Source organism: Natronorubrum halalkaliphilum (genome assembly GCF_009834785.1).
In the GTDB taxonomy this organism is placed as follows: domain Archaea; phylum Halobacteriota; class Halobacteria; order Halobacteriales; family Natrialbaceae; genus Natronorubrum; species Natronorubrum halalkaliphilum.
The window spans coordinates 1-56244 of the sequence record NZ_WUYX01000033.1 but is presented as its reverse complement, the minus strand read 5'-3'; the positions used below and the strand labels follow the sequence as shown (position 1 = coordinate 56244).

Below are 56244 nucleotides of genomic sequence, written 5' to 3'. Positions count from 1 at the left end.
TCGAGGTCCTGAACGCCGCGCTCGACTACAACTACTCCTGGAAGATCTTTCAGCTCGAGCGCCTCGAGGACGACTACGGCGACGTCATGGACGACGACCACCGGGCGGCCATCGACGAACTCAGGACGGCGCTCGTCATGTTCGGGCCGGCCCGCGAGCACGTCAAGACGCTCTACTTCCAGTGGGAACTCATCGATCTCTCGCGACTGATCCTGTACGCGGCGATCCCGGCGCTGCTGGTCGCTGGCATTATGTTCACGTTCGTCGATGCGTCGACGGCTCCCGGGACGACCGCCGGCATCGAGAACGTGCTGTGGCTGGTTTCGATCGCCTTTACGATTACGCTAGTCCCGTTCTTCCTCCTTTCGGCGTACGTCATCCGGATCGCAACCGCGGCGAAGCGAACACTGGCGATCGGACCGCTCATTCTCCGAGGGTCCCAGCGTTGATCGGGGCGATACCCTCTACCTGTTGTCGAAACATCGATCAGACGGTCGTGATGACCGTAGGCGATGATACGGTCGCCGGCGTGAGTCGTATGCCCGCTTGCCGGCGCGCCGTTGTAGGTGTCGCCGTCGCGCTCGATTCCGAGCGGCCTCGTCGGTCGTGAACCCGACCCCCGAGAAGGCCGACGGCGACCGAAACGACGCGACCTCCTCGAGAGGCCGGGCATCGTGAGCGTAACGGTTCCGATGCGAACGACGAGCATCGAGAGCGAGAGACTGTTCAGCAGGGAGACGAACGCGTACATTGGCTCCCAATAGGAGGACCTACTCGCTGTTTGTATTTCGTGCCGGAACGTTCAGGCGGTATCGTGCCAGCAGTCCGGAGACGTACTCTTGGGTAAAAACGCGTAACGTCCGACTCCGATCCAGTGCCAAACTCGACCCGGTCTCTCGACCGCGAGTCTGCCCGGCCTACTGGAGCAACGGACTCACCGGCGAGGTCTCTTCCGGCGTCGACTCGTCGAAGAAGCCCTCGACGCCCTCGAGTTCGAAGACCAGTTCGGTTCCGAACGCACCCGCCGGCGTCTGGAAGCCGCTGTCCGTCTCACCCGCGAGCACGCGTTCGGTAACCGTTACGGCCGCGTCGGTGGTCACGATGTACGGATCCGGCGTCCGCAGCCGAGAGACGACGCGCTCGCCGTCGTCGGCGGTGGCCTCGCCCCAGATGTAGGCCGATCCGCGTTCCCGCGCCCGCTCGGACGGACCTTCGCGAACGCCAGCGAGCAGCTTCAAGACCTGTTGTACCGGCTTCACCGCCAGCACCGGCGCGAGGTAGCGGTGGAGCTTGAGCGCCGTTCGGGCGGGCTGGGGCATCACCGCGTACATCTCGACGTTCGGTATTCCGGTCGTGTAGTGGGCCGTCGACACGTCCCCCATCGGCATCGTAATCGCCGGCCGCTCTCCGCGACCGAAGTCGATTTCCCGGGTGCGCCACGCCGTCGGCACGTTCTCGAGGTGTCCGTCTCGCCGTATCGTGCCGCCGTCTTCGGCCCCTTCGATCACCGTCCGAACCGTGCCGATTGAGGGCACCCGGAACGAGTCGACTCCCAGCGCGAGGTCGGTCGCTTCCGGCAGTCGCTCATGGAGGTGGGCGGCGAGACAGTCCATCGGCACCGTCGAGAGCGCGGCCGAGGGAAGCAGCGTCACGCCGGCGCCTTCCGCCGCAGCGTCTCGATCTTCGATCGATTCGATGACCGGAATTTCGCCCGTGATATCGACATAGTCAGTCCCGCTTTCGAGACAGCCCTCGACGAGCGGGTCGGCCGTGTTCGAGAACGGGCCGGCGCAGTTCAAGACGCAGTCGACGTCCTCGAGGGCCTCCGCGACGGTGTCGGGGTCGTCGAGCGAGAACCGACGCCCCGGTTGCTCGAGGTCGTCGACCTGTTCGCGGAGCGTTTCGCGGTCACGACCGGCGAGTATCGGATCCAGTCCGCGGTCGATGGCCTCGTTTGCGATCAGCGATCCGACGAAGCCGTACGAGCCGTAGAGCAGGAGCGTTGGCATACCCCGAATACGCGCTCTCGCCGGGTAAGCGGCCTGCCAGCATTGCTATCCGGGCTCGGTTCGAAAATCGGTTCAGGGCCATACTCGAGGTCGTCACTCGAGTCGTTCCAACACGGCGTCCTTCTCGTAGGAAAGCGTCAGCGACCGCGAACGGCCGCGGCCGTCGACCTCCGCGTAGTCGGCGTCGATCAGCCCCAACTGGTCGAGCTTGTTGACGATCTCGGAGTAGCGCGTGTAGCCGAGGTCGGTCCGCTCGTGGAACGCCTCGTAGACGTCGCCGGCCTGATCGCCGTCGTTGTGGGCGATCACCTCGAGCAGCGCCTGTTCGGTGTCGGTCAGGCCGGAGAGGCTCCGCGAGAGGTTGATATACTTCGATTTCTCGAAGGCCTCTTCGACGTCTTGCATCTCGACGGTTCGACTGGCGCGCATCTCGGCGTTCAACCCGGCGCGTCGTAGCAGGTCGATCCCGACGCGGAGGTCGCCGCTGTCGGCGGTGAGTTCGGCGACGTACTCCAGGGTGTCCCGCGAGATGACGCCGTCGTGGAAACCACGTTTGGTTCGCTCCGCGAGGATGTCGACGATCTCGGGCTGGTCGTAGACGGGGAAGTAGACGTCTTCGGGGCGGAACACGCTCTGGACCCGCGAGTCGAGTTCGTCGATGACGTCGAGTGCGGGATCGGAGGAGACGACGACGACGCCGATCTTCGCGCCGGGATACTCCTCGTGGGCTCGTAGGAGCGAGTAGAGCGTGTCCGAGGCCTCGTTTTCGTAGAAGAGGTAGTTGACGTCGTCCAGAGCGACGACGAGCACGCGGTCCTCCTCGACGAGTTTCTCGGCGATCTGGCCGAACAGTTTCTTGAAGGAAATGCCCGAGGAGGGGGGTTCGTAGTCGAAGGTGCCCTCGAACAGCCGCGAGAACACCGAGTAACGGGTTGCGTTGACCTGGCAGTTGACGCGAATCGTGCGGACGTCGCTGGTTTGAGCGCCGACCTCGTCGAACAGCTTCTGAATGGACGTGGTCTTGCCAGTGCCGGGTGGCCCGCGAACCATGACGTTCAGCGGTCGCGACCCGCGCACCGCCGGCCGGAGCGCGTACGTCAGGCTCTGGGTCTGGCCCTCGCGGTGCTTGAACGTCTCGGGTATGTAGTCGATTTCGAAGACGTGCTCGTTCTTGAACACGGATTCGTCCCACGACAACATCCCCTCCCCAGGGTCGTCTGCCATCACTTTCACCACGCTGTCCGAGCTACTTAGTTCTTCGCAGCGAACGCGGTCGGATCTAGGCTGCTCGGTCAGAATTCGCACCGCTGCCCTCGGTATACGGGGGTTACTCGCGGGGCGATCAGGCCAGCTCGATCCGTTCTATTCCGCGTTCGAGATCCGCCGGATCGATTCGTCCACCGTGGGTCATTCGGACGTGCGCCCGCACCAACCGTTTCACCTCGTCGGCACTGCTCGAGCGTATCACGAACTGACAGTTCCCTTCCGAACACGCGAACTGGTGTGGCATGTCGTATCATCGGCCGACTGTGTGGGTAGGCGTTGCACTTGCATTCTGAGGGGGTTGACCATCCCGTTCGGTCGAATTAGTCCCTCCGCCGTCGGCGCGCGCTGATCAGAGCCAGCCGTCGTCGACCGCATCGACGAGCGTCGAGTCCGCCGTTCGCCACGCATCGGCCGTCCGATCGAAGACGTCCGTCGCCCGTTCGGTCGCCGCCTCGAGAATGTCGTCTTCCGCAGCGGTGACGATTTCGCCGTTCTCGAGCACCGGATCGCCGTCGACGACGACCGTGTCGACCACGCCGGCGTTCGCGCCGTAGACGAGGTTCGGAATCGCCGTCCGCAGGGGGTTCGAGACCGTCGGCGCCGTGGAGGGATGCTCGAGGTCGAGGACCGCGATATCGGCTCGCTTGCCGACCTCGAGGGAGCCGACGCGATCGGCGATGCCGAGCGTGCGCGCTCCCTCGATCGTTCCGACCCGGAGCGCCTCCCAGGCCGGGAAGGCGGTCGGATCCTCGCGGTCGGTTTTCGAGAGCAGCGCCGTCGTCCGCAGTTCGCGGAGGAAGTCGTGACCGCCCGGTCCCGGCGCCTGGTCGGTGCCGATTCCCGCGACGCCGCCGTGTTCGCGATACTCGACGATCGGCGGGACGATTCCGTCGATCGCGGCGATCGAACACGGGTTCGCGGCCATCCGCACGCCGGCGTCGGCGAGGCGCTCGCGCTCCGCGGGCGCGGCGTCGTGGAGGTGTGCCGCGAGCAACCGGTCCGAAACGAGTCCGTGGTCTTCGAGGACGCTCACGGTCGTCTCACCCGCGCCGTAGCGGGCTTCGATCTGCCGTCGCTCGCGCTCGCCTTGCGCGACGTGCATGTGGATTCCCCGGTCGTTGGCCGCAGCGCGGTCCCGAATCTCCTCGAGCAGCCCCGGCGGAACCATATCGAGCGCCTGCGGGCCGTAGAGACAGGAGACGTGCTCGTGATCGGCGTAGGCGTCGAACAGCGCCTCGTTTCGCTCGAGTGCGGCCCGTCCCCGCTCGTCGTCGAGCGGATACGGCTCGTTCGGTCCGAGGTCGGCCGCCGAATCGTCGACCGCGTTGATCGTCTCGGCGGCCACGACGCGGACGCCCATGGGGTCGTAGACCGCCTCGACGAGTCCGCGGACGTTCGTCGCGTACTCGCCGACGGTGGTCACCCCCGAGCGAAGCGCCTCGAGGACGCCGAGTCGTGCGCCCGCGACGCGATCCTCGTGCTCCATCGCCTCCGAGAGCGGGCCGAGCGCCCGATTCATCCACTCGATTTCGGGGACGTCCTGTGCGCCGCCGCGAAGCAGCGTCAGATCGGTGTGGGCGTGGACGTTCACCAGTCCAGGCATCGTCACGCGATCGCTGCCGTCGATCGCCCGGTCGGCGTCGCCCTCGAACTCGCTTGACGGGCCGACGAACGCGAGTTTGCCGCCCTCGATGGCGACCGTCGCGTCCTCGAGAATTCCCAGTCGATCGTCGGCCATCGTGAGCGCGAGCGTGTCGGTGATCGCGAGGTCCATATCGACTGGTCGTTCGAGGGATACGTAAAGTCACCTCGACCGAACTACAGGGTTGTTAACCACACCAACAGGATTACTAACTAGCGACCGTTCCCCTCGAGTATGGGTACGATCGACGCCGACGACCTGCTTCCCGCCGAACGGCTCCGAGAGGGTGCGCTCGAGGACGAGATCACGCAGATTCACCGCGGCGATCCGCACGCGGCCGAAGGCGACACGTTCGAAATCCGCGGGACGACCTTCGAGATTGTGGAAATGACCGAGCGCCGACTCGGAGACCTCACCGACGAGGACGCCCGGGCCGAGGGGTCGCCGGACCTCGAGGCGTACAAGCGGCGAATCGAACGAACCCACGACACGGAGTGGGATGACGAGAACACCGCGTTTCTCCACCGGTTCGAACCTGTCGAGTAGGGGGGTTCGGCCGCGGCTACTCGAGCGATGACCACTGCAAGGTCTATCGAAACGCCGTCGACGAAGTGACGGTGGCCGTCACCGACGGCGGTCCAGAAGTAGACGTCGTCCGAACCGAAAACCGGCGGTAACCGACTGACGGTCGGTAGAGCGGTTCCCTGTCAGTACGGCCACGCGCTCGAGCGAGACGACTACTCCTCGACGTACTCCCCGATGTCGGTGAACTCCTGGATTACGACGACCGAGATCGGACCCTGGGCTCCGTCCGCACCGAGCAGAACCGCGATGTGGTCCGCTTCGACGTCGGTAATCTCGACGGTCTCCTCGGCCGTCCGCTCGCCGTCTATCTCGCTGTCGTCGTCGAGTTCGATCGAGACGACGTACTCGCCGTCGCCGGTAAACACGTCCTCGTACACTTCGCCGGAGTCCTCGTCTACGTCGTTGTCGTCGTCCTCGTCTTCGGGAGCGATCTCGAACCGTTCCTCGAGGACGACTGTCCCGTCGGGATCGGTGATCTCGATCGACCCCGACCGTTCCCGATCCGTGCCGTTGAACACGTTCACGTCGTCGAGGACCATGTCCGCGAGGAAGTTGGCGACCGACGCACAACCGGCGAGAGCTACCGTACTTGCACTCGCACCGAGCGCCAGGAACGCTCGACGGCTCCGTGATCGACTGCCGGCAACTCCGGTGAACTCGAAAGCGTTCGTCATCGAACCGAGGGTGGCCGAGGACACCTATAGCACCCACACCGCGGTTTCTCGGTCGGAAAATGTGGACCACCGGCTCACGGGTCACTCGAACTTCTCGAGCAATCGATCGTAGAAAACGGGTCCCGCCTCCTCCTCGGGGACGCCGCCGTTAGCGACCGGCTCCCGAGCCTCGTCGGCCAGCTTCTCGACGATCAGCTCCGGCGTCGATCGCGCAAGGTGGTCTTTGACCGGCGACCGGTTCACCTCGAGTTCGCCGTCGACCAGTCCCACTGCTTCGATCCCGTCGACGGTCACGTCGTAATCGGCCATCTCGCGGATCTCGCCCGCCAGGTGGGAGACGAACACCGCCGTCGCGCCGTTTTCGGAGAGCGCCTCCAGGATACCGGCGATGATCTTCGCCGAGGCGCCGGGTTCGGTGATGCTCTCGAGTTCGTCGACTAGAACCAGCGAGCCCTCGCCGCCCTGCGCGAGATCGGCGAACTCGCGGACGGTGGACTCGAACGCGCCGGCGTCGAGCGTCCCCTGCGTCTTGGCGTGGTAGTGGAGATCGTCGAACCGACGCAAGCGCACTCGCTCGGCGGGAACGGGAAGGCCCATGTGGGCCAGCACGACGACGCTCGCGACCAGATCCAGCGTCGACGTCTTTCCGCCGCTGTTGACTCCCGAGAGCAAGGCGACGCCCGACACCTCGTAATCGACGGGGTCGATCGCCTCGAGGGGCTCGTCGAGCAGCGGCGACTGTCCGCCCTCGATGGTGAAGCCGACTGCCTCGCTGTTTTCCGAGGCGCGTGACGCCTCGCCGTCTTCCGAGGCGCGTGGCGCCTCGCTGTCTTCCGAGATGCGTAGCGTCTCGCTCCCCACGAACTCCGGCATCGTACACTCGAACTCGCGGGCGAATCGCGCGATGGCGAGTTCGACGTCCAACTCGAGGGCGTCCCGAACCAGCTGTCGGGCCCCCTCGCGCTGGTCGGCCAGATCGGCGGCGAGTTCGCGTTTGAGCCGTCCGGCTCGCCGCTCTTTGGTCGCCGTCAGTTCCTCGTCGAGTCGCGAGACGACCGCCTCGTCGCGCTCGACCGGGAACGTCGGCTCGTCGCTAAAGGCCCGGCGCGCGATCTCGGCCTCGCCCTGATCGAGGTCGAGCGCGTCGACGAGGTGGTCGCGGGCCGCCTCGATGGCCGCCGCGTACTCGTCGGCGAGTTCCCGCGAGAGCAGCGAGTCGACGCCCGCCCCGCGTTCGACTAACGAGAGTAGGTCCGACCCCTCGATCGTGACGTCTTGCTCCCGAATCGCCTCCCGGAGGCGATCGTTGGCGACGCTCTCGGCTGCGCCGACCGCCGCGTCGAGGTCGTCGACGGCCGTCGTCAGCCGATCGAGTTCGTCGTCGCCCGCGACGGTGCCGTCCTCGTCGAGTCGCGAGAGGCCGTCTTCGAGCGCGTCGAGGTCACACGCAGGCTCGAGTCCGGCGGCCTGGTGGACCTCGACGGCGGCCTGGAGTCGATCCCGATTCCGCGCGAAAAAGGCGAGCGGACGTTCGGGGACGACTTCGGCGGGGGTCTCGAGCGCGTCGGGTCTGACCTGCACGTCGCCATCGATGGTGACGCCCGCAAAGGATTCGTCGAGCGCGATCACCGTCGAGTAGCCCCGCGCGAGTTCCGCCAGCCCCTGTGCGTCCTCGACGATTTCGACGGAGAGCTCCGGGATCGCCTCGCGCGCCTCCGAGTAGCGCTCGGCGTCGGTCGTCGCCAGACAGCGTTCGCGGACCCGGATATCGCCCGGGCTCCGGAGCGGTTCGACGCCCTCGAGGGCTGCGAGTACGTCCTCGTCGTGCTCGCGCTCGAGGGCGTCGCCGGCGAACGCCTGTACTTCCTCGATTCGCGAGCGGCGAGTGCTGGGATAGATCGTCTCGAGTCGCTGGGCGGCGTAGTCCGTGACGGTGCGGGACTTGAGCAACGCGAGGACGTTCCGGTACACGTCGCGAGCGCGGTCGGTCGCGAGAAATCCCCCCGGATCGTCGTGTTCGACCCGGATCGCACCGCGTGCGATCCGAGCGGCTCGGCCCTGGGTGATCCCCGGTGCGGTCGCGATCGCCGCGACGTCGCCCGCCCGCAGCGCGCGCTCGGGGTCGTCGAGCTCCGACAACGCTCGGGCCGTCTTCTCACCGACGCCCGGAATCGACTCGAGATCCATGCTTCGTGAGCAGCGTATTAAACCGGAGCGAGAAAAAGTTCCCGCCCGGCTTTTTCGGAACTGGCGTGGTGTCACTTGACATGGCAACTGGTGCTCGAGCCTACCACGAGCGAACGAAACACTCGCCGAAAAGCGTCCGTGAGGGCAGTAAACGCCTCGATTTTGACAATAAGCCGACGCCGTACAAGGTGTATACGGGGCTCCCGACGAGGTCGCTGGCCGATCGGATCCGGCCGCCCCAGCAGCCAGCGCTGTCGGCGGTCGCCGAACCCACCCCGAACGGGTCGGCGACTCGCACGCGGCGACCGACGCTCGAGACCGTCACGACCCTGAACTACGACGCGGCGGGGATCACGAAGGAACTCGAGAGACGCGGCCACAGCCTGCTCTTTCGGGCCGCGGCGACCACCGGCGCGCTCTATCACGTGGATCTGTACCTCGTCTGCGGAGACCTCGAGAGCGATGCTCGAGGGGACGACGGTCTCGCGGCTGGCGTCTACCATTTCGACCCGCGGACGCTCTCGCTCGACGTGGTACGGGAGGGCGACTACCGCGGCGCGCTCGCGGCCGCAAGCCGGGACGACGCCGTCGCCGACGCACCGCTATCGTTCGTCGCGACCTCGACGTGGTGGCGCAACGCCTGGAAGTACGACGAACGGGCGTTCCGTCACGCCTTCTGGGACTCCGGTACGACGCTCGCGAACCTGCTGGCGGTGGCCCACGCGCTCGACTACCGCGCCGAGATCGTCACCGGGTTTGCTGACCGCCCCGTCGCTGAGTTGCTTGGCGTGGATCCGGAACGTGAAGCTCCACTCGAGATCGTGCCGATCGGCTCCGGTGCCGACATCTCACCGTCTGAGACGGCCGACGTCGAGCCGATCGATCCCGAAACCGAACCGCTCTCGCCGACCGAGAAGCAGTTCCCGCTGATCCGCGAGGCGTGGTCGGCCGGCACGCTCGCGGACGGCACGGAGGCCGAATCGTGGCGGACCGGCGGGCCCACGGCCGCCGACCCGATCGGTGCGCGTGACTCCGGCGACGGCCCTCGCGTTTCGCTCGAGCCGGTCGACCACGAGACGGCCTCGAGTCGGCCCCTCCACGAGACGATCCGTCGCCGCGGCTCCTGTCGCGAGTACGAGCGCGATTCGATCAGCGTCCGAAAACTGTCGACAGTCCTCGACCGGAGCGTCCGCGGCGTCCCGATGGACGTCCGTCGCGACGCCCCGGACGACTCGCCGCTGACGTTCGTCGACCCCTATCTCATCGTCAACGGCGTCGACGGCCTCGCATCCGGCAGCTACCGCTACCGTCCCGGAGCGGGCGAACTCGAACGTCTCCGGTCCGGCGAGTTCCGTCAGGAGGCGGCCCACCTCGCGCTGGACCAGCGTCTCGGCGGCGACGCAGCCGTCTGTATTTACTTCATGACCGATCTCGAAGCGGTCGTCGACGGGTTCGGCGACCGCGGGTATCGAGCGGCCCAACTCGAGGCCGCGTTGACGGCGGGGCGGCTCTATCTGGCCACCTACGCCCACCGGACGCTGGGCGGGACCGGACTGACGTTCTACGACGACGTCGTTTCGGATTTCTTCGCGCCTCGAGCGGCGGGACGGACGCCGATGTTCCTGTACACGCTCGGTCGCCCGGCCTGAATATCGCGCGTGTACCGTGTCCGGAGCGCGGATTAGCGCGGCCGAAACTAAGCCGTCGCCGTCGATTCGAATCGCTCGAGAACGAGGGCGTCCTCGTTCGACCGGACGCGTTTCATACCGTGGGAAAGAATCGACCGTGGAAGCCAAAGGGAACGGCGTGTGGAAGGGGTGCACGTGCTCTCTCGGCCAACGTTTCGGCATCGAACACGAGCAGCAACGATCGCTCCCGTCGGGTGTCAAGCGCCGTCGCGATCACGACGCCGTCGTCCGCGGCGGTCCCGCCCGGTCGCTGCACCATCCGCGGTTCTTCGACGTAGACGCCACGTTCCCACCATTCCGTTGCGGTTCCTCGTTCGACGTCGAGTTTGACCAGTCCGTTCGCGCCCGTCCTGCCGGTCGCCTGTGCGTACGCGTACCGATACCGTCGTCCCCGAACCGGTTTCGGAACCGTCGGAAGCTCCATCCCGCCGTCGTACCGCTCGAAGCGTCGGACGCGTCCCTCGCCGGGATGGAGTCGGAATCGAACGAACTGACCGTCGGGAGCCGCGACGAAGCCGTCCGCCGAGAGAACGTCGAAGGTGAGCGCCCGGACGATTTCGTCGTCGTCGAACGCGACGAGATCCAGGACCAGCTCGTCGTCGTCCTTGTAAGCGTTGACGTGATGGAACGTGAAGAACGGCGGCGTTTCCAGCGTCCCGACGAGCGTTTCGGCGTCCCGATCGACGATGATGAACCTGCTCGTAGCCGTCTCGTCGTACTCAAGGAGATCGAGGAATCCTTGATTCCACGGCGCTAGTGCCTTCGTCATCGCGATCCGGAGCGGCGTCTCCACGATGATAATATGCGAGTCGGTGATCGAACAGTCGTGGACGTATCCGGGACCGGCGGCCGGGACGGTGGCGACGTGTCGTCGGGCAGCGTGGCCGTGCGGGATCCGGAAAAGGTGATACGTCGGGGAGAGACCGAACTCTGTACTGTAGCCGATCGTCTCCTCACGATTGGGATCGACCGTCAGGTGGGCCGTCGCCAGATGCTCCGGAATATCGTCGCGCCACCGAAACTCGCCGCGGGTCTCGAGCGTTACCGGGTCGAACGCGATCCGCCGCGGTGCTTCCGTGAGCGCGACGAAGTGCTTCCCGAGTTTGGCGACGTGGACGTTCGCGTTGTCCGTCGGTTCGGGTGGCCCGAGCGACCGGAGCCACCGCAGGGTCCGGCGGAACGAACCGCCGCCGGTCGCGAACTCCGCCGCACCGTGGCCGGAATCGGCGGCCGCGTACGCGTCGGTGCGCAGGAACCGGTTCGTGTACGAAACGGTGCCGTCCGCGAACCCGTAGCGGCGGAGCATCGCCAGACCGTCGAACCAGTGGGTCGCGCGCTCGCCGCCGAACTCGAACCGTCCCGGTCCGTTCCGGATCAACGCCCCGGAGAGCCACGGCGGCACGGTTCCCTCGACCGGCAGCCGTCGATCGGCGTACTCGGTGTCGACCGTTCGAAACCCGAGTTCGTAGGCGCGATCGGCTGCGTTCGACATACCCTCATATCGGGAGGATAGCGGATCAATCCGCGGGAAGCGGCACCGGCCGCAGCAGGACGAGTGAAAACGTCATAAAACTCTTCAATAGATGCTCTTCGCGGGGTACTGAATCCAGGGCGCGAATGTGGCTTTCGATCTGGCTCGATTTAGATGGTCGCTCAGTGGAGGCCAAGCAGGTATCGGCGCAGCAATCGATTCCCCGATAGCTGCCAGGAGAAGCGTGGTGAGTAGAGAGAATTGGGCGATCCGTCATTGGCTTCCCGGATTCTGGCTCACTCTGCGACTGCCCAGAACCGAACGCTCTTTGGTACGTTCCACAATATCTCGGGTAGATCGCTTTCCGACGGTTGGTTCTCCTCAACCTCACGCTGTCTATGTTCGATGATCCGTCGGACCGCAAATCCGGCGTCAACGAGACCGTTGTGGAGATCGGCGACCGTCCGGTCAAAGACGGTCAACGTCGATTCGTAATCCTCGTCGATTGTAATCTTCCGGGGACCGATGTCGAAATAGTTCCCGTCAACGATCCCCCTGTCCGTATCGAGGGTTTCGTAGACGGGATGTGGTGCGCTGAGTACGAAAACACCGCCATCCCGCAGGACACGGTGGGCTTCGTCGAGTGCCTGGTCGAGGTGTTCGACCATCTGGAACGCCCATTCGGAGGACGCTATATCGAACCTGTCATCGGCGAGTGGGAGATCCGTCACGTCACCCGTAACAAACTGAACGTCGACGCCGCAGAACTCCCGTAGTTGTCTCGCGTGTCGTAGTTGTTCGCCCGAAAAATCAACACCCACGACAGTTTCTGCCCCTCGTTCAGCGGTTCCGACAGCTGCTTGGCCGCCACCGCAGCCCAACTCGACATAATCCTTCCCCTCGACTGAGGTGAGAATTCCGCGCTGGCGACCACCGGGGGCCTCTGGTTCGAACGGGGACGGTGTCGGTGGTAGTTCCCCGTTGTCCGTATCAGCGTTCCAGAGGGCCTGGAAGTCGTCGCTCCATTCGTTCCAGAGTCGTCGATTCTCCTGGGAGTGTTCGGTCATTAGACACTTGTTATTAGTTCAGCAATTAACATTTTGTGGTGTCGATGACATCCGAGGACGAGTCCGTGAAGCTGTAATCGATCTCGGTCACCGAGTCGGATACCGTCCTCGAGACGTCACTCGGAATCAGTTCGCCGGGGAAGGACCTGCCCCCAGACGCGTTTCTCGAGGAGTCTGACAGTCATCGGTCGGTCGACCTCGAGACAGCAGGACAGCCGCGGATAGCCAAATCGGACGGCGGCAGCGTCGTGCCAGTGGACCGGCTCGGGTGCCGGGTCGACCTCGACGGTACAGGTCGCACACAGCCCCCGGCCCCCGCAGTTGAGCTGCGACGAGACGGTTCCGTAGACCGAAACCCCCCGATTCTGGAGGGCGTCCCGAAGCGTTGTCCCGCGTTCGACCGTGATCGTCGATCGGTCGCCGTCGTTGATTACGGTGAGTTCGATTTCCTCGCCCCCGCTCACGGTTCCCCCGTATCCTCTTCCTTCTCCTTCGTCTGGTCAGTGTGCTGGCCCCAGAACCCGGGGTACTTCTCGACGACCAGGTCGTCTTCGACGCGGAGCTGGCAGGCGAGCCGGAGCCCGGAATCGACGTTGTGCGGCGGAACCGATAGGCGAAGTCGTTCTCGGGGCCCGAGCTCTCCCACCTCGCCGGACACCGCAACGGCACAGGTTCCACACGTCCCCAGCCCGCGACAGTTGAGAGCGTCCGCCCGACCGTTGTGCGGTGACTCGTCCGCCTCGAGAAGGACGTCCCGGAGCACCGCGCCTCGTTCACACTCGAGATCGCGACCATGAACGGTAACAGTTGGCATGAATAGTTTTCGCACGGCAAATACAAAACCGCACTGCCATACCAGCTAACGGCTACATTTGGCGGGGCGGCCTGAGACCAGTGTGGGACCACCGAACGGTTGAGGGCGATGGGCCACGAAGCGACTACTACTCGTGTCGAACACCGACCGACCGTACGATCTCGTCCTCTGGGGTGCAACCGGCGTCGCCGGCCGTCTCGTCGCCGAGTACCTCACCGAACAGTACACGTCGGACGACCTCTCGCTCGCCCTCGGCGGTCGCGACGAGACGCGGCTTCGCGAACTGGAAACTGCGCTCGTTGAGCAGCGCACCGGATGGGATGAGCTCCCGATCGTCATCGGCGATGCGACGGATCCGGAGAGCCTGCGCGCTATTGCCGAGGATACCCGCGTCGTCTGTACGACCGTCGGGCCCTACACCAAGTACGGCACGCCGCTCGTCGAGGCGTGTATCTCGGCCGGAACGGACTACTGCGATCTCACCGGAGAAGTGAACTGGGTCCGGGAGATGATCGACCGGTACCACGACGACGCGGTCGACGCGGGCGCTCGTATCGTCCACAGCTGCGGGTTCGATTCGATCCCAGCCGACCTCGGGGCGAAGCTCGTGCAGTCGTTCGCCATCGACGAGTTCGGGACGCCCTGTGACCTGGTTCGGATCTACCTCGAGGACGGTCGCGGCGGGGTAAGCGGCGGAACGACCTCGAGCGTCCTCGAAGTATTCCGGGCCGCGTCCACCGATCCGGTCGCCCGGCAGACGCTTCGGAACCCGTATTCGCTGGCACCGCCGGGCGAGCGCGACGGCGTCGATCCTGGCGCCCAGTCGTTCCCGAGGAAAGACCCGCTGCGAGGCGAGTGGACCGCACCGTCGCCGATGGCGGTCGTGAACGAGCGGGTGATTCGGCGGAGTAACGCGCTGCTCGAGTATCCGTGGGGTCGCGAGTTCGAGTGTACGGAGGTCGTCCCAGTCGGATCGGGGCCCGTCGGGATGATGGGGGCAAGCGCCGTCACAGCCAGCCTCGGGGTGGCGACTGCGGGACTGGCCTTCGGCCCGACGCGGGAAGCCCTCCGTCGGTTCGCGTTCCCCGATCCGGGTGAGGGACCGACGAGGGCGGAGATCGAGAACGGATACTTTACGATTCGCGTGCTCGGTCGCGGAACCGCCACCGACGGGCCGTTCGTCGTCGAGAGTCGAATCAGCGCCGACTGGGATCCTGGGTACGGCGCCACCGCGAGGATGCTCGGCGAGGCCGCGATCTGTCTCGTGAACGAGGAGATCGACTCGCCACTCGAGGGCGGCATCCTCACCCCGGCGGCAGCTATCGGCGATCCGCTCGCCGACGGACTTCGTCGGGCGGGACTGATCGTCGAAGTGGGCGAGTGGGACCCCGATCGGACGCGATGATTGCGGATTCTGTCGCCGATACCAGTACCGGAGTATTTCCCTCGAGCAACAATCTTTGTTCCGTCCCGTTCCGGAAACGGCGTCTCCACGGTGGAAACCGGTCGACGACGAACGGGTTGTGAGGGATCGGAAGCGTGTGCTCTCTATTCAGTTCCAGATATAATTCTGAATACACAACTCGTGGTACTCTCTACCGATAACACGCACTGACGGCGTTGACGCACTTTTATACGCACGGGCGGGGACCGTTCGGCTATGCAGACGAAACGGTGTCCTGTTCGGGCCGACTCGAGCCGGCGGCAACGACGTCGAACGGTCCGAAACCGAAACCCGAGTACAGGTCGCCAGGAGTGGACGTATGGGGTATGAACGAACTGATCTCGTGATCGACCGACTCGAACTCCTCCGGATCTACGGCTACGGGCTCTGTATGGGGGCGGCGGACGCGCTCCCGGGCGTCTCCGGCGGCACCGTTGCGCTACTGCTCGGCTTCTACGGGCGTCTGATCGCGGCCGTCACCGCGCTCACGCCGCGTCGGGCCGTCGCCGTCCTCGGCGGATACCGCTCCGACCGACGTGATCGAGCGCGGAAAGCGCTGGTCGAGATGGATCTGCAGTTCCTGCTTCCGCTGGGCGTCGGCATGGTCACGTCGGTCGTGCTCATCGCCGGCACCGTCTCGGCACTCGCGGACTCCCATCCGATCGCTCTCTTCGGCTTTTTCACCGGCCTGATCGCCGCCTCGGCGATCGCCCTCGGTCGGAGCCTTGAGTTCGCCTCGGCGAAACACGTCGGCGCTGCGGTAGCGGGGGCGACGCTCGCGTTGCTCGTCGCCGCGGATATCGTCCAGCTACCCGGCGGCGGCCGCGCCGTGATCTTCTTCGCCGGCGCGATCGCCATCAGCGCGATGATCCTGCCGGGGATCTCCGGTTCGCTGATCCTGATCCTCCTCGGTCAGTACGTCTTCCTCTCGTCGGAACTGAGCGCGTTCGTTCGCGCCGTCGGCGACCTGGTCGGCGGCGGCTCGCTCGCCGCGGTCACCGACCCGGGAGCGACCATCGTCCTGTTCGTGGCCGGCGGACTCGTCGGCCTCGTCACGATCGCTCGTATCGTCCGCGCTGCGCTCGCCAGTCATCGGGAGCTCACGCTCGTCTTCCTCGTGAGTCTCATCGCCGGCTCGATCCCGGCCCCGTTGCACAACATCGGCGAGGCCCACGCGTGGACGACCGAGACCATCGCGCTGACGGCCGCGTGGGCCCTTTTCGGTGCGATCGCGCTGTTCGCACTCGAGTACCTCGTTGGCGGCTTCGATCCGGAGTGACCGCGCCAGCCCGCTCGAGCCGGCCCACGCTTGCGCGCTCCGGGGCGCTTGTTATTCGGTCGGGTTCCCAACGACAGATATGGTACTCAAGAAACTCCTCGGCTCGACGGCAACGCGATCGCTGACGGTCGTCTCGGTGCTGTCGGAAGCGAAGAAGTCGTTCAGCAACGGGAACCGAATCCGCGCACTCGCGCTCCTCGGCGTCGCCGTCCTCGCCTGGAAGTGGATGGTCGTCGGACTGGCCGCACAGGGACTCCTCAAGCTGCTCCGGGGCGGCCGATCGTCGGGCTCGAGTCCGGCGTAGACACTCCTTGTAGCCGTTATACGTTGTTCCTCGTTTTCTGCGGCCGCAGCCGACCATCGGAATTTATGTTATCCGGGCAATAATTCTGGCCGAGATGGTGCCCTCCACGCTTCGAGTTCGCGGCGACTCGGCCGGCGATATCCTCGGTGTCGTCACAGATCGTCAGGCGTACAAAAACCTGTGCTACCTGCTGCTGGCACTTCCGCTGGGGTTCATCTACGGCATGCCCCTGCTGTTCGGCTTCACCTTCGGGCTCTTCTTCTCGGTCTTGCTTATCGGCATCCCGATTCTCCTCGCGACCGTCTTCGGCACCCGACTCGCCGCGGGTCTCGAGCGGATCGTCGCCAACGCGCTACTCGAGGTCGATCTCGAGTCGCCCGACGACGTTCGCTCGCCCCCGGACGGCGGGCTGCTGGCGACGATCCGTGCGTATCTCGATGCGGCGTCGACCTGGCGCGGACTCGGGTTCGTCCTGTTGAAGTTCTGGATCTGGTTCGTCAGCATACTGCTGTTGATCGCGCTCGCCACGATCCTCTCGGTGCTCACCGCGCCGCTGCACTACCCCTACGAGGCCGAACTGATCACCGTCAACGACGAGCCGATCACGTGGACGATCGGGACGCTCCCGGAAGCGTTCCTCGCGTTGGGCGTCGGCGCGATCCTCGCGGTCGTCTTTGTCCACCTCTCGAACGGCTTCGCCTATGTCGCCGGTCGGATGGCCGTCGCGTTGCTCGACGGCTCGAGTTCGGCCGGCGACGCCGCCGCGGAAGCGGGATCGACCGACGACCCCCCGTCCGTCGGATCGGTCGGCTCGAGAATCGCCGAACCGACGGCCGCCAGGCTGGGCGACTCGAGGGCCAACGGTACCGAAGAACCGGCGGATGCTGGCACTGACGAGCCGATGGAGACGGACGAGCCCGTCGATGGATCTGCGTCCCCGGAACCCGAGGCTTACGTCTCCGATCGATCGAACTGATATCGCCGAACGGCAGTCACGACGAAGTCGGTCGCGAATTCGCGGCCGTTGAGCACTAGCGGTTTGCGATGCCCAGCAGAACGAACGGATTCTGCGGACGTCTCCGACGGTGACAGTCGCAGCAGCGCGCCCAGCCATCACATGCCCGGTGGTATGACCAGCGACCTCAGTCGCCGAACTCGGCGTCCGCGAGGTGTTCGTTCGCCAGGTTGTCGGTCTGGCGACATTCTGACAAGCTCGCCGAGTATCCGAGCTTCGCTCGGAGATGTCTCAATCCTCGAGTTGCGGATCGTTCCACCCCTTGGACATCGTATTATGCGTTCTCGCCGCGTATGTCGGGGTATGCGCCGACTGTCACTCACGTTACTCACGCTCGCACTCACGGGATGGGTAGTCGCCGGGATCGCACACGTTCGCGGGCTCCAGGCGGATGACGAAGACGAGAGATCAACGTGGACGATGAGGCGAAACCAGTGTCTTCTGCTGTCGAGTGTCTCGATGAACTCACTCGTTGTACTCGCCCTGTATCGGTATGCGAAGAAATTCGCGTAGTGAAGGGGGCGACACGCAATGAAACCGACCGGATATTCGTCGTTCACCGCTCTGATTTTCCCCTTGGGATTGAGAATCTGTGTGGCGAGCCCGCCGAGATAGTAACTGAGTGACCCAGTAGTTGGTACGCAACTGGAAACCAATCGCCGAGCTGAATCCATCCCCTCTATTCCGCGGGCGATACCGTTTTTCGGGCGGACGCCGAACGCTCGAGCAATGGAACCGACGATCACCGTCGTCCGGAACGAGGTCGATCCGGACGCCGAGTACCACTGCGACGCGCTCGCCGAATTCGTGTCGGACGCGGCCCCCGGCGCTCGAGAACTCGACTACCCCGGCGGCGAGCGACCCGACCTCGAGCGTGCCGACGGCGTGGTCCTCACGGGCTCGACAGCGGGCGTCTACGAGGCCGACGAGCGGCCGTGGATTACCGAGCAGGAGCGTCTCGTTCGGGAGCTACTCGACCGTGAGATCCCGACGCTCGGCGTCTGTTTCGGACACCAGATCGTCAACCGAGCCCTCGGTGGCACCGTCGAACACGTCGGAACGACCGCCCGTCCGGTCGAGGCCGAACTCGACGATGATCCGCTCTTCGAGGGCGTCTCGCCGGTCGTCCCCGTCCTCCACGGCGACGTCGTAACCGAATCGGGAGACGGCCTCGAGATCATCGGCTCGGCGGATTACTACTGCGCGTTCGCGACTCGCCACCGAACGGCGCCGCTGTGGACCGTCCAGTTCCATCCCGAGTTCACGCCGGACCTGCGCGAGCGACTCGCAGCCGAGGCCGACTGGACGGAAGACGCGTGTCGACTCGACGACAGCGACGCCTACCGCGTGATCGAGAACTTCGCGTCGATCGTCGCGGACTCGAGTTCGAACCCGTAGCTGCAACCGAGTAACTCAATCCTCGAGCGCTGACTCGAGGGTCTCCGCGGCGTCGAGGACCGTCGCGTCGTCGAACCGCGAACCGACGAGCATGAGGCCGACCGGGAGGCCGTCGACCTCGCCGACGGGGACGCTGACCGCAGGGTGGCCGGTTCGATTAAATGCGGTCGTGTTGGCGACGACCTTCGTTTCTCGCATGCGGTCGTACTGATCCATCTCGGGATCGTGTTCGGGCGCGGTCCGCAGCGTCGTCGGCATCGCCAGTAAATCGTGGTCCGCCAGGAGCGCGTCGTAGCGTTCGGTGAGTTCGACGACGAGGTTCATCCCGTCGGCGTAGTATCGCGAGTGGTAGGTATCGTTCGTGTACGCGCCCATGAGCAGGTCCAGTTTGAGCGGTGCCGGGAAGTCGTCGGCCCGAACCCGGCGGGTCGATCCGAAGAACTCGATCCAGGAGGTGTTGTACCAGGCTTTCCAGCCGTGGCCGAGCCCCTCCCCAATCATCGCGTCGAGGAGCCCTTCCGCCGTACAGACGGAGTGGATATCCGCCGCATCGAGATGCATCGGCTCGGACACGTCCTCGAGCGTTGCCCCCTCGGACTCGAGCGTTTCGAGCCCGCTGCGAACGCACTCGAGGACGCCCTCGTCGGCCTCGGACTGGTCGAACCCCTCCCGCAAGATGCCGATCGACAGGTCGGAGGCGTCCCCCTCGAGTCGGTCGTGATAGGGTTCGACCGGAACCGGCATCGGATTCCGCAGGTCGCGTTCGTTACTCCCGGCGATCACCGTCAGAATCCGCGCGACGGTCTCGACGTCCGTCGCCATCGGGCCCGGATGGTCGATCGCGTATGCGAGGCCGATACAGCCCGTGTAGGGGACGAGTCCGTACGTCGGTTTGTGGCCCACGACGCCGCAGAACGCGGCCGGAATCCGGACGCTGCCGCCCTGGTCGGTGCCGATGGCGGCGTCCGCGTCGCCGGCCGCGACGGCGACCGCACTCCCCCCGCTCGAGCCGCCCGCCAGATAGTCGTCGTCGTGAGGGTTCGTGATCGGTCCGAACGCGCTGTGGCCCGTCGTCGTCATGGCGAAATCGTCCATGTTCGCCTTGCCGGTAACGTCCGCGCCGGCCTCGAGCAGCCGGGTGACGATCGTCGCGTCGACGTCGGGAACGTATCCCTCGACGACCTCCGAGCCGCAGGTCAGTTCGACGCCGGCGACGCAGACGTTGTCCTTGATCGCGATCTCCAGTCCGTCCAGTTCGCCACCGTCGTCACCCGCCACGTAACACCTGCTCACCCAGGCGTTGTGCGGGTTCTCCTCGTCGGGGACGCGAACGCCGGCGCTTCGTTCCCGGCGTTCGCTGCCCCCGAGTCGCGACTCGGGATCGTACGAACGAACCGTCTCGTAGGCGCTGGCTCGCTGTTCGGCCATCTCGGCGAAAAACTCGAGTTCCTCGTCCGTGAGATCGAGATACAGTGAGTCGCCGAGGCTACGGAGGTCTGCTTCCGTCGGCGGTCGAAGCGGCATAGTAGTCCAGTCACCGCGGGCTCTGAAATGGGTCGTTGATCCTTGCAGTGAGAGTCCGGATCCGGTGAGTGTTATCTCCCTCAACGGCGCGTCAAGGTCGGCATCGGTGCCGGCGTCAGCGTTGGTATCAGCGTCAGCATCACTATCCGTGTCGGCGTCAGCGTCGGCATCGACATCGGTGAGCGATGGGGCAACTCACGCGAACTGCCGTCGGTCAGTTCTGGGGAACGGCAATCGGGTGGCTCTCGGGGACACTGTTGCACCAGTTCGCCTCGGTCGTCGATTGTAACACCTCTGCCGGCGTGATTGCTGGATTGTTCGCCAGAAAATACGAAGTTGCTATTCGATACGTGCTGAACGAAAACGCTCCGTTGTTCCGTCACTCCTCGAGGTGGTCGATCCCTTTCTTCGAGACGTTTGCTTCCGTGATCTCGCTCGGCATCCAGTCGGGTTTGTCGTCCGGCGCGGTCTCTTCCCACGCCCACCCGTCGTAGATGTGGACTTTGTCCGTCCCTTTCTCTCGTAGCTTCAGTTCGACGCGTTCTGCTTCGTCTTCACTCGAGCCGGGCTCGAGTCGCCGGGCTGCCTTGAGGGCAGCCTGGCGGGGAGTGTTTCCCGAGAAGACGCTCGACTCGTCGCCGCCCGACTCGCGCAGTGCAAAGTTTCGTTTACCGTCTTCACGTACCATGGTTTCGCCTCCGTGTCAATTCAGCACACGATCCGACATAAAGATATCCCCGAAAACCGACCGACTGCGCCGGTATCTTTAAGTACGTAGCCTACGCCAGTCTTCCGCAGTATCTCTCGTGTCTCCCATCCGACTCTCGACGGTCCCCTCTCGACTCGTGCGAGACAAGACCACCCGTTGAGTCGTCGAAAACACTTAAGTATATCCTACGGCGAAGTTCGTCATAGAATCCCGCGATGGTACGGAAAAAGAAGCTGAGTCCAAGCGGTGCCAAAGACGAAGACGGCAACTACCACAACGTCCACCTCAACCTGCACGAGGACGAACTCGAGGTCGCGGGTATGGATATCGGCGACGAAGTCTTCGTCCGAGTCCGGGACGGTAAGATCATCATCCAGAAAGCAGACGAGGATGACGTAGAACACGAGTTCTAAAAACGACCTTTTACTCTGCAGTCTGTTACGCTGGCGGCAGCGTAGCTGCCACACAGCGCAACGTCCCTGGTAAAAGGTCGATCAAAAGCACTCCTCCTTCCGTTCGCTCGCGTTGCTCGGCTCACGGCTTCGCCGTTCGCTTTCCGCGGCGCTACGCGCCGCGCTAATCACATCAGTCGTCGGCCCGCTCGCTCGCGGTACAATACGTCGGCCTACCGCCGCGGACCGTTCTCCAAACCCGAGACTCGAAAGCGACTCTCGACTACTGTAGCGCCTCGAGATCGAACTCGAACGCCGCCACTGGCACCTCGAGGTCGTACTCGACGAGCACCTTCGGGTGAACCTCACCGATCACGCCGACGTCCTCGCCGTCGATGACGACGGCGGCGGTTCGACCCGAAATGAAGGACGGGTGCTCCGTCGGCGGCGTTTCGAGGTCCACGTCGAAGTTCCGCGCGAGCGCCTGCAGGCGCGCCTTGGCGTCTTCGTACCCCGCGTCGTGGTTCGCGAGCACGGCCCCAACGTGTCGGCTCTCGCCGACGCCGGTGTTCTCGCCGTCGTCGAGTGCGGCCCGGAAGCCAATCTCCGAGAGGTGTTGGGGGTAGGATCGGTGCGTGTTTCGCTCGAGAATCTTCAAGAGCGAGGGCGTCACCCACGTCCGCAAGATCGTGTAGTCCTCGCTGTAGGCCTCTTTGATCGTCGCGGGTTCGCCGGCCCCGTACGCGTCGCTGCCCGGCTCGAGACCGAGGCGCTCGTAGTTCTCCGCTTCGTTGGTCATGTGGAAGTTCAACATGTCCTCGAACCCGAGGCCGACGAGTTGGGTGCGCGCGGCTCGTTCGAGTCGCGAGCGCTCGTGGCGACCGCCGACGGTCCCCACGTCGGGGTAGGTCGGCTCGAGGTCGTTGAAGCCGTAGGCCCGCCCGAGGTCGTCGATGACGTCCAGCGGGTGGAGGACGTCGACGCGGTAGGGCGGGATGGTAACGTCGTAGACGAGGTCGCCGGTTTCGGTTTCATCCCGCTCGGCTTCGAGCCCCGACCGTTCCGCGAGGTCGATCACTTCCTCGGGATCCAGATCGATGCCGAGAATGGTCTCGATGCGGTCGTGAGAGACGGTCTTCGTCTTCGTGGAGAGATCCGGACGAACGATTTCGCGTCCGGCGGACTGCGTCCGGCTCCCCTCCGAGTCCGCGTTCCCGGACTCGCCACCGGGGTACTCGACGCGAACGTCCTCGAGGGTCGCTCCGCGCGCGGAGAGCGCGTAGCAGACGATGTTCAGCATCTTGTCGATCGTCCACTGGTCGGTGCCCGTCATCTCGACGAACAGGTCTCGAGAGTCGGTCGAAACCTCGGTTCGACGGCCGTTAATGACCGGCGGGAACGAGAACAGGCCGATGTCGTCGTAGATCGCGGGATACCGGTCGTACCCGCTGACGAGGTCGGCGTACTTCTCGCCGGTCTGGTGGTTCTCTAAGACCTCCGCGGGCGTCATTTCTTCGTCCGAATCGAGCGGGACGAACCGGTCTTCGTTGGGTTCGACGCCGACGTACCGGATGGTCGGGTTGCCGCCGTCCGTCGCAGCCCCGCCTTTCAGCATCGTCAGATCGTGAATACCGATCGCGCCCTTCGCGCGCTTGCGCCCCATCGTCGCGTGGAGTTTTTCCTGCAACTGGATGAGCGAATCGAGGGCGTCCTCGTCGAGGTTCACGTCGCGAATTACCGCGCCCGTGACGTACGGTCGCTCGTCGGGCACCGACTCGTCGACTTCGATGGTCCACTCCGCCGAGTTCGGCGAGGGGACGTGGACGCCGCGAGCGTCGCCGTAGTGGTATCGCAGCGACCGTGCGACGCCCTCGACAGAAAGCCGATCGAGGCGGTCTGGCGCGAACTCGAGTTCGAACTCGCCGTCCTCGGTTCGGCCCTCGAACTCGAGACCGAGTCCGAACAGGTCGTCGATGAGGTCGTCGTCGCCTTTGTCCTCGTGGCCGGTCAGTTCTCGCAGTTCGTCGGGGTCGATATCGACAGTGGGCATCAGTAGGTCACCTCCGCGTTCCGCAGGAACTCGAGGTCGGCGAGCGTGCCGTGGAGGTCGCGGATGTCCTCCGCACCCGTTGTGAGCATGGCGAGTCGCTCCAGGGCCAGTCCCCAGGCCATCACGTCGCAGTCGACGCCAAGCGGCTCGAGCATCTCCTCGCGGAAGATACCGGAGTTCCCGATCTCGATCAGTTCGCCCGTGGTGGGGTGGGTACCGAACAGTTCGAAGCTGGGCTCGGTGTAGGGGTTGTAGTGGGGCTTGAACTGGATATCTTCGATGCCGAACTGGGCGTAGAACTCCTCGAAGGTACCCATGAGATCCCGAACCGAGAGATCCTCGGCCATCACCCAGCCCTCGATCTGGTAGAACTCGAGCAGGTGGGTCGCGTCGAGCGTGTCGTTGCGGTAGGCCTTCTCGACGCTGAAAAAGCGCGCGGGCGGTTCGATCTTGCCGATTTCCTCGCCGGAGAGATAGCGCGTCGAGAGCGAGGTCGTGTGACCGCGTAGCGCGAGTGCACGGGCGAAGTCCTCGTCCCACGGGGAGTGATAGCCCTCGCTGTCTTCGCCGATCCCCTCTCTGTGGGCGCGCTCGACGCGCTCGACGAGGTCTTCGGGCAACTCGTCGATGTGGCTCGGCTGCTCGAGGGCGAATCGGTCCCAGTGGGTCCGCGCCGGGTGGTCCTGGGGCATGAACAGACAGTCGTTGATCCAGAAGTCCGCGTCGGCGTGGGGGCCGTCCATCTCCTGGAAGCCCATGCCGACGAGGACGTCCTTGACGCGCTCGGACATCTGCCGGAGGATGTGGACCTTGCCGCCCTCGAACTGCTCGGCGTCGGCTTCGACGTTGTACTCGGCGAACTCGACGTCTTCCCAGTCGCCACTGGTGAGCAGTTCCGGCGTGACCTGTCCCACCGTTTCGGCGGTCTCGATTCCCGCCATCAGTTCCGTGACGGCGCGCTCGGTGAGGGTGACTTCGCGGATCGTCGACTCGGTTCGCTCGAGCAGGCCGCGGCGCTCGAGTTGGTCGGCGGTGGCGTCGTCGACCGCGACGTCGTCGACAGCGGCCTCGCCCGCGTCCGAAAGCACCTCGAGCGCGTTCGCTTCCGCGTCCGCCGAGGGATCGGCGTCCGGATCGGCCGTAATCTCGCCGCTGTCGATAACGCCGTACCCCTTGCGGGCGTAGTTCGAGAGCGCGATATCGACCTGCGGCCCCTCGAGTCCCGAGGCGCCGATGACCCGTCCCATCTGGACGGGGTCGCTGTCGGCGCCGGCCTCGAGCGCCGCCTCGTAGAGCCGGACTTCGGGAAGTCCTTCCGCGGCGTACGCCGCGCCCTCGTCGGTGCTCGTGACCGTTTCGTCGACTCGCTCCTCGACGGCGACCAGTCCCTCCTCCTCGAGTTCGAAGACCGCGCCGGTGACGGTCTCCGGAGGGAGGTCGGTCGCCGCAGCGAGGGCGTCGACGGACTGTGCCTCGTCTGCGCTCGCGGCCTCGACGACCGCGACCTGTTGTGCTGGAAGTTGCATTCGCTTACCTGAATTGCCGTGGGTCGGTCAGTTAGCGGTTCCGACTCCGTTCGACGTCGACTCGCGGTGGGCGAGGCCTCGAACCGACGACCGTCGCTCGTCGGCCTTCGAGGCGTTCGCCGCTCGCTTTCGCGGTCGACTGGTCCGTTGCGGACGGTTTCTCCGCGGGGACCGAATTGGCCTCCTGCGGGTCCACCAGCCCGGACTCACCGGGCGAAAAAGAAACCGAATCCCGACCGCGTTCGCTGTAGCTGGGTGGCGATACCGGCACGTTCGTGGGATTCGGGTGCCATACTCGAGGGGACTCACGACCGGAGTAAAAATATTGTGGTGGTGCCACTCCGTCACCCTGTCACGCCGTCAGCGGGCCATCATACTACCGCGTCGCTCGCGTCCGCGAGTTAGCCGTTCGAGACCCGCGTCGTCTCGAGCGACCCGGAGTCGACCCACTCGAAACCGGACTGTTCGGCCGAAGCCTTCGCCTCGGACACCGCTGCAGGGTCGAAGGTGTCCGGAAACTCGATGCGGGTCTCCACCGGTTCGACGGCCGGCAGTTCCGGGAGGAAGTCGTCGTCCTCGAGCAGCCCCTCGACGGTGACGGCCCCGCCGGCGCCGAGCGCGGCCCCGAGCGCGCGATACCGGTCGTTCTCGGTCTCGAAGACGTCGTCGGTGCCGAACGAGTCGTCGGCGATCCGGGCCGTCTTTTGCGTTCCGGAGAGGGTTCCAAAGCCGTCTTCAGTCTCGTCCTCATCGACATCCCTCTCCACCTGACCATCCCCGTCGGCGTCAAATCCGCTATCGCTGCGCCCGGTACGACGCTGATCGCCCCGACCGTTTCGCGGCTCGCGTTCATCGCGACTCGATCGAGTACCGATTGATCTCCCGTCAGCCGATCCGCTGCTCGAGTCGTCGGTGCTCACTCGAGACACCGTCGGCGAGCCGCCGCGGATCTCGAAGCCGTCGATTTCCGCGGACGAGGGAGACGCCGTATCGCCTACCCCATCGTCGACTCGAGTTTCGGTCGCGTCGGTCTTCGGCTCAGTCTCGGCTTCGATCTCGGGTTCGGGTTCGGCTTCTGATTCTGCTCCGGGTTCGGCTTCGTCGATGAGTGACGCGACCGACGGCTGTGCTGACTCCGAGCGACGCTGCTCTGACTCTGATTTCGATTTTGGTTCTAGTTCCGGTTCCGGCTCCGTCTCCCGACACCCCGACCGGCGTTCGGCGCGCTCGAGCGCCCACGCGGGCCAGGGCCCCGAGTCAGTGCCGTCACTGACCATCGTCCCGGAACCGAACGAGCCGTCCGTGCCGCCCGTCACCTCGCACTCCGGAACGTACGCCTCGAGTTCGTGCTCCGCGAGCAGCGGTCGATCGAACGCTGAAATCCGCGGCCCGTAGCGCTCGCGGAGCGTCTCGAGTTCGCCCGCTTCGACCAGCGCCGCTCGCCAGCGATCGACGCCCGCGGAGAGCAGGACCACCGTCGCGTCGGTTCCCGCGAGCAGGTCCTCGTCGACGGTCCTCAGGACGGCGGGCAGATTATCGTCTGCCAGCGGCGTCGACGGGTAGGTGACCGTCGTCTCTCGAGACCGGCCGTTCGGGTCCGTCGCGACGAACTCCAGTCGGTCCCGGCCGTTAGCCGCCGGTCCGGTTCGCGCCCACTTGAGCGACCAGTCGATCGCCTCGAAGAGCTGCTCGAGTTCGCGCGCCAGTGCAGTCTGGGCGTACCGAGCCGAACAGCTGAGACCGCGATCGTGCTGCGAGATCGTCTGGCGAACCGTGGCCGTGCGGTCGCGTGCGTCGGCGAGGACGTCGGTCAGGATCGATTCCAGCGACTCGTCGCTGGCCCGTCCGGGCGGAACCACGGTCCGATACTCCCGGCGCTGGGCGCGAACGGCTGCAGGCGTGACGCCGAACGAGCCGAGGACGTCGGCACAGACGATTACGTCTCGGTTCGGATCGCCGGATCGACCGGACTCCATCGACCCGGCCTACAACGGGGCCCGGGATATGCTTTCTCCCTCTGCGATGGGACAAAAAATAGTCGGGTGTATCGCTGCTCACGCGCCGCTCTCGGTGTGGTCGCTCCCTACTCCCGTCGGCGCGGCGATTCGAGTTCGATATCCGCGTCCTCGAGCAACTCCTCGACTTCCTCGCGTTTCTCTTGGTGGTCCTCGAGGAACTCCTGCATCAACTGGGCGGCTTGCTCCTTACAGTCGCCACAGAGGCGTTCGCCGCCGACGCACTCGTCGTAGACGCGTTTGGCGAACTCGTCGTCGTCCCCGGACAGCAGGTAGGCGTACAGCTCGTAGACGGGACACTCGTCGGCCCGGCCGCCGAGTTCGCGGTGCTCTTCGGCCGTCTCGCGGCCGCCCGTCGACGCCGCCTTCACCTTGTCGTAGCCGTCTTCGGGGTCGTCCAGCAGCGAGATGTGGCTGGCCGGGATCGAGGAGGACATCTTCCCGCCGGTCAGTCCGGTCATGAACCGGTGGTAGATTGACGACGGCGGCTGGAAGCCGTGGCCGCCGTTGTCGACCTCGACCTCGCGAGCGAGCTCTTCCGCGGCTTCGAGATCGATGTCGAAGGCGTCGACGTGGCTCTCGTAGACTCGCTTCTCGCCGTCGATGGCGTCGATCAGGGCGTCGAACGCATCGTCGGTCGCCCGGCGGTCGAAAAAGCGCGTTCGCGGCCGGATCGGCTCCATCCCGGCCTCGTTGAGCTTCGTCAGAACCGAACTGAGGACGTCGGCGGCGACGTCGATCTTCGACAGCGGCGTCTCCTCGAGCGCCTCGGCGACGTGGACACAGCGCAGGGTGTCGTCGTCGAAGTCGGCGGGCTCGAGTCGCTCGTAAAACTCCACCACGAGGTCGCGTTCCTCGGGCTCGAGTTCGAAGCTGGCGTACGCCTCGCTCACCTTGAAGAATCGCATCCGCTCGGCGAGGTCCCGGGCGAGTCGGACGTGGGGGTCCTGATCCGGCCCGACGGGGATGACGGTCGGTTTGGGTTCCTCGAGTTGCGGGTAGAGGATATCGGCCATCTGGGTGACGACGGACTGCATGTGGGAGACGTCGGTCTCGCCGTCGAAGCCGTAGATCGACTGGAACTCCGAGAAGTTGGCGTCCGCGCCGAGTTCGAAGGCCAGATCCTGTAGTTCGCGGTTGGTCGACTGGCGGTAGAGTTCTCCTTCTTCGGGATCGAAGCCGAGCGCGAGCAGGGAAAGCAGGTAGTCTCGGGCGTGTTCGTCGATCTCCGCCCAGCTCATCCCCCGGGCGGAGTTGGCCTCGAGGTCGGCGATCAGGGCGTAGGCGTCGGCTCCCTGCTGTTGGTGCCAGATGATCTCGTCGAAGACGAGTTTGTGCCCGATGTGGGGGTCGCCGGTCGGCATGAACCCGGAGAGGACGGCCGCGGGCTCGTCGTTTCGTAAGGCCCGCGCGACCGGCCGGTAGTCGCGATGGCCGAAGATGACGCCGCGGCGCATCAGGTAGTGGGGGTTCGGCACTTCCTCGAGCACTTCGTCGAACTCCTCGATGCCGAACTCCTCGAACAGCTTCCGATAGTCGGAGACGCTCGAGGAGCCCCACGGATCGAGCGCGATGTCGTCGACGGTTCCACCGTCCGCTCGAGGGGTCGACGATCCCTCGTTGTCTGCGCCCGCGGCTCCGCCGTCGCTCCGTGGCTCCGTCCGCTCCTCGCGTGGGTCGTCTCCGGTCATTAGGTGCGGTTTGGCGCGCCAGCGCGCAAAAGCCTTCGGCTTCGCTGCGGTGAGCCGGCCGAACCGGACGAGGCTTCGTGCGAAGCGTCGAGCGATCCGACCGATCCGAACGACCCGACGAGACCCGATCCGGCATAGAGTGAAGCATCCACACGACCAAGGATTCCGCATGGATATCCGGCTCTTTGGATACGACCGCGAACTCGACGACTCGAGGATCGACGCGGCTCCCGAAACGATCCGCGAACAGCTACGGGAGTACGAGCGCGGGACGCGGACGACGTTCGATCTCGAGATCGAGTACCCCGACACCTTCACGGGCTCGGTCATGCGGGCGATGGCGCAAATTCCATCCGGCGAGACCCGAACCTACGGCGATCTCGCGGCGACCCTCGAGACCGCTCCGATCGCGGTCGGACAGGCCTGCAGCCGGAATCCGATCCCCGTGATCGTCCCCTGCCACCGGGTCGTCGGCGCCGATTCGCTCGTCGGCTACGCCGGCGGCGTGGACCTGAAACGGCACCTGCTTGAGCACGAAGGCGCGGTGATTCCGGGCGCGTCGTCGCCCGACTGAGGCAGCGCTTCTCGACGGGCTACGTAGCTGCTCGGGGGTGGCCCGCCTGTAGCTGCCTCCGGCAGCGAGGGCCGCCCTCCCGAATCCGGTCACTGGTCACTCCACCCGCTCGGCCGCCGCCCGCAACTCCTCGAGCCGTTCGACCGGCCCGACGTCGGCGAGGACGACCGCTGCGAAGACGGCCTCGCCGTCGGGTCGCGGTGCGTCGCCGCCGAGCACCACTCGTCCGCCGATGGTCGACTCGAGGGCCCGTCGCCCTTCGGCGATTGCCTGTCGGTTGAGCCACGCCGGCGGCCCGCCGACGATCAGCAGCGCCCGTTGGGCGCTCTCGGGATCGCACTCGAGCGTGAGTTTACCGTGAATCCCCTTTCGAATCACCGTCTCGATCGCGCTGACCGCGCTGCTCGTCTCCACGTCGGGTTTTGCGGAAAAGAGACCGAGACCGAACCGCGAGCCGCCGGTGTCGACGTCCTGTTCGCCGTAGCCGAGCGTCACGATCGCCGTCTGGCTCCCCATGACGCGGCCGACGTCGCTCGCGTCGATGACCGTCTCGGCGATCGTCTCACCCGATCCGGCGCCGCCGGCACCGGCGGCGAAGAACGCCGATACCCGTGTCGCCAGTTCTCGGTTGCATCGCTCACGTCCCTCGACGAGACTCTCACCGGTGCGCAGCCACCGGTCGTTGTCGAAGCAGATAACCGCGCTCGCGAGGCCGTCGAGTCGCTCGAGCGTGTGGACCGCGTTCGCCGCCGCGTTCGGTCGCGACGGTTCGGCGGCCCCGGCGGCGGGGGCGGATTCGCTCGAGTGACTATCGCTTTCGGCCGCTCCGTCACCTCCTCGCTCGAACTCGCGGTCGGCCGGCAGCGTCGCGAGGACGTAGACCGGCTTGTCGTACTGCCGGTGGAGCGTCGCGACCAGCGCGGGGGCCGTTCCGCCGCCGGTCGCGCCGCCGAGACCGACCGCGACGAGGAAGGCGTCCGCCGCCGTCGGCGTTCCCTCGTCCAGCGCTCGATCGAGTTCCTCGACGTGTTCCTCCCCGACTTCGAAGCCGCGCTGGAGATCGCCGCCGAGTCCGCCGTCGATCCCGTCGCCGTATCGATAACGATGTGACTCGGGAACGGCGGTGTCCGCCGTCTGCGTTAGCAGTTCGTCGGTCGTATCGAACGCGAAGACGTCCTCGATGAACGAGTGCCCCGACGGCTCCGCGGCCCGGATCGCGCCGGCGATGCGACAGCCCGCGCCGCCGATGCCGATCACCTCGAGTTGCATACTACTCCCCTCTCACGTCGAGACTTTCACGTTTCCGTTCGTCGGAGACACTAGTAGCGTACGAGTTCCTCGGGACCCGGATCGGCGGCTCGAGACACGACTCATTCCTCGTACGGGCTGCCGTACAGTCGTCTCAGGGCGTCAACCGCTCGAGCGACCACCAGTCGATCCCGCCGGTCTCGCCGACCAGCGCGAACACCATCGTCTTGCGGACGCCGTGGGCCAGCCGAACGTCCAGCGCGAGGTCGCGGGGCTCGAAGACGTAGTCGTCGGGATGGACCCGAACCAGCAACTCTGAGTGTCCGAGATTCTCCACCGACTCCACCTCGGCGTAGGTCCGGAAGTCCGCGCCGAACTTGTAGCCCGTTTTGGGGACGACGCCGCGCTCGCGCAGTTCGGTGTAGACCGCCAATCGACGCTCGAACCGCTCGCCTTCGACCTCGCGACCGCGTTCGCGGACCGTCGACGGCTCGAGGTCGATCGCGTCCCGTTCGGCGAGATAGGCCGCCTCGAGCAACGACAGCTGCAGGGTGGGCTCGTCGTACTCTCGGCCCTCGAGCGGCTGGCCGTAGAACGTGGTTTCGTAGAGGGAAAGCGGCGGCTTCCAGACGACCACGCGATCGGCCAGTAGGGTGGCCTCGCAGTCGTTCGGAAGCGAGGCGTCGGCCACCGACGCGCCCGTCGGATCTCGCCGGGAGACCTCGAAGTACGTAATTTCGCTCTCCTCGTCGACGACTGCGAGGACGCCGTCTCCGAGTTCGTCTGCGGGAACGTCGGTCCGCTCGCCGATCACCCGCAGTGCGTACTCCACCTCGCCGTCGCCGGGGCCCTTGCCGCGCGGAAAGACCGCGAAGTCCGCCTCTCCTGTCGGGGGGTCGGAAACCCACGGCTCCGCGGCCGGCGAGAGGTAAAACCCTCGCGATCGAAGGTCCGCGTAGACGAGAAACCGAACGCCGAACTTCGCGCCGGGCTCGCGGGCCACGAACTCCCGGAACGTGAGGCGCTCGCCGGTCGCGTCGTCGACGACCGCCTCGAGGTCGCCCCGGTAGAGCAGGTGGGCCGCCTCGATCGGTGCGAGGGCGATCTCGTTGCCCTCGAGCGGATAGCCGTAGCCCCGCGAATCGTGATAGCGCTGTCGTGCGTCGCTCCCCACGCGGACCACGCCCCGCTCCTCGTCGAATCGCCCCTCGAGTGTCATAGTCGGGTGTTGGCCGGGCGGAACTAAGGGGCTGCGGATCGCTTGCCCATCGATCCCGCTTCGGCTCTCGTCCGCGGACGGATTCGGATCGGCGGGCCACGACTCATACTGTCTGCACTACGTCATTACCGATGGGACCGCAGGACGGCTTGCGGTCCCACCGGCAAATCGGTACAGCAAACCGTATCAATCGTCCGCCGCGGACTCGGCCTCGAGCGGCTTCGCGATCCCCTTCTCACACGTCGCGTCGAGACACCGGGAACCGCTCCGCGTTTCGAAGGTCGGGAGCCCGCAGCCGCACTCGCCGTCGACGACGCCCGCGGGGACGGCGAAGCCGGTGTCGCAGTCGGGGTAGTGCTCGCAGCCGGCGATGAGACCGCCGCGCCGGAGGATCCGAAGGTCGCCCTCGCAGCCGGGTTCGGGGCAGTCCCACTCGCGGTCGAACGCCTCTCTGACAGCCGCATCGAGCGACTCACAGCCCCGGTCGAGACAGACGTCGAAGGCGAGACCGCGCTCGACGCGCATCCGGGGCAGCCCACAGTCACAGTTACACTGTTCCTCACGGATCGTTGCGTCCGCGGGAACGCCGTAGCGGTCGCCACAGCCGACGCAGTGAACGCCCTTTGAGCGGACGAGCGCACTACCACAGTCCGGACACTGACCGACCGGCGTCCCGGCCGTCGACGCCGGGTAGTGGGCGAACCCGTCCTGCTCGTGGGCGGCGATGCGCAGCGTCTGGGTGCCCTTCTTCGCGACGAGCGTGAAATCGTTCGCGCGGTCGCTCGAGACGCTGTCGGCTCGAGTCAACCACGCAACGGGCTGGTAGCCGTCGGTATCGTGGACCAGCACGCTGTTGTCGGGTTTGACGATCGTCGTTACCCGACCGCGGTACTCCTCGCGGTCGGTGCCTTCGGCGATGACGGTACAGTCGCCCGCGAGCACGCGGATCGCGTCGTCGATCATGGACAGTCTGGCCGCGGAATCGTATATAAACTCAAGGTCGGTGGGGAAGGAACGAACGAGGGCCGTGGGTAGGCGACGGACGGGACGGCACTCGACGCTCCTCGTTATAGTAACAACTGGAACTGTTTACACACTGGTCGGATAGCAGTCATGCGATCAGATGTGCACTGACTTCCAGTGGCTACTATAGTCGTCTCGTTAGTCGTCGGATTCTTCGTCCGCGCCGTTGGCCGCTGCGGCCTCGAGGGCCGTCTCGACCCCGCTGACCAGATTGGATGCCGTGGTGCCACCCTCGTCGCGCCAGTGGACGTCGCCGGTGCCGTCGACGGCAATGGTCGTCGGGGTCCCGACGACGCCGTGAGCGTCGAACAGCTGCCCCGACTCGTCGATCCCGACGGGCCAATCCCCGTCCTGTTCGACCCACCAGTCGGCGAGTTCAGATTCCGACAACTGGGATCCGGCGGTTCCGTTGATGACGGTCATTACGAGAATCTCGCCATCGGGACCGACGTCGTAGGCGTCCTCGAAGTGGTCTTTGGCGTCGCCGACGTGTGAGAGCATTCCTCGGCTGGTCGGACACGTCGTTCGGATGAAATTGACGAGTTGCACCTGCTCAGCGGTGGGCACGCTGACCGTCCCGGCGTCGCTGCCCGGCGCGTCGACGGTCGTGACGTCGAACGGTGGCTCGTCTCGATCGGGAGCCGTTTCGTCTTCGTCCGACCCGCTGTCGAGGCAGCCGCTGATCGTCGTTAGCGTCGCGGCTCCCGCGATCACTCGTCGTCGTCTCATGTCTCTTCAGTCGTTGCGGTCCGCTCGGTCGCTCCGAACCGGAACTATCGGCCCGGAGGCAGGTGTTTGTTTCCCTCGAACGCGCCGTTGTGCCGTCGCCCTGTCCCCGGCTACGCCGCGCGTCCGGTCGGGAATCACATCTTCTTTGGTATCGCTCTCTGGAATGCACTCCATGGAACGGTTCGACGACGAGAACACGTCACGGTCGCGCCGAATCGACCACCTCGAGGACGAGGTAGCGACGCTCGCGCGGGACCTCCGAGCGGCCGATGAGTCCGGCGACGAGTTTCGGGCCCAGTTCGAAGCCGTCGTCGGCGAACTCCAGGCGCTGCTCGCCGAACGGAACGGCGGCTACGGGACGATCAACACGCGATCGGGCGGGACGATCACGCCGCTCTCGGCCGACCCCGCCGACGTCTCGATCGACGATATCGCCCACGCGCTCGCCAATCTCACCCGGTTTACGGGCCAGGGCACGGAGCCGTACAGCGTGGCCCGACACTCGGTCCACGTCAGCCACGAGGTCGAGGCCCGCGGCGGCAGTCCGGCCGCGATCCGATGGGGCCTGCTCCACGATGCCACCGAGGCCTATCTCGCGAACGTTCCAGCGCCGGTCAAGGAAACGCTCCCGGGCTACACCCACGCCGAAGCCAGCCTCGCCGCGACAGTCAGAGACGCCTTCGATCTCGACCTCTCGAGCGCCGACGAGCGACTCGTGGATGCCGCCGATTCCGACGTCGGCCGGTACGAACTGGCCGTTCACTTCCCAGACGCCGGGCACGAGAAGCCGGCGCTCGAGTACGATCCCGGTGTGCTGGGTGGGGACGCGGCCGACGAACTGTTCTTGCGACGCGCTCGAGCACTCGGAGTCGAATGAGGGATCGACGAGATCGGACCGAGACCGCTGACGGTCAGCGGTCGGCGAAGACAAAATCAGACCGCGGGAGTCGATTACTTGAGCGCCGATTCGGCCATCCGCTGTGGGAAGCCGACGAGGAGTTGGATCAGTCCGTCGGCCTCCTCGTCATCACGGAGGTACGATCGGAGTCGCTGGCTGACCATCTCGACGACGACGATCAACACGAGCACGACGACGATACCCGCCATCATGTTCCCATAGGCACGGAGGTCCTGCTGGACCTGAATGATCACGCCGATCCCGCCACCGCCGAGAAGACCGAGCGTGACGGCCTGTCGAACGTTCACTTCGAAGATGTATAGCGTCCACGCGATGAACGACGTCTTGACCTGGCTGAGCATCCCGAATACGACTGTTTGGGACTTCGAAGCCCCAGTGGTTTCCATCGCTTCGATGGGTCCGTCCTCGACTTCTTCGAGTTCGTCGGTGAACAGCCGACCGAGATTCCCGATGGTACTGACTGCGATCGCGATGGTCGCCGTCACGGCCGACAGTCCCGCGAGTGGGATAAAGATCAGGAACCAGACGAGCGCCGGGATCGCACGGGAGATCCCCATGACCGAGCGGAAGATGAAATTAAACGGGTACGGGGTAACTCTCCCGCTCCCGAGGACACCCAACAGCAGGGCAAGTGGGATTCCCATGATCGTTCCGGCAAAGCCCATCGCGAGCGTGATCACCGACTCGAGCGGCAAGTTTCGCTCGACAATGAACTCCCAGTTCGGAGTGTAGTGGACGAGTCGATCGGCGAATCCCGGCAACTGCTGATAGATATCGACGACCGAGAACTCGATCAGCACCAGTGAACCGTAGAATGCGACAGCAAACGCGACCGACAGAAGGGCGTAGAGAACCCATCGAACGCGCCGTGTAAGTCGAATCTGTTCCAACCGCTGTTCGACCGATGGGTCCGTGCTCATTGTGCCACCGTCGTATCTGAATCGCCGCCGCCGAGGAACTCTTCCATGTTGATGCCGCCGTAGAGTTTGTCGATGACATCGAACGTCAGATCGTCACGGTAGCCGTCGAACACGACCTCCCCGTCCGCGAGCCCGATAAATCGCTCACCGAACTGACGGGCGAGATTGACCTGGTGAAGGCTGATCATCGTCGTCAGGTCCTCCTGTTCGGCCGCACCGCGGAGGTACTGCATCACCGTCTGTGCACTTCCCGGGTCGAGACTCGCAACCGGCTCGTCGGCGAGCAGAATCCGGGGCTCTTGAACGAGCGCCCGGGCGATGCCCACGCGCTGTTGTTGGCCACCACTCATTCGTCCGGCGCGTTGTTCGGCTTCGTCCAACAGTCCGACCATCTCCAGCGCCTCGAGAGCCTGGAGTTTGTCCTCTCGATCGTTGAATCGAAGCAGGCTCCGAGTGAAATCCGTTCGCCCCAGTGCCCCACTCAGCGCGTTCGAGTACGCACTCATCCCGCCGATGATGTTGTGTTGTTGGAACACCATCGCGACGTCGTTTCGGTGTGACGTTACAGGTTCATCGTCGACGATTACCCGTCCGTCCGTCGGTGTCGTGAGTCCGTTGATACACCTGAGTAGGGTCGATTTCCCCGATCCCGAAATACCGAGGACGACGGTAAACTCGCCCTCCGAGATCTCGAACGAAACGTCGTCAAGGGCGACGGTATCCCCAAACCGTTTTGTGAGGTTCTCTACTCGAATTGCGGACATTGTAAAGGTAGTATGGTGGTTGTCTTCGCTGCCTGTTTATCTATTCGTCGTCCTCTTCGTCAGGAGCGAAGTCTTGGAACTCGAGGCCGAGTTCGTCGAGGATGTCCTGGACGGGTTCGTAATCGTTCTGATCGGCTTCCTGGATGCCAGTAAACCAGAGTTCGTAGTCCTCGTCGACGTCGTCGGGGATTAGATCATCCTCGCTGGCGTCTAACAGTGCGGCTTCGATGTCGTCTCGCTCGGGATCGTCCCACTCGCTACGGGCCATAATCGGTGCTCGCGGGAGCGGGTCCGAAACGGCGAGCAACTGTAGTTCGGGGTTGTCGTCGTCGATGTCTCCACCAGCATCGTCGTACTCTGCAGAGTGTTCGACGAACTCCGGATAGTCGTCGAACTGTTCCTGTGGAATCTGTGGTGCGGAGGCGAACGCACCGGTTGCCGCCGCAACGATTTCATCGTCGTTGATCAGGCGTTCTCGCGACGTATCGTGGTCTGGTGCTGTTCGAAGCTCCAGATCGTTCGCGTCTCCGTCGGGGAAGTTTCCGATGTCGAGTCCCGCTTCGGAGAGCATTACGGTCGGCGAGAGTGTTCCACTGGTCGACATCCGCGCACCGGTCGTCATCACTTCATCCTCGAGATCGGACAGGTCGTCGATATCGCTGTCGGGCGTGGTCGCAATCGTCGAGAAGTACAGCGCGCCACCGAAGGCCGTTCGCATCCCGACAACGTCGGCGAAGCCGTCTCCGGCGGGTACTGCCGTCGGCGATGTGTCCGCAATATCGGCCTGGTCGGTCTCGAGTGCTTCGAGCGTCTCGACGTAACTTCCGGCACGGATGAGTTCGACGTCCGCTCCGGTCTCGTCTTCGAGATACTCCTTCATCGGCGTGTACTCTTCGACGATGTCCGTCTGTTCCTCCGCCGGGTTGAGAACGAATCGAACGCTGTCGTCGTCAGTGCTGCCGATACAACCTGCCAGTCCTGCGAGAGCGGCACCACCAGTTGCCGCCAAAAACGTTCGTCGTGTACTGTCTCCACACCGTAGTTTTCGCGCCATACATAGTACGACTATCCAACCACTATAAAAACAATGATAGTTCGGTCTCCCCGTGTCTATAGCTGTCTTACTATTCGAACTGATGTTTCTCACATCTCAGATAACTGATCGACTCCCCTGAATGACGGTTTCCTCTCGTTGTTTTCTTGTCGATCATGCAATTGTCTGGCGTATCAGGATAACGTGTCCGCTCGTTTGGTCAATGTGAACACAAAACATATTGATCCACTACAGCCGGGAAACCAAGATAACGCCAATTCCAAACCGTTCGGATTTAGTAACCGTCCGACTGACTGTCCGCTGTGGCCCGTCCAACGCTACTCGTCTACTGTGGACTGCCCGGTGTGGGAAAATCGGTCGCGTCCGCCTACGCCGCAGAACGGCTCTCGGCAACGCGGTATCGCAGCGACGCCGTCCGCAAGGAGCTGTTCCCTAATCCGTCGTACACCAGCGCCGAGAGCGCGGCGACCTACGCGGAACTGCTCGAGCGTGCCCGTACCGACCTCGAGTCCGGTACCGACGTCGTCCTCGACGCGACGTTTCGAACCAGAACGAACCGCGACCAGGCCGTGACCGTCGCCCGCGAGGCCGGGGCCGACGCGATGTTCGTCCACGTCACCTGCGCGCTCGAGGTCGTCGAGGAACGGATCGAAAGGCGGACGAACACGATCAGCGATGCCCAGTTCGAACAGCACCTGCAACTTCGCGAGTCGTTCGAACCGATCGAACGCGATCACGTCGTGATCGATAATTCGGGATCGCTCGAGGAGACCTACGCGCAACTCGAGCGAACGGTGCTGTGATCGTTCTCGGCTCGGACAGGCAGGAATGGCGGTGCTGTGATCGCTCCCAGCCCACCGGCTGGAGTCGAACCCGAACGGAATCACCGCGGCTAAGACACTCTGCTCGTGAGGACTACGTAACACCAGATGACGACGATCAAGGATAGCGTTCACGACTATATCGAACTCGATCCGACTGCGGAGGCAGTTCTGGATACCGCCCCGATGCAGCGCCTGCGGTCCGTGCGCCAGCTGAGTACCGTCCAACTCGTCTACCCCTCCGCGAACCACACCCGGTTTGAACACAGTCTCGGCGTCTATCATCTCGCCTCGAGCGCCGTCGAGAAACTCGATCTCGAGGACGATCTCGCGGATCGTCTGCGCGCGGCGGCGCTGGTCCACGACGTCGGCCACGGCCCGTTCGGTCACCAGACCGAAGCCGCCATCGAGCGCCACCTCGGCCGTCACCACGACGAAATCGAGTGGTTGCTCACGGACGGCGAACTCGGTGACGTCCTCGAGGCGCAGGGACTGGATCCGCAGGCGGTCGCGGCGACCGTCGACGGCCGCGGCCCGCTCGGTGAGCTCGTCTCCGGCCCGCTCGACGTCGATCGACTGGACTATCTCGTTCGCGACGCCCACCACACGGGCGTTCCCTACGGGACGATCGACCACGCGCGACTCCTCTACTCGCTGCGGATCGTCGACGGGAAACTCGCGCTCGAAGCGGGGGACGTCGCGACCGCCGAGAGCGCGCTAATCGCCCGGACGCTGATGAACGCGACCGTCTATCGCCACCACGTCTCGCGGATCGCGGGCGCGATGCTCGACCGCGCGAGCGAACGCATCCTCGCCGATGAAGCGATCGACGCGGATCGCTTCGCCCGGTTGACCGACGCGGAACTGCTCGCCACCCTCGAGGCTCACGGGCCGACGGCCGACGTCGCGACCCGCCTGCGCGAACGGCGACTCTACAAGCGAGCGATCTGGGCTCGTCGCGACGCCGTTCCCGACCGCTTCGTCGGGATCGAGTACGATCGCACGCGAGCCCTCGAACGAGAAATCGCCGATATTGCGGGCGTGGATCCCGCGGCCGTCGTCGTCGACAGCCCTTCCGAACCGAGTTCGCCCGAATCCAGGGCCCGAATCGTCGTCGACGGCGACCTTCGGCGGCTCGAGGAACGCTCGTCGCTGGTCGCCGGACTGGACGCCTGCGCTCGCGAAATCTGGCGGCTCGGCGTCTACGCGCGCCCGGACGTTCTCGAGCCGGTTCAAGACGCGGCGTCGTCGGTACTCGAGGTCGAGGCCGACGTAGTTCCGTAATCTTCTCTCATTCGCCTGAGCCGGGCGTTTCGGCGTCGTCCATCCGCCGTTCGTACTTCTCGAGCGCCTCCTCCAGCGCCGCGTCGGCGTCGACCTCGAGCGAGTCGGCGAGCGCGAGCGCCGCGAACAGTACGTCGCCGAGTTCGTCCGACTCGAGGTCGATATCGGCGGGCGACTCGCCGTAGTCGGTCGACGCGTTCGCGTCCTTCGCGAGTTCGCCGACCTCCGAGACGAGGTCGAGCAGTCGGAACTCGGGCGGCGTCTCGAGGTCGTAGTCGTCGACGAATTCGGCGACGGCTTCCTGAGAGTCGTCCATACGAAACGATCGGCGATCAACGGCAAAAATCGAACGAAACCCGTTTGACCCAACGCCCAACCGGTCAGCAGAGAAGAACGCACAATTGACATCCTCCTCGCCGTGAACGACGAGGATTCCTTACGCGTGGCGTCGGACCCGCTGGTTCGAGCCACGGCAACGAGGCGGTGTTCGACGCGCTCACCGAGATTGCGTCGGCGGACGTCTATAGTAGCGACTGAAACGAATGACATACTGATCGCGAAGCCGTCTTGCGATCAGGTGTGCACTGACTTTCAGTCGCTACTATAGGACCGGGTCTCGCGCATTCGCCGTCCCTCGACGCTCCGTCCCTCCTGCTGTCCGTTCCAGCAAAACACGTTTCTTCCGCGCGGTCGACGATCTGTTATGGCCGAAACAACCGCCGAAATCGTGCTGTTCGAAGGGTTCGACGAACTCGATGCGATCGGTCCGTACGAAGTGCTCGAAAACGCCGCCCAGGCCGGCGCACCGCTCGAGACGAGCCTGGTGACGCTCGAGGAGACTGATATCGTTACCGCGAGCCACGACCTGCGCGTCGAGTCCCAGGGCACCCTCGGCCAGCCGGACATCTTGATCGTCCCCGGTGGCGGCTGGACGACGGCCAACGAAGGCGTCCGCGCGGTCGTCGACGACGGAACGTTGCCGGACGCCGTCGACGAGTGTTACACCGAAGGGGCGACGGTCGCCTCGGTTTGCACCGGCGCGATGATCCTCGCCGAAGCGGATCTGCTCGAGGGCCGGCCCGCGGCGACCCACCCGGTCGCGGAGGACGACCTCGAGGACCACGCGGCGAACGTGGTCGACGAGCGAATCGTCGACGACGGCGACGTGCTGACCGCGGGCGGCGTCACCTCGGGGATTGACCTAGCGCTGTGGCTCGTCGAGCGCGAGTTCGGCGAGGACGTCGCCAGCGAGGTGAGCGAGGAGATGGTGTACGAACGCGGCGAAGTGTTCGGCTAGTTCGGTTCGTCTCGAGGGTTGGTAGACGACTGGAACGACCGAATGTGGCCGAGCGATGGTGACGCTTGCTCGAGTCCGATTGCTCCTTGCCAAACGGCTATCCGTGACGGCCGGGTAGGCCGCCCCATGAGCGCAGTGCTGTTCGATATGGACGGCGTTCTCGTCAACAGCGAGGACTATTGGGTCGACTTCCAACGCGAAGACATCCTCCCCTGGGTCGTCCCCGACCAAGATGTCGACGTCGCCGAGGTGAGCGGGATGAACTACCGCGAGATATACGACTACCTCGAGAGCGAGTACGAGACGGCCGTCTCGCGCGAGGAGTACGTCGATCGCTTCGCAGCGGCCGCCGAGGAGATCTACACCGAACGCGTCGACCTGCTCGACGGCCTCCACGACCTGCTCGCGACCCTCGAGGACCGAGGCGTCACCACCGCCGTCGTCTCCTCCTCGCCCCACGAGTGGATCGGCCGGGTTATCGACCGCTTCGATCTCGAGGGCGAATTCGATCGCGTGATCAGCGCCGACGACATCGAGGCGGCGAGCAAGCCGGAACCCGACGTGTTCGAGTACGCGGCCGACGAGGTCGGCGTGCCCACGGGGGAGTGCGTCGTCGTCGAGGACTCCGAGAACGGGATCGAGGCGGCGGCTCGAGCCGGAACGGTCGTCGTGGCCTACCGGATCGACGCCCACGGCGACATCGACCTTTCGCCGGCCGACGAGGTGGTCGAGATGGCCTCCGAGTTGCGAGAGACGGTCCTCGAGCGCGCGGAGTAACGGTTTACTCTCGTTACTGCTTTCGCTTTCAGTTCTTTAGGAATCCGCGAGTAGATGCCGTCAACGATCCGGAAACGGGGGGACCGGAGAGGCGAGAGTCACCGAACCGATCCGTCCCGTACCGTAGTCCGTCTCTGTCTCGAGCGCGTCCAATCGCTTCAGTCGCGACGGAACACGTTGTAAAGCCAGCCGACGACCACGCCGAACACGAAGCCGTCGGCGGCCCCCCAGACGATCCCGGCGAGGGCCCCCTCGTCCCGCTCGAATCCGGGGTACATGTCGGCGAACAGTACTCGCCATCGCTCGGCCATGCCGAACCGCGAAACGATGCCGATGAGGCCGATGCTGGCCGCCATCGTCGTCCCCAGCGCGAAGCCGAACGCGATCGGGTCGAGTCGTTCGCTGTCCTCGTCCATCGAATCCATCGCGGGTGCCGGATCCCGCGGCTGATTCTGCGATTGCATCACGATATAATCGTCTCCCGTCACTGAAAGTACCTCGACCCGCGTGTTCCGGGTTCGGGGAGTGCCGGACTCGGAGGCGTACTGCTACCGCGTGCGTGCTACTCGACGTCGACTCGCCGCTGGTCCTGGATCGGGAGCAGCGGCTCTTCGGGGAAGGCGACGCTGACCGTGTACTCGAGTTCGGCGGCGTCCGCGCCGAAGACACCGACAGGAACGGTCTCCTCGCCGCGGAGGTAGGTGCTCGTACTCGTCATCTCGACGCTGTCATCGGGACCGTCGGCTCCCGATCGACTCGAGGGAGCGTTGCTCGGTTGGTCGTTGACGGTCACCCGAATACCCGCCCGTGCGGGTTCGCCGACGTTTCGGATCGTCACTTCGCAGACCTCGTTCTCGCCCGTCGCGATCGTTTCGGGGAACTCGCCCCAGTCGACCTCGACCGAGGGCAGCGATTGTGCGCCCTCGTAGACGGGTTCGGCGACGCCCTCCGAGAGGCCGGCCGCGACGAGGCCGTCGATCCCGGCCGAGACGATGTCGCCGGGCGTCGTCAGTTCTTCTGCCGCCAGTTTGCTCGCCCGCCCCGGACCGACGCGATCGATCGCCGTCAGCCCGACCGCGTCCTCGGCGACGCCGTTCTCGATACGGGCTTCGACCCGGCGGGCGAGGTTGGCCGCGTGCGGCCCTGCAAGCCGATCGAGGAACGCACCCAGCGCCGAGATCAGTCGCGTCGCGTTGCGCCGGATCACCCACGCGTCGCTGGCGAGTTCCGACGGCGTCGAGCCGTTGGCGGCGCTCCGCAGGATCGCAAGCACCTTCCGCTGGCCGGCTTCGAGGTCGCCGGTCTCCCGGCCGACCAGTATCGCGTTGATCGCGTCGCGCTCGGACTGTCTGGCGGAAACCGAATCGAACTCCTCCGCGGTCGCGACCGCCTCGAGAACGTCGTCGGGCGCTATCTTGCCCGCACCGTCGTTCACCCGGTCACACAGGGCTGCGAATCGGGCCGCCGTCTCGAGGCGCAGGTAGTACTTCGAGGCGAGCACGCCGCGCGGGGTCGCCTCGATCGAGAGGTTCGCCGAGTCGCCGATTTCGACGAAGCCCCGGTCGACCAGATCCTCGAGGCAGTCCCGGACGCGCTGGCGAAGGTTCGGAAAGTCGTACGCCTCGGGTTTCGACTGGCCGCGGACGTAGTAGAACGTCGTCTCGAGCCAGTTCATCACCTCCTCGAGATCGGTGATCGTCCCCATCGCGATTTCGGCGTTGAGGTGGGTCTCGAGGCTCTCTGCGAGGCGGGATTCGATCTCTTTGCCGTCCCGAAGCAGTCGGCGGTACTTGTCGGCTTCCGCGCCGTCGCAGACGACCCAGCCGTAGCCGATGTCGTCGTACCCCGGCCGTCCCGCGCGCCCGAGCATCTGGAGCACGTCGAGCGGGCTCATGTCGACTTCGCCCTCGAGCGGATCGTGGACCTTCGTGTCCCGAATCACGACGCAGCGGGCGGGGAGATTGACGCCCCAGGCCAGCGTCGACGTCGAGAACAGCAGTTCGATGTGGCCCTCCTTGAACCACTGTTCGACGAGGTCGCGCTCGTCTTTCGAGAGCCCCGCGTGGTGAAAGGCGACGCCGTCGAGGACCGAATTGCGAAGCGTGTCGTTGTCGAGGGCCTCCTTCGACTCGTCGTGGAACTCGATGTCGCCCCGGACGCCCATCGGAATGTCCCGCTCGGCGATCTCGTCTCTGGCCTTCTTGGCCGCCTGCACGGTGTCCTGTCGGGAGGAGACGAAGACGAGCGTCTGACCGTCCTCCCTGAGGTGGGGTTCCGCGAGGTCGAGCGCGCGGTAGAGTCGGCGGTACTTGTCCGCAAAGGAGTTCTCGCCGTGCGTGTACGTCTTGACGCCCGCGTTGAGATCGACGGGGCGGTACTCCTCGCCGAACTCGAAGGTCGTCTCGTCGGGCGCGTCGAGCCACGCCGCCACGTCGGTGACGTTCGGCATCGTCGCCGAGAGCGCGATGACGCGGGGATCACAGAGTCGGCGCAGACGAGAGATCGTAACCTCGAGCACCGAGCCTCTGCGATCAGCGTCGAGCAGGTGGACTTCGTCAATGACGCAGACGTCGATGTCCGTGACGAAATCGTAGCGTCGAGAGTCGTGTTTGCGCGTCGCCGAGTCGAGTTTCTCGGGCGTCATCACGAGGATGTCCGCGCGCCGCGCGCGCCGCGGGTTCAGGTCCCGCTCGCCGGTGACGACGTACACCGAGTAATCCAGGCTCTCGAAGCGGTCCCAGTCGTCTTCCTTTTCGTTCGTCAGCGCCCGTAACGGGGCGATAAACAGGGCGGTCCCGCCGTCGGCGAGCGCCTTACAGATCGCCAGCTCCGCGAGCGCGGTCTTGCCGGAAGCGGTCGGCGCGCTCGCGACCACGTTATCGTCGGACTCGAGTAATGCGGGCAGTGCCTCGCGTTGCATTCGGTTGAACTCCTCGAAGGCGAAGGCGTCGGCGAATTCGGGGAGAACCTCGGCGACCTCCATCACACGGAAACGGGGGGTGGCAGGTCAAAGGCGTTTCCTTCGAGTCGCGGCGATGCGTGGGGCGGTGATTTGAGGCGCGAGATTCGAGTCGCGGTGGCTCGACGACTGGCGTCTGTACGCTGGTTCGACTGTCGGGCCGTCCGGTCGTCCAATCGTCGAGTCGCCGTCACCGCCCGCCGATCGAATCGCGTCGATCACCGACCGGCGACCACGGCGGCGAGCACGGCACCGGCGGTCGCGAACACCAGCGGGTAGAGAATACCGCCGAGGACGATCGCGGGAACGAACTCCGGCGCGATCGAGCCGGCGGCTTCGATACCGAAGATCGTTCCCTCCGAACTGGATTCGGCGACGAGTGCGCCGAGTCCCATTACGACCGCGTAACCGATCGTCACCGGAACCCCGGCGATGACACCCTCGCCGATATCGGTGACGTTCCATTGTATGGCCAGAAGGGCACCGATCCCGAGAAGCACGAGCGGCGGAACCACGTACAGCAGCGTCGCGCTCGAACTACTCGACTGCGCGATGAAGTCCGCAGTGCTCGAGCCCCCGAAGGAGCCGAACGAGCCCGTGGTCTCGATGTCGACCATGTGGGCGTTGTAGAAGTACCAGGCGACCCCCTTCCACTCGGTAACCTCCCCGTCGAATACCTCTCGGACCTCGCCGGCGACCAGTACGTACGTCACGAGATAGCCGATCGCAGCCGCGAGGACGCCGAGTCCCGCACTCGCCGCGATGCTCGAACCGCGCGACACCTCACGGCCGTCGTTGGCTGTCGACAGTTGTGACGCCATTGTGTCGATCCGGATGTCGGTTTATCTAATGGGCTTTGTGGTTTAACTCGAAGATATTCCCATCTATCGGGTATTTGCCACCCTACTCGTGTCATTCTAGACCGCGCAGAAAACGCTGATCCGTTCGCCCTTTTCGACTTACAGTCTCACTTCACCGGCGTTGATCTTCCCCGCCTGGATGTAGGCATCGGCGGCGGCAGCGATGTGAATCAGCGGTGCCATGAACATAATGATGAATCCGATGAGGAGGAACATCATAATTACAGTGAACACCCAGAACGCGAAGTATATGCCGAGGAAGGCGAGTCCGCGAGAGGTTTGTCCGTTGTAAATCTGTCCGACACCCGGGATGAGGAACGAAATGAGCGCTGCGAGCACTTCGTTTACTTTTTCGTCGTTCGTGGTTGCTCCTGCGGTTGCTTCTGCCATTAATGGATACCTGTTCCAATCACTAATGACACTTGTATATAAGTTTTGGTAAAATTGAATGTCTCTACGTCAATCACCTCTGTGCAACCAGATACAAGTCGATGTCGGGTTTTCGAACGGTCGTAGCCGCAGCCCTCCGTCCACTCCCGAATACCGTCGATCTCCTGGAATTCATACTGTTGGACAGAGCGACGTGAAGCCGATCATTCTGCTGGAGTCGTCACCGTGGGCGACGACCCGAATTCACGATCGGCTTTGTATTGACTGCTGGCCGGTAGTATTAGACGACCGACTCGTCGGTCGTCGTGTTCTCGAGTTGGTCGCTCAACAGTTGCGAGGCGCGTTCGGGATTCGAAACCCGCTCGAAGGTGAGTTCGGGTTCCCCCGAGCCGGCGGTGTAGACGGTCAGGTCGCCGTACCCGAGCGCGCGGCCGGTCACGCTCTGGCTGAGGCTCGTATTCTGGACGCGATCGAGGCGGAACTGGGTGACGTCTCTCGAGACGACGCCGTATTTCTTGTACAGCTCCGAGGTCGTGATCACGTAGCGGGTGTTCGTCCAGACGAGGTAGCGCGCGCCCGCCAGCGCCGTGCCGGCGATCCCGACGAACAGGCCGGCGACCGTCAGGAGGCCGACGCCGTCGGACGCGGTCCAGCCCGCGAGGACGAACCCGACGAGTGCGAACGCGATCCCGACCGGGAGCCCGAGGCCCATCGTGATCGGATGGGGGCGACTCTCCCAGACGACGTCGTCGTCGTCGCTGAGGTGAAACCAGTCGGGGGTCGTGCTAAAGGCCATCAGTGGTGACTAGTCTGTTCCGCTGGATAAAGCTATCAGGTGGTTACGCTCCGTAATCGGCACGTACGCGGGAGTAGTGGGTACGATCGGGCGATCGGAGACGGCCGCGGCGTGATTGAGTCCGGAGGCGACCGACTCGCAAAATCACCACCGTTTTTCACTGCGCACTCCATTGTCGAGGTATGAGCAGCGCACGCAAGCCCGAGTGGCTGAAGATGCGGCCACCGTCGGGTCGGGAGTTCGCCGACATTCGAGAGACGCTGCGCGAGCGCAACCTTCACACCGTCTGCGAGGAAGCGAACTGCCCGAATCTCGGCGAATGCTGGTCCGGCGGGGCCGGGACCGGCAACGGGGCGGGCGGGACGGCGACGTTCATGCTGATGGGGGATCGCTGTTCTCGAGCCTGCAACTTCTGTGACGTCCAGACCGGTGGCATGGAACCCCTCGATCCCGAGGAACCCGCAAACGTGGCCGAGGCGGTCGCCGAAATCGGACTGGACTACGTCGTCCTGACCAGCGTCGACCGGGACGACCTGCCCGACCAGGGCGCGGGCCACTTCGCCGAGACGATTCGCGAGATCAAGGATCGCCACCCGGGTATCCTCGTGGAAGTGCTGATCCCCGACTTCCAGGGGGAAGCACACCTCGTGCGCAAGATCATCGAGGCCGACCCGGACGTAATCGCCCACAACGTCGAAACCGTCGAGCGACTGCAGTTTCCCGTCCGCGACCGCCGCGCCGGCTACGAGCAGAGTTTGAGCGTCTTGGAGCAAGTCGAGCGGGAAAGCGACATATACACCAAGACCTCGATCATGCTCGGCCACGGCGAGTACGACCACGAAGTTTACCAGACGATGGCCGACCTGCGCGAGCGCGGCGTCGACATCGTCACGCTCGGGCAGTACCTGCGGCCCTCGCGGGATCACCTCGAGGTCCGGCGCTACGACCACCCCGACAAGTACGAGACGTGGCGACGCGTCGCCGAGGAGGAGTTAGGGTTCCTGTACTGCGCCAGCGGCCCGATGGTGCGTTCGTCGTACAAGGCCGGCGAACTGTTCGTCGACGCCGTGTTGCGGGAAGGAAAGAGCGTGGAGGAAGCTCGAGCCGAGGCTCGCGAGTCATCAACTGCAGAATCGGTGCAGTAACCTGCGCGCTTGCTTCGTGTGGATCAGTATCTGACGGCGACCTCCTCGAGTGCTTCTGAGCCGGTCTGCTCGAAGACATTTTAAACCAGTCGCAAATCGCCTCCCGGGTGCGCCGGAAAATCGGTACAGCAACCCGTCTGATCCGATTGGGGCGACTGCGATTGCGGAAACTACTTTCGACGCACGTCCAGTTTTCGGTTGAAAACGGTGGTGAAAATGTCGTTTATCTACGATGCCGGATATGGGGTGACGATTGTCCACTCCTTCACCACATCATCGGCCTCCTGTAGTGTAGTGTTGCAATAATTCCGTCGTTAGTAAACTATTTACGAAAATTCTATACCCGGTGCTGTTCAATCCCACGAGTATGCGAAGGTGGGCCTATCCGTGAGTATGTTACAGCGCGAACCCGACGACCGAGTACAGATACTCGACGAAGACGGCCGAGTGCTCGAGGACGCCGACGTCCCCGACCTGACCGAGGACGAACTCGTCGAGATGTACGAACAGATGCGGTTAGTTCGGCACTTCGACGAACGGGCGGTGAGTCTCCAGCGGCAGGGACGAATGGGGACGTACCCGCCGCTGTCGGGTCAGGAAGCGGCCCAGATCGGCAGTGCCCACGCGCTCGATCAGGATGACTGGGTGTTCCCCAGTTACCGCGAACACGGAACCGGATTAGTTCGCGGAGTGTCCCTGGAGCAGACGCTGCTCTACTGGATGGGTCACGAACAGGGCAACAAGATCCCCGAGGAGGCGAACATCTTCACCGTCGCGGTTCCCATCGCGACCCAGATCCCCCACGCAACGGGGGCTGCCTGGGCCTCGAAATTGCAGGGCGAGGACAACGCGTTCCTCTGTTACTTCGGCGACGGCGCGACCTCCGAAGGCGACTTCCACGAAGGCCTCAACTTCGCGGGCGTCTTCGACACGCCGAACGTTTTCTTCTGTAACAACAACCAATGGGCCATTTCGGTTCCGCGCGAACGCCAGACGGCGAGTGATACGCTGGCCCAGAAGGCCGAAGCCTACGGCTTCGAGGGCGTTCAGGTCGACGGGATGGACCCGCTCGCGGTCTACAAAGTTACCCGCGACGCCGTCGAGAAGGCCAAGAATCCGGGCGAAGGCGAACTCCGACCGACGCTGATCGAGGCCGTGCAGTACCGCTTCGGTGCGCACACGACGGCTGACGATCCCTCGGTCTACCGCGACGAAGACGAGGTCGAAGAGTGGAAGGAAAAGGACCCGATCCCGCGTCTCGAGTCGTACCTCCGAAACGAGGGGATACTCGACGACGAACGCGTCGACGCGATCGAGTCGCGCATTCAGGGCGACGTTGCCGACGCGATCGACAGCGCGGAGGCAGTCGACCGTCCCGATCCCGAGGAGATCTTCGCCCACGTGTACGAGGGCATGCCTCGACGGCTCGAACGGCAACTCGAGTACTTCGAATCGATTCGCGAACGACACGGCGACGACGCACTTCTGGAGGGATAAGATGGCAGCAGAGACACAATCCGACGCAGATACCGAGAACCTCACGCTGGTACAGGCGGTCCGAGACGGACTACACACGCAGATGGAGCAGGACGACGACGTCGTCGTCATGGGCGAAGACGTCGGCAAGAACGGCGGCGTCTTCCGCGCCACAGAGGGGCTGTACGACGAGTTCGGCGAGAACCGCGTCATCGATACGCCGCTCGCGGAGTCGGGTATCATCGGGACGGCGATCGGCATGGCCGCCTACGGGATGCGTCCCGTTCCCGAAATCCAGTTCCTGGGGTTCATCTACCCCGGATTCGATCAGATCGTCTCCCACGCGGCGCGCCTGCGAACGCGCTCGCGCGGCAGATACACCTGCCCGATGGTCATTCGAGCACCCTACGGCGGCGGCATCCGCGCGCCCGAACACCACTCCGAGTCTTCGGAGGCGATGTTCGTCCACCAGCCCGGACTCAAGGTCGTCATCCCCTCGACGCCCGCCGACGCGAAGGGGTTGCTGACCAGCGCGATTCGGAGCCCCGATCCGGTGATCTTCCTCGAACCGAAGCTCATCTACCGCGCGTTCCGCGAGGAGGTCCCCAACGAATCCTACGAAGTACCGCTCGGTGAGGCGGCCGTCCGCCGGGAGGGAAGCGACATTTCGGTCTACACGTGGGGCGCGATGACCCGACCGACTATCGAGGCCGCAGAGAATCTCGAGGAGGAAGGAATCGACGCCGAGGTGATCGACCTGCGAACGCTGTCGCCGCTGGACGAGGAAACGATCGTCGAATCCTTCAAGAAGACGGGTCGCGCCGCGGTCGTCCACGAGGCCCCCAAGACGGGCGGACTCGGTGCCGAGATCACGGCTACCTTACAGGAGGAGGCGCTTCTCCATCAGGAGGCACCGGTCGAGCGAATCACCGGGTTCGATACACCGTTCCCGCTGTACGCGCTCGAGGACTACTACCTGCCGGAGCCGGCTCGTATCGAAGACGGCATTCGAAACGCTGTGGGGTTCTAGCATGGTCAGAGAGTTCGAACTACCGGACGTCGGTGAGGGTGTTGCGGAGGGGGAACTGGTCACCTGGCTGGTCGACGAGGGCGACGAGGTGTCAGAAGATCAGCCGGTCGCGGAGGTCGAGACGGACAAGGCACTCGTCGAGGTTCCCGCGCCGGTCAACGGGACGGTGCGCGAGCAACACTACGAGGAGGGCGACGTGATCCCGGTCGGCAACGTCTTCATCACGTTCGACGTGGAAGGCGAGGCCGACGAAGAACCGACCGAATCGGCCCAAGAGCAGGCGAGCGAGCCCGCGGGTGTCGATTCGCCGGACGCTGCCCAGGCCGACGATGCCGACGGCGCAGCCGGCAGCCCGGGTGCAACCGGGGCCGACGCCGAGGAGACCGCGACGCCCCAGGATCGAGTCTTCGCACCCCCGCGCGTACGACGCATGGCACGCGAAGAGGGACTCGACCTCTCGCAGATCCGTGGCAGCGGACCCGGTGGTCGGATCACCGCTGCCGACGTACAGGCTGCAGCGGGTGCCGGGTCCGCCGGCGGCACGCAGGAACAGGCCCAGGCCCAAACTCAAGCCCAGACGCAGGCCCAGACCCAAAGCGAAGCGGAGACCGAATCGTCACCGGCAGCCGACGACTCGAGTCGCTCACAGTCCCGAAGCACAAGTCCCAGTCCGGGTTCGGCGCAGGTGGAGTCGGCCGACCGCGACAAGACCCTCGCCGCCCCCGCGACGCGGCGAATCGCCATGGAGGAGGGCGTCGACATCGACGCGGTGCCCACGGACGAGCAACGGGACGGCGAGGCGTTCGTCACCCCCGAAGCGGTCCGTGAGTACGCGGAGATGCAGCGCCAGGCCCAGCAGGCCGATCGGGAAGCGATCGAAGCCGGTGAGCCCGTCGACGGGACTGGGTCACAGTTCGCCGAGGGCGAGCGCGAACGGCGGGAACCGTTCAAGGGCGTGCGAAAGACGATCGCCGACGCGATGGTCGAGTCGAAGTACAGCGCGCCCCACGTCACCCACCACGACGAGGTCGACGTCACCGAACTCGTCGAGGCTCGCGAGGAACTCAAACCGCGGGCTGAGGACCAGGGGATCCGGCTGACCTACATGCCGTTTATCATGAAGGCAGTCATCGCGGCGCTGAAAGAGTACCCCGAGATGAACGCGGTTATCGACGACGACAACGACGAAATCGTCCACCGAAACTACTACAATATCGGCGTCGCGACCGCGACCGACGTCGGACTAATGGTCCCCGTCGTCGACGACGCCGACCGAAAGGGGCTGCTCCAGCTTTCCTCCGAGATGAACGAACTCGTCACGAAGGCCCGCGAACGCTCGATCAGTCCCGACGAGTTGCGCGGCTCGACGTTTACGATCACGAATATCGGCGGCATCGGCGGCGAGTACGCCACACCGATCCTCAACTATCCGGAGTCGGGCATTCTCGCCGTCGGCGAGATCAAGCGCAAGCCACGCGTCGTGACCGACGAAACCGGCGAGGAATCGATCGAACCCCGATCCGTCATGACGCTGTCGCTGTCGTTCGATCACCGACTGATCGACGGTGCAGTCGGCGCACAGTTTACGAACACAGTGATGGAATACCTCGAAAACCCACGCCTACTACTGCTCGAATAATGTTACACAACACTACGAACATGAGTACCGCGAGTCCGCACGGAAGGGAGGGAGCCAACTGATGGTCGTCGGAGACGTCACGACCGGAACCGACGTCCTGATCATCGGCGCGGGGCCCGCCGGCTACGTCGCCGCGATCCGTGCCGGACAGCTCGATCTGGACGTCACGCTCGTCGAAAAGGACGCCTACGGCGGTACCTGTCTGAACCACGGCTGTATCCCGTCGAAGGCGCTGATCACGGCCACGGACATCGCCTACGAGGCCGGCAACGCCGAGGAGATGGGTATCCACGCCAATCCCGCGATCGATCTGGCGGGCATGGTCGACTGGAAAGACGGCGTCGTCGACCAACTCACGAGCGGCGTCGAGAAACTCTGCAAGGCCAACCAGGTCAACCTTCTCGAGGGAACCGCCACCTTCGCAGACGAGAACACCGTCCGCGTCTCTCACAGCGGCGAGGGACAGGGCTCGGAAACGCTCGAGTTCGAGAACGCGATCATCGCGACGGGCTCTCGCCCCATCGAGATTCCGAACTTCGAGTACGGCGATGAGCCGGTGCTGAACTCGCGTCAGGCGCTCGCCCTCGACACCGTCCCCGACTCGATGGTCGTCGTCGGCGGCGGCTACATCGGGATGGAACTGGCGAGCGTCTACGCCAAGATGGGAACCGAGGTGACCGTCATCGAGATGCTCGACTCGATTCTGCCGGGGTACGACGACGATCTGAAACGGCCGGTCAAACAGCGGGCGAACGATCTCGGGATCGAGTTCCACTTCGGCTACACGGCCTCGGAGTGGCAGTACGCGGGTGAGGGTGACGGCGACAGTATCCAGGTCATCGCCGAACCGGCCGAACAACCCGAAGCGGACGGCGGAAGCGAGGTGCAGGGTGAAGCCGCGGGCGATCAGGCCGACGCCGCCGAGTCCGAAACGCTCGAGCTCGACGCCGAAAAGGTCCTCGTCGCCGTCGGTCGCGAGCCCGTCTCGGACACGCTCGACCTCGATCAAGCCGGCGTGGACGCCGACGACCGAGGCTTCATCGATACCGATTCGCGCGCACGCACGAACGCCGATCACATCTTCGCCGTCGGCGACGTCGCGGGCGAGCCGATGCTCGCCCACAAAGGCAGTATGGAAGGGCAGGTCGCCGCCGAGGTGATCGCCGGCAAACCCGCTGCCATCGACTATCAGGCCATGCCCGCGGTCGTCTTCACCGACCCCGAAATCGCAACCGTCGGGATGACCGAATCCGAAGCCGAGGAGGCCGGCTTCGAGACCGTCGTCGGGAAGTTCCCGTTCCAGGCCAGCGGGCGCGCCCTGACGACCGGCGACTCCAGCGGCTTCGTCAAGATCGTCGCCGACGACGAGGACGGCTACGTCCTCGGTGCCAGTATCGTCGGCCCCGAGGCCTCCGAACTGATCGGCGAACTCGGCCTCGCGGTCGAACTCGGTGCGACGCTCGAGGACGTCGCCTCGACGGTCCACGCCCACCCGACGCTCTCGGAATCCGTAATGGAGGCCGCCGAGAACGCCCTCGGCCATGCGATTCACACGCTCAATCGGTAATCGGGTGCCAATCCCGGTTCCAGTCTGGAACGGGTATCGATAACCGGCAATCGGAATCGGAACCAGAGGACGGCTCATACGGTTTACTGTAGTCAATTATCGCCGATCACCGACCTCGTCCCTGGTGATCGGCGGTACATAGTTACAGCAAATCCGTATCACGATCTCTCTTCGGATCCGACGGGTTATCGCCGATTGCCGCCGTTCACCGTTCTCCTTCCCGTTCGGTGGGAACCCCTTTCACAATCTCCCGCTCGATGGGAACCACCTTAACAACCCTTCATTAGGCGGTGCCAACAGTCGGATGAGACCAAGACCATGACATCTAACCGCTCTCCCCGACTCCGACGCCGCACCGTCCTCTCGCTCGCCGGCACCGGTGCGCTCGGTGCACTCGCCGGCTGTACCGCGATGCTCTCGAACGAGGATGACGATGGTAACGGCGACGCCGAATCCGCCGAGAACGGAAGCGACGGTGACGACGGACCGCTAACCGACTATCAGTACACCGAACCGCCACAGATTGTCGACATCGCCGAACAGAACTACGAATCGACGCTTCGGACCGTCCCCGCACGTCACCAGTTCGTCACCGACGACGCCGCGGGCGGTCCCCTGGAACTCCCCGAAGTATGGGCCTGGCAAGCGGACGACTTCGCCCCATCGGTTCCCGGACCGATTTACCGCATGTCCGAGGGCGACACGTTCGAACTCACCTACGATAACAGCGAACACAACCGCCCCCACACCGTCCACGTCCACGCCGTCGGCAAATCCTGGGAGGACGACGGGGCACCCGTCAGCAACCGCACCCACGTCAGTGCTGGCGAGAGCCACACCTACACGCTCGAGGCCGACGTCCCCGGAACCCACGTCTATCACTGCCATTATCAGACGCACAATCACCTGGATATGGGGATGTACGGTATCCTCCGTGTCGATCCGGAGGACTACGAGCCGCCGGACCGCGAGTACTTCTTTACGCTGCGAGACTGGGACACCGATCTCCATGACTTCGAGGCGGGCGGCGACGCTGACTACGATCCGGTCAATCGGTCGCCCGACGCGTACTCGCTCAACGGCCGCAGCGCGCCGACGACGTTCCACCCCGAAGACGGTACGCCGCTGATCGTCTCCCAGGGCGATACCGTCCACCTCAACATTGCGAACAACGGCTACGAGTCACACCCGTTCCACACGCACGGCCACCGCTTCACCGTCATCGAAAAGGACGGGTCGCCGATTCCCGAATCGGCCCAGTACGACGAAGACGTCATCAACATCGGTCCCGCCGAGCGGTACACCCTCGAGTTCGAGGCCGATTCCGATCCCGGTATCTACCCAGCCCACTGCCACAAGGTCCACCACGTGACCAACCAGGGCAGCTACCCCGGCGGTATGGCGACTGCTATCGTCTACGAAGACGCGATGGAGACCGACGAGTTCGCAGAAATCATGGACGACGCCGGATTCGAGGGCTAACCCCTCGGGCTCATCTAGTTTTCTTCAGGGGTCTCATACGCTTTTCCGGCTCCTTCGACCCTCTTCCGGCTGTTCCGACTCTTCCGTGATTACTGGACGTACAACGAATACGCGATCACGAGGAACCCGGCCAGTACGAGCAAGCTCTCGAGCAAAATTCCCATAGCGAGTTGAACGCCGAGCAGTTCGTACAGCATCCCCGCGAGAACGAGCCCCAGCGTCACGAGTCCGAAGCCGCCGGCGAGTAGACCGAGTGCCTGCTGTCGAGTCCGGCGATAGGCTTTGAACGCGAAGTACGTGATCACGCTCCCGACCACGAGAACGAGCGTCTTGACGACCGCCAGCGCAAGTGCAATTTCGGTCGCACCGGTATGGTGTGGGCTCATGTTTCCTTTCGTACCTCCGACCACAGTTCCGCAAGCCGTTCGTCCGCCGTTCGGGCCGGTCGTTCGATCTGGACCGACAGCGATCGATTCTCGTCTAACCCGAGCGTGATCTCGTCGAACGCGATCGCGTACTTGCTCGCGTGATGTCCGTCCTGACGAATCTCAGTCGACTCCTCGAGTAGCGTCGAGTCAGTTAGCAGCTCCAGTTTTCGATACAGCGTCGATTGTGGGATTTCACACCGTTTCGTTAGCTCAGAAGCCGTCATGGGTTCCTCGAGATTCCGGATAATCTCACGACAGTCGGGATCGTCGAGCGCAGAGCAGATCTCTTCTGCTGACGGGGTTGACTCCGAAGCGATCGGGTCCCGGACCATTCGTTTGTCTCTTACAACGCACGTGGTTTATCGGCATCGATGCATTCGCCTCCGTACCGACCTGTTCCCGAACTGATTCGGTCTGTCTGTGTGTCCGAATTCGGTCCTACCGCGACGGTGTCACGAAGCCTTCTTGCGCATGCACGCTCGAGTACCATCTACGCGGGTCTCATTCGGTCCGACCGCGTCTACAAGGGCGGGATGATCGACCGACCTCCGCCCGCGTGACACTCTACTTCGCCGAGTCGGATGGCTCTCATGGGATCGAGTGCCGACAGTATCTGTGAGTATCACTCAAACCTATGAGTGGTGGAAAACCGTGCCATGGTATCGGGTTCCGATGGCTCTCTTATTCGACGGCCTTATGTATGGACTCGGACTTCCGTACTAATGCGAACGACGTGGCACGCGACGCTACGTCCCCTCCGGCCGTGTTCCGGCACGGAGGTAGGTACAACATCCGCCCTCGTACGCGGCTCATCGGTTCGGTCCGATGATCTTATACGCATACGGGCATTCCGAACGTGATACGCTCGTGGCCGGTTTCACCGGCCACAGTTATCCGGTGCCCTTATACGTGTCTGGGCGTTCAGTTCGGATCGGAAACGCGTCGCCGGCTGCGGTTTCCGGTGAGCTCCGATCCGACGCCCTTATATGTACGAGGGCATTCGGATGTAAATGCAAAGAAGAAGTGATCGACGGAACGTTCAACTCGTTCCGTCATCTCGGATCACTCGAGTCCGAAGGGGTTATGTACCCCA

General features: G+C 64.4%; 52 protein-coding genes (1 of these 52 only partly in view). 21 read left to right on the top strand and 31 right to left on the bottom strand.

Going from position 1 to position 56244, the window contains the following annotated elements; genetic code table 11:
• On the top strand, window positions 1–449 hold the 3' portion of the coding sequence (locus GS429_RS11120; protein WP_160065431.1) for a DUF7972 family membrane protein. 562 nt of this gene lie to the left of the window's left edge; 449 of the gene's 1011 nt are visible here — the last part of the coding sequence; its start codon lies beyond the left edge, outside the window; it ends in the stop codon at window positions 447–449.
• A gap of 468 nt (window positions 450–917) precedes the next feature.
• On the opposite strand, the gene GS429_RS11115 is transcribed toward GS429_RS11120, so the two are convergent.
• The 4 genes from GS429_RS11115 to GS429_RS11100 form a co-directional block, all read right to left on the bottom strand.
• Complete coding sequence (locus GS429_RS11115; RefSeq protein WP_160065430.1) at window positions 918–2009, bottom strand: saccharopine dehydrogenase family protein; 1092 nt, start codon at window positions 2007–2009, stop codon at window positions 918–920.
• Window positions 2010–2102: 93 nt separating this feature from the next.
• Entirely contained in the window at window positions 2103–3233 is a 1131-nt protein-coding gene (locus tag GS429_RS11110) for an ORC1-type DNA replication protein (protein ID WP_160065429.1), read from the bottom strand.
• A 118-nt stretch (window positions 3234–3351) separates the two neighbouring features.
• Window positions 3352–3519 (bottom strand): DUF1059 domain-containing protein, encoded by a 168-nt coding sequence (locus GS429_RS11105; protein WP_160065428.1) that lies wholly within the window; start codon window positions 3517–3519, stop codon window positions 3352–3354.
• Window positions 3520–3624: 105 nt separating this feature from the next.
• Entirely contained in the window at window positions 3625–5049 is a 1425-nt protein-coding gene (locus GS429_RS11100; RefSeq protein WP_160065427.1) for an amidohydrolase family protein, read from the bottom strand.
• 102 nt (window positions 5050–5151) lie between these two features.
• On the opposite strand from GS429_RS11100, the gene GS429_RS11095 reads away from it, so the two are divergent.
• Window positions 5152–5463, top strand: coding sequence for an ASCH domain-containing protein (locus GS429_RS11095; protein WP_160065426.1), 312 nt, complete (start codon window positions 5152–5154; stop codon window positions 5461–5463).
• 191 nt (window positions 5464–5654) lie between these two features.
• On the opposite strand, the gene GS429_RS11090 is transcribed toward GS429_RS11095, so the two are convergent.
• A complete protein-coding gene (locus GS429_RS11090; RefSeq protein WP_160065425.1) occupies window positions 5655–6176 on the bottom strand; it encodes a hypothetical protein in 522 nt (173 codons plus the stop codon).
• Between the two features lie 81 nt (window positions 6177–6257).
• Window positions 6258–8363 (bottom strand): MutS-related protein, encoded by a 2106-nt coding sequence (locus GS429_RS11085; protein ID WP_160065424.1) that lies wholly within the window; start codon window positions 8361–8363, stop codon window positions 6258–6260.
• A gap of 80 nt (window positions 8364–8443) precedes the next feature.
• Between GS429_RS11085 and GS429_RS11080 the strand changes: the two genes are divergently transcribed.
• The gene (locus GS429_RS11080; protein ID WP_160065423.1) at window positions 8444–10012 is read left to right on the top strand and encodes a SagB/ThcOx family dehydrogenase; all 1569 of its coding nucleotides are present in this window, start codon (window positions 8444–8446) and stop codon (window positions 10010–10012) included.
• 112 nt (window positions 10013–10124) lie between these two features.
• Here GS429_RS11080 and GS429_RS11075 read toward each other — a convergent pair whose 3' ends face one another.
• The 4 genes from GS429_RS11075 to GS429_RS11060 all read right to left on the bottom strand — a co-directional run bounded on the left by GS429_RS11075 (window position 10125) and on the right by GS429_RS11060 (window position 13403).
• Entirely contained in the window at window positions 10125–11543 is a 1419-nt protein-coding gene (locus tag GS429_RS11075) for a carotenoid oxygenase family protein (protein ID WP_160065422.1), read from the bottom strand.
• A gap of 275 nt (window positions 11544–11818) precedes the next feature.
• Entirely contained in the window at window positions 11819–12589 is a 771-nt protein-coding gene (locus GS429_RS11070; RefSeq protein WP_160065421.1) for a class I SAM-dependent methyltransferase, read from the bottom strand.
• Between the two features lie 116 nt (window positions 12590–12705).
• Window positions 12706–13053: a 2Fe-2S iron-sulfur cluster-binding protein gene (locus GS429_RS11065; protein ID WP_328821356.1), complete on the bottom strand. Its 348-nt coding sequence runs from the start codon at window positions 13051–13053 to the stop codon at window positions 12706–12708.
• A complete protein-coding gene (locus GS429_RS11060; RefSeq protein ID WP_160065420.1) occupies window positions 13050–13403 on the bottom strand; it encodes a 2Fe-2S iron-sulfur cluster-binding protein in 354 nt (117 codons plus the stop codon). The genes GS429_RS11065 and GS429_RS11060 overlap by 4 nt, the downstream gene beginning before the upstream one ends.
• Before the next feature lie 133 nt (window positions 13404–13536).
• Here GS429_RS11060 and GS429_RS11055 point away from each other — a divergent pair, with 133 nt between their 5' ends.
• The 5 genes from GS429_RS11055 to GS429_RS11035 all read left to right on the top strand — a co-directional run bounded on the left by GS429_RS11055 (window position 13537) and on the right by GS429_RS11035 (window position 18843).
• Window positions 13537–14808, top strand: coding sequence for a saccharopine dehydrogenase family protein (locus GS429_RS11055; protein ID WP_328821355.1), 1272 nt, complete (start codon window positions 13537–13539; stop codon window positions 14806–14808).
• 358 nt (window positions 14809–15166) lie between these two features.
• The gene (locus GS429_RS11050) at window positions 15167–16126 is read left to right on the top strand and encodes a DUF368 domain-containing protein (protein ID WP_160065419.1); all 960 of its coding nucleotides are present in this window, start codon (window positions 15167–15169) and stop codon (window positions 16124–16126) included.
• Between the two features lie 79 nt (window positions 16127–16205).
• Complete coding sequence (locus GS429_RS11045; RefSeq protein ID WP_160065418.1) at window positions 16206–16430, top strand: hypothetical protein; 225 nt, start codon at window positions 16206–16208, stop codon at window positions 16428–16430.
• Between the two features lie 94 nt (window positions 16431–16524).
• Window positions 16525–17406, top strand: coding sequence for a sensor domain-containing protein (locus GS429_RS11040; RefSeq protein WP_160065417.1), 882 nt, complete (start codon window positions 16525–16527; stop codon window positions 17404–17406).
• Between the two features lie 768 nt (window positions 17407–18174).
• Window positions 18175–18843, top strand: coding sequence for a type 1 glutamine amidotransferase (locus tag GS429_RS11035; RefSeq protein ID WP_160065416.1), 669 nt, complete (start codon window positions 18175–18177; stop codon window positions 18841–18843).
• Window positions 18844–18858: 15 nt separating this feature from the next.
• Here GS429_RS11035 and GS429_RS11030 read toward each other — a convergent pair whose 3' ends face one another.
• Together GS429_RS11030 and GS429_RS11025 are read right to left on the bottom strand one after the other, a co-directional pair.
• The gene (locus GS429_RS11030; protein WP_160065415.1) at window positions 18859–20367 is read right to left on the bottom strand and encodes an amidase; all 1509 of its coding nucleotides are present in this window, start codon (window positions 20365–20367) and stop codon (window positions 18859–18861) included.
• A gap of 379 nt (window positions 20368–20746) precedes the next feature.
• Window positions 20747–21055, bottom strand: coding sequence for a non-histone chromosomal MC1 family protein (locus GS429_RS11025; RefSeq protein WP_160065414.1), 309 nt, complete (start codon window positions 21053–21055; stop codon window positions 20747–20749).
• A 236-nt stretch (window positions 21056–21291) separates the two neighbouring features.
• Here GS429_RS11025 and GS429_RS11020 point away from each other — a divergent pair, with 236 nt between their 5' ends.
• The gene (locus GS429_RS11020) at window positions 21292–21489 is read left to right on the top strand and encodes a SymE family type I addiction module toxin (RefSeq protein ID WP_006183297.1); all 198 of its coding nucleotides are present in this window, start codon (window positions 21292–21294) and stop codon (window positions 21487–21489) included.
• 262 nt (window positions 21490–21751) lie between these two features.
• On the opposite strand, the gene pheT is transcribed toward GS429_RS11020, so the two are convergent.
• From pheT to GS429_RS11000, 4 genes are all read right to left on the bottom strand, one after another.
• On the bottom strand, window positions 21752–23518 hold the full coding sequence (gene pheT / locus GS429_RS11015; RefSeq protein WP_160065413.1) for a phenylalanine--tRNA ligase subunit beta: 1767 nt from the start codon (window positions 23516–23518) through the stop codon (window positions 21752–21754).
• Complete coding sequence (pheS, locus tag GS429_RS11010) at window positions 23518–25044, bottom strand: phenylalanine--tRNA ligase subunit alpha (protein WP_160065412.1); 1527 nt, start codon at window positions 25042–25044, stop codon at window positions 23518–23520. The genes pheT and pheS overlap by 1 nt, the downstream gene beginning before the upstream one ends.
• A 401-nt stretch (window positions 25045–25445) precedes the next feature.
• Window positions 25446–27020: a hypothetical protein gene (locus tag GS429_RS11005; RefSeq protein ID WP_160065411.1), complete on the bottom strand. Its 1575-nt coding sequence runs from the start codon at window positions 27018–27020 to the stop codon at window positions 25446–25448.
• A 107-nt stretch (window positions 27021–27127) separates the two neighbouring features.
• A complete protein-coding gene (locus GS429_RS11000; RefSeq protein WP_160065410.1) occupies window positions 27128–28750 on the bottom strand; it encodes a tryptophan--tRNA ligase in 1623 nt (540 codons plus the stop codon).
• A gap of 169 nt (window positions 28751–28919) precedes the next feature.
• On the opposite strand from GS429_RS11000, the gene GS429_RS10995 reads away from it, so the two are divergent.
• Window positions 28920–29324: a methylated-DNA--[protein]-cysteine S-methyltransferase gene (locus tag GS429_RS10995; RefSeq protein ID WP_160065409.1), complete on the top strand. Its 405-nt coding sequence runs from the start codon at window positions 28920–28922 to the stop codon at window positions 29322–29324.
• 96 nt (window positions 29325–29420) lie between these two features.
• Here GS429_RS10995 and GS429_RS10990 read toward each other — a convergent pair whose 3' ends face one another.
• The 4 genes from GS429_RS10990 to GS429_RS10970 form a co-directional block, all read right to left on the bottom strand.
• A complete protein-coding gene (locus GS429_RS10990) occupies window positions 29421–30593 on the bottom strand; it encodes an FtsZ/tubulin family protein (protein WP_160065408.1) in 1173 nt (390 codons plus the stop codon).
• A 133-nt stretch (window positions 30594–30726) separates the two neighbouring features.
• Window positions 30727–31791, bottom strand: a complete 1065-nt coding sequence (endA, locus tag GS429_RS10985) for a tRNA-intron lyase (protein ID WP_160065407.1) — start codon at window positions 31789–31791, stop codon at window positions 30727–30729.
• A gap of 186 nt (window positions 31792–31977) precedes the next feature.
• The gene (locus GS429_RS10980) at window positions 31978–32754 is read right to left on the bottom strand and encodes an endonuclease NucS domain-containing protein (protein ID WP_160065406.1); all 777 of its coding nucleotides are present in this window, start codon (window positions 32752–32754) and stop codon (window positions 31978–31980) included.
• 198 nt (window positions 32755–32952) lie between these two features.
• Window positions 32953–33543, bottom strand: coding sequence for a TlpA family protein disulfide reductase (locus GS429_RS10970; RefSeq protein ID WP_160065404.1), 591 nt, complete (start codon window positions 33541–33543; stop codon window positions 32953–32955).
• 172 nt (window positions 33544–33715) lie between these two features.
• On the opposite strand from GS429_RS10970, the gene GS429_RS10965 reads away from it, so the two are divergent.
• The gene (locus GS429_RS10965) at window positions 33716–34420 is read left to right on the top strand and encodes a hypothetical protein (RefSeq protein ID WP_160065403.1); all 705 of its coding nucleotides are present in this window, start codon (window positions 33716–33718) and stop codon (window positions 34418–34420) included.
• A gap of 74 nt (window positions 34421–34494) precedes the next feature.
• On the opposite strand, the gene phnE is transcribed toward GS429_RS10965, so the two are convergent.
• From phnE to GS429_RS10950, 3 genes are read right to left on the bottom strand one after another with little or no spacing between them, the layout of a single operon-like run.
• Complete coding sequence (gene phnE, locus GS429_RS10960) at window positions 34495–35382, bottom strand: phosphonate ABC transporter, permease protein PhnE (protein WP_160065402.1); 888 nt, start codon at window positions 35380–35382, stop codon at window positions 34495–34497.
• A complete protein-coding gene (gene phnC, locus GS429_RS10955; RefSeq protein WP_160065401.1) occupies window positions 35379–36146 on the bottom strand; it encodes a phosphonate ABC transporter ATP-binding protein in 768 nt (255 codons plus the stop codon). Before phnC ends, phnE begins: the two co-directional genes overlap by 4 nt.
• A 40-nt stretch (window positions 36147–36186) precedes the next feature.
• Window positions 36187–37200, bottom strand: coding sequence for a PhnD/SsuA/transferrin family substrate-binding protein (locus GS429_RS10950; RefSeq protein WP_160065400.1), 1014 nt, complete (start codon window positions 37198–37200; stop codon window positions 36187–36189).
• 302 nt (window positions 37201–37502) lie between these two features.
• Here GS429_RS10950 and GS429_RS10945 point away from each other — a divergent pair, with 302 nt between their 5' ends.
• Window positions 37503–38003 (top strand): P-loop nucleotide/nucleoside kinase family protein, encoded by a 501-nt coding sequence (locus GS429_RS10945; protein WP_328821354.1) that lies wholly within the window; start codon window positions 37503–37505, stop codon window positions 38001–38003.
• Between the two features lie 126 nt (window positions 38004–38129).
• The gene (locus tag GS429_RS10940) at window positions 38130–39305 is read left to right on the top strand and encodes an HD domain-containing protein (protein ID WP_160065399.1); all 1176 of its coding nucleotides are present in this window, start codon (window positions 38130–38132) and stop codon (window positions 39303–39305) included.
• Window positions 39306–39312: 7 nt separating this feature from the next.
• On the opposite strand, the gene GS429_RS10935 is transcribed toward GS429_RS10940, so the two are convergent.
• Entirely contained in the window at window positions 39313–39621 is a 309-nt protein-coding gene (locus GS429_RS10935; RefSeq protein WP_160065398.1) for a MazG nucleotide pyrophosphohydrolase domain-containing protein, read from the bottom strand.
• Window positions 39622–40008: 387 nt separating this feature from the next.
• Between GS429_RS10935 and GS429_RS10930 the strand changes: the two genes are divergently transcribed.
• Both GS429_RS10930 and GS429_RS10925 read left to right on the top strand, forming a co-directional pair.
• The gene (locus tag GS429_RS10930) at window positions 40009–40602 is read left to right on the top strand and encodes a DJ-1/PfpI family protein (RefSeq protein WP_160065397.1); all 594 of its coding nucleotides are present in this window, start codon (window positions 40009–40011) and stop codon (window positions 40600–40602) included.
• A gap of 126 nt (window positions 40603–40728) precedes the next feature.
• Window positions 40729–41379 (top strand): HAD family hydrolase, encoded by a 651-nt coding sequence (locus tag GS429_RS10925; RefSeq protein ID WP_160065396.1) that lies wholly within the window; start codon window positions 40729–40731, stop codon window positions 41377–41379.
• 158 nt (window positions 41380–41537) lie between these two features.
• Here GS429_RS10925 and GS429_RS10920 read toward each other — a convergent pair whose 3' ends face one another.
• The 5 genes from GS429_RS10920 to GS429_RS10900 all read right to left on the bottom strand — a co-directional run bounded on the left by GS429_RS10920 (window position 41538) and on the right by GS429_RS10900 (window position 46384).
• Complete coding sequence (locus GS429_RS10920) at window positions 41538–41843, bottom strand: bacteriophage holin (RefSeq protein ID WP_160065395.1); 306 nt, start codon at window positions 41841–41843, stop codon at window positions 41538–41540.
• 98 nt (window positions 41844–41941) lie between these two features.
• Window positions 41942–44362, bottom strand: a complete 2421-nt coding sequence (locus GS429_RS10915; protein ID WP_160065394.1) for a DEAD/DEAH box helicase — start codon at window positions 44360–44362, stop codon at window positions 41942–41944.
• A gap of 194 nt (window positions 44363–44556) precedes the next feature.
• Window positions 44557–45159 (bottom strand): DUF7978 family protein, encoded by a 603-nt coding sequence (locus GS429_RS10910; protein ID WP_160065393.1) that lies wholly within the window; start codon window positions 45157–45159, stop codon window positions 44557–44559.
• 138 nt (window positions 45160–45297) lie between these two features.
• Entirely contained in the window at window positions 45298–45588 is a 291-nt protein-coding gene (locus GS429_RS10905) for a hypothetical protein (protein ID WP_160065392.1), read from the bottom strand.
• 280 nt (window positions 45589–45868) lie between these two features.
• Window positions 45869–46384, bottom strand: coding sequence for a PH domain-containing protein (locus GS429_RS10900; RefSeq protein WP_160065391.1), 516 nt, complete (start codon window positions 46382–46384; stop codon window positions 45869–45871).
• Between the two features lie 182 nt (window positions 46385–46566).
• Here GS429_RS10900 and lipA point away from each other — a divergent pair, with 182 nt between their 5' ends.
• The 6 genes from lipA to GS429_RS10870 all read left to right on the top strand — a co-directional run bounded on the left by lipA (window position 46567) and on the right by GS429_RS10870 (window position 54723).
• A complete protein-coding gene (lipA, locus tag GS429_RS10895; RefSeq protein ID WP_160065390.1) occupies window positions 46567–47529 on the top strand; it encodes a lipoyl synthase in 963 nt (320 codons plus the stop codon).
• Between the two features lie 387 nt (window positions 47530–47916).
• A complete protein-coding gene (pdhA, locus tag GS429_RS10890) occupies window positions 47917–49026 on the top strand; it encodes a pyruvate dehydrogenase (acetyl-transferring) E1 component subunit alpha (protein WP_328821353.1) in 1110 nt (369 codons plus the stop codon).
• A 1-nt stretch (window position 49027) separates the two neighbouring features.
• Complete coding sequence (locus tag GS429_RS10885) at window positions 49028–50035, top strand: alpha-ketoacid dehydrogenase subunit beta (RefSeq protein WP_160065388.1); 1008 nt, start codon at window positions 49028–49030, stop codon at window positions 50033–50035.
• A gap of 1 nt (window position 50036) precedes the next feature.
• Window positions 50037–51674: a dihydrolipoamide acetyltransferase family protein gene (locus GS429_RS10880; protein ID WP_160065387.1), complete on the top strand. Its 1638-nt coding sequence runs from the start codon at window positions 50037–50039 to the stop codon at window positions 51672–51674.
• A 61-nt stretch (window positions 51675–51735) separates the two neighbouring features.
• Window positions 51736–53241 (top strand): dihydrolipoyl dehydrogenase, encoded by a 1506-nt coding sequence (gene lpdA / locus GS429_RS10875; protein WP_160065386.1) that lies wholly within the window; start codon window positions 51736–51738, stop codon window positions 53239–53241.
• A gap of 318 nt (window positions 53242–53559) precedes the next feature.
• Window positions 53560–54723 carry a multicopper oxidase domain-containing protein gene (locus GS429_RS10870; protein WP_160065385.1) on the top strand — a complete coding sequence of 388 codons (1164 nt, stop codon included), beginning with the start codon at window positions 53560–53562 and terminating at the stop codon, window positions 54721–54723.
• 89 nt (window positions 54724–54812) lie between these two features.
• Here the strand turns inward: GS429_RS10870 and GS429_RS10865 are convergent, their stop codons facing one another.
• Window positions 54813–55109: a DUF7521 family protein gene (locus GS429_RS10865; protein WP_160065384.1), complete on the bottom strand. Its 297-nt coding sequence runs from the start codon at window positions 55107–55109 to the stop codon at window positions 54813–54815.
• Window positions 55106–55483 carry a transcriptional regulator gene (locus tag GS429_RS10860; RefSeq protein ID WP_160065383.1) on the bottom strand — a complete coding sequence of 126 codons (378 nt, stop codon included), beginning with the start codon at window positions 55481–55483 and terminating at the stop codon, window positions 55106–55108. The genes GS429_RS10865 and GS429_RS10860 overlap by 4 nt, the downstream gene beginning before the upstream one ends.
• Window positions 55484–56244 lie beyond the last annotated feature (761 nt).

Excerpts from the sequence above, each read along its gene's own strand:
- GS429_RS11115 (WP_160065430.1), bottom strand. The coding sequence starts at position 2,009 with ATGCCAACGCTCCTGCTCTACGGCTCGTACGGCTTCGTCGGATCGCTG.
- GS429_RS11110 (WP_160065429.1), bottom strand. The coding sequence starts at position 3,233 with ATGGCAGACGACCCTGGGGAGGGGATGTTGTCGTGGGACGAATCCGTG.
- GS429_RS11105 (WP_160065428.1), bottom strand. The coding sequence starts at position 3,519 with ATGCCACACCAGTTCGCGTGTTCGGAAGGGAACTGTCAGTTCGTGATA.
- GS429_RS11100 (WP_160065427.1), bottom strand. The coding sequence starts at position 5,049 with ATGGACCTCGCGATCACCGACACGCTCGCGCTCACGATGGCCGACGAT.
- GS429_RS11095 (WP_160065426.1), top strand. The coding sequence starts at position 5,152 with ATGGGTACGATCGACGCCGACGACCTGCTTCCCGCCGAACGGCTCCGA.
- GS429_RS11090 (WP_160065425.1), bottom strand. The coding sequence starts at position 6,176 with ATGACGAACGCTTTCGAGTTCACCGGAGTTGCCGGCAGTCGATCACGG.
- GS429_RS11085 (WP_160065424.1), bottom strand. The coding sequence starts at position 8,363 with ATGGATCTCGAGTCGATTCCGGGCGTCGGTGAGAAGACGGCCCGAGCG.
- GS429_RS11080 (WP_160065423.1), top strand. The coding sequence starts at position 8,444 with ATGGCAACTGGTGCTCGAGCCTACCACGAGCGAACGAAACACTCGCCG.
- GS429_RS11075 (WP_160065422.1), bottom strand. The coding sequence starts at position 11,543 with ATGTCGAACGCAGCCGATCGCGCCTACGAACTCGGGTTTCGAACGGTC.
- GS429_RS11070 (WP_160065421.1), bottom strand. The coding sequence starts at position 12,589 with ATGACCGAACACTCCCAGGAGAATCGACGACTCTGGAACGAATGGAGC.
- GS429_RS11060 (WP_160065420.1), bottom strand. The coding sequence starts at position 13,403 with ATGCCAACTGTTACCGTTCATGGTCGCGATCTCGAGTGTGAACGAGGC.
- GS429_RS11050 (WP_160065419.1), top strand. The coding sequence starts at position 15,167 with ATGGGGTATGAACGAACTGATCTCGTGATCGACCGACTCGAACTCCTC.
- GS429_RS11045 (WP_160065418.1), top strand. The coding sequence starts at position 16,206 with ATGGTACTCAAGAAACTCCTCGGCTCGACGGCAACGCGATCGCTGACG.
- GS429_RS11040 (WP_160065417.1), top strand. The coding sequence starts at position 16,525 with ATGGTGCCCTCCACGCTTCGAGTTCGCGGCGACTCGGCCGGCGATATC.
- GS429_RS11035 (WP_160065416.1), top strand. The coding sequence starts at position 18,175 with ATGGAACCGACGATCACCGTCGTCCGGAACGAGGTCGATCCGGACGCC.
- GS429_RS11030 (WP_160065415.1), bottom strand. The coding sequence starts at position 20,367 with ATGCCGCTTCGACCGCCGACGGAAGCAGACCTCCGTAGCCTCGGCGAC.
- GS429_RS11025 (WP_160065414.1), bottom strand. The coding sequence starts at position 21,055 with ATGGTACGTGAAGACGGTAAACGAAACTTTGCACTGCGCGAGTCGGGC.
- GS429_RS11020 (WP_006183297.1), top strand. The coding sequence starts at position 21,292 with ATGGTACGGAAAAAGAAGCTGAGTCCAAGCGGTGCCAAAGACGAAGAC.
- pheT (WP_160065413.1), bottom strand. The coding sequence starts at position 23,518 with ATGCCCACTGTCGATATCGACCCCGACGAACTGCGAGAACTGACCGGC.
- pheS (WP_160065412.1), bottom strand. The coding sequence starts at position 25,044 with ATGCAACTTCCAGCACAACAGGTCGCGGTCGTCGAGGCCGCGAGCGCA.
- GS429_RS11005 (WP_160065411.1), bottom strand. The coding sequence starts at position 27,020 with ATGGAGTCCGGTCGATCCGGCGATCCGAACCGAGACGTAATCGTCTGT.
- GS429_RS11000 (WP_160065410.1), bottom strand. The coding sequence starts at position 28,750 with ATGACCGGAGACGACCCACGCGAGGAGCGGACGGAGCCACGGAGCGAC.
- GS429_RS10995 (WP_160065409.1), top strand. The coding sequence starts at position 28,920 with ATGGATATCCGGCTCTTTGGATACGACCGCGAACTCGACGACTCGAGG.
- GS429_RS10990 (WP_160065408.1), bottom strand. The coding sequence starts at position 30,593 with ATGCAACTCGAGGTGATCGGCATCGGCGGCGCGGGCTGTCGCATCGCC.
- endA (WP_160065407.1), bottom strand. The coding sequence starts at position 31,791 with ATGACACTCGAGGGGCGATTCGACGAGGAGCGGGGCGTGGTCCGCGTG.
- GS429_RS10980 (WP_160065406.1), bottom strand. The coding sequence starts at position 32,754 with ATGATCGACGACGCGATCCGCGTGCTCGCGGGCGACTGTACCGTCATC.
- GS429_RS10970 (WP_160065404.1), bottom strand. The coding sequence starts at position 33,543 with ATGAGACGACGACGAGTGATCGCGGGAGCCGCGACGCTAACGACGATC.
- GS429_RS10965 (WP_160065403.1), top strand. The coding sequence starts at position 33,716 with ATGGAACGGTTCGACGACGAGAACACGTCACGGTCGCGCCGAATCGAC.
- phnE (WP_160065402.1), bottom strand. The coding sequence starts at position 35,382 with ATGAGCACGGACCCATCGGTCGAACAGCGGTTGGAACAGATTCGACTT.
- phnC (WP_160065401.1), bottom strand. The coding sequence starts at position 36,146 with ATGTCCGCAATTCGAGTAGAGAACCTCACAAAACGGTTTGGGGATACC.
- GS429_RS10950 (WP_160065400.1), bottom strand. The coding sequence starts at position 37,200 with ATGGCGCGAAAACTACGGTGTGGAGACAGTACACGACGAACGTTTTTG.
- GS429_RS10940 (WP_160065399.1), top strand. The coding sequence starts at position 38,130 with ATGACGACGATCAAGGATAGCGTTCACGACTATATCGAACTCGATCCG.
- GS429_RS10935 (WP_160065398.1), bottom strand. The coding sequence starts at position 39,621 with ATGGACGACTCTCAGGAAGCCGTCGCCGAATTCGTCGACGACTACGAC.
- GS429_RS10930 (WP_160065397.1), top strand. The coding sequence starts at position 40,009 with ATGGCCGAAACAACCGCCGAAATCGTGCTGTTCGAAGGGTTCGACGAA.
- GS429_RS10925 (WP_160065396.1), top strand. The coding sequence starts at position 40,729 with ATGAGCGCAGTGCTGTTCGATATGGACGGCGTTCTCGTCAACAGCGAG.
- GS429_RS10920 (WP_160065395.1), bottom strand. The coding sequence starts at position 41,843 with ATGCAATCGCAGAATCAGCCGCGGGATCCGGCACCCGCGATGGATTCG.
- GS429_RS10915 (WP_160065394.1), bottom strand. The coding sequence starts at position 44,362 with ATGGAGGTCGCCGAGGTTCTCCCCGAATTCGCCGACGCCTTCGCCTTC.
- GS429_RS10910 (WP_160065393.1), bottom strand. The coding sequence starts at position 45,159 with ATGGCGTCACAACTGTCGACAGCCAACGACGGCCGTGAGGTGTCGCGC.
- GS429_RS10905 (WP_160065392.1), bottom strand. The coding sequence starts at position 45,588 with ATGGCAGAAGCAACCGCAGGAGCAACCACGAACGACGAAAAAGTAAAC.
- GS429_RS10900 (WP_160065391.1), bottom strand. The coding sequence starts at position 46,384 with ATGGCCTTTAGCACGACCCCCGACTGGTTTCACCTCAGCGACGACGAC.
- lipA (WP_160065390.1), top strand. The coding sequence starts at position 46,567 with ATGAGCAGCGCACGCAAGCCCGAGTGGCTGAAGATGCGGCCACCGTCG.
- GS429_RS10885 (WP_160065388.1), top strand. The coding sequence starts at position 49,028 with ATGGCAGCAGAGACACAATCCGACGCAGATACCGAGAACCTCACGCTG.
- GS429_RS10880 (WP_160065387.1), top strand. The coding sequence starts at position 50,037 with ATGGTCAGAGAGTTCGAACTACCGGACGTCGGTGAGGGTGTTGCGGAG.
- lpdA (WP_160065386.1), top strand. The coding sequence starts at position 51,736 with ATGGTCGTCGGAGACGTCACGACCGGAACCGACGTCCTGATCATCGGC.
- GS429_RS10870 (WP_160065385.1), top strand. The coding sequence starts at position 53,560 with ATGACATCTAACCGCTCTCCCCGACTCCGACGCCGCACCGTCCTCTCG.
- GS429_RS10865 (WP_160065384.1), bottom strand. The coding sequence starts at position 55,109 with ATGAGCCCACACCATACCGGTGCGACCGAAATTGCACTTGCGCTGGCG.
- GS429_RS10860 (WP_160065383.1), bottom strand. The coding sequence starts at position 55,483 with ATGGTCCGGGACCCGATCGCTTCGGAGTCAACCCCGTCAGCAGAAGAG.